General features: G+C 68.6%; 54 protein-coding genes and 2 pseudogenes (2 of these 56 cut by a window edge). 42 read left to right on the top strand and 14 right to left on the bottom strand.

Features of this window, described 5'->3' with window-relative positions; all coding sequences use genetic code 11:
- The 3 genes in view from ACTJKJ_RS18555 to ACTJKJ_RS18545 are tightly spaced (at most 20 nt apart) and all read right to left on the bottom strand, a layout consistent with a single transcriptional unit that may run on beyond the window.
- Nucleotides 1-90: the 5' end (the start) of an AbiV family abortive infection protein gene (locus tag ACTJKJ_RS18555; RefSeq protein WP_440821322.1), read on the bottom strand. It extends 600 nt beyond the left edge of the window; the window shows 90 of its 690 coding nt (coding positions 1-90); its start codon is at nt 88-90; its stop codon lies off the left edge, out of view.
- 15 nt (nt 91-105) lie between these two features.
- Entirely contained in the window at nt 106-714 is a 609-nt protein-coding gene (locus ACTJKJ_RS18550) for a hypothetical protein (RefSeq protein ID WP_440821321.1), read from the bottom strand.
- A 20-nt stretch (nt 715-734) separates the two neighbouring features.
- On the bottom strand, nt 735-1,214 hold the full coding sequence (locus ACTJKJ_RS18545) for a hypothetical protein (protein ID WP_440821320.1): 480 nt from the start codon (nt 1,212-1,214) through the stop codon (nt 735-737).
- 86 nt (nt 1,215-1,300) lie between these two features.
- Here ACTJKJ_RS18545 and ACTJKJ_RS18540 point away from each other — a divergent pair, with 86 nt between their 5' ends.
- From ACTJKJ_RS18540 to ACTJKJ_RS18530, 3 genes are all read left to right on the top strand, one after another.
- Nucleotides 1,301-1,498 (top strand): hypothetical protein, encoded by a 198-nt coding sequence (locus tag ACTJKJ_RS18540; RefSeq protein ID WP_440821319.1) that lies wholly within the window; start codon nt 1,301-1,303, stop codon nt 1,496-1,498.
- 405 nt (nt 1,499-1,903) lie between these two features.
- Nucleotides 1,904-2,281 (top strand): hypothetical protein, encoded by a 378-nt coding sequence (locus ACTJKJ_RS18535; RefSeq protein ID WP_440821318.1) that lies wholly within the window; start codon nt 1,904-1,906, stop codon nt 2,279-2,281.
- Nucleotides 2,278-2,511, top strand: coding sequence for a hypothetical protein (locus tag ACTJKJ_RS18530; protein WP_440821317.1), 234 nt, complete (start codon nt 2,278-2,280; stop codon nt 2,509-2,511). Before ACTJKJ_RS18535 ends, ACTJKJ_RS18530 begins: the two co-directional genes overlap by 4 nt.
- Nucleotides 2,512-2,654: 143 nt before the next feature.
- Here the strand turns inward: ACTJKJ_RS18530 and ACTJKJ_RS18525 are convergent, their stop codons facing one another.
- The 4 genes and pseudogenes from ACTJKJ_RS18525 to ACTJKJ_RS18510 all read right to left on the bottom strand — a co-directional run bounded on the left by ACTJKJ_RS18525 (nt 2,655) and on the right by ACTJKJ_RS18510 (nt 6,117).
- Nucleotides 2,655-4,292, bottom strand: coding sequence for a recombinase family protein (locus ACTJKJ_RS18525; RefSeq protein ID WP_440821316.1), 1,638 nt, complete (start codon nt 4,290-4,292; stop codon nt 2,655-2,657).
- Between the two features lie 36 nt (nt 4,293-4,328).
- A pseudogene (locus ACTJKJ_RS18520) lies at nt 4,329-4,991 on the bottom strand (magnesium chelatase domain-containing protein); the annotation flags it as partial.
- 23 nt (nt 4,992-5,014) lie between these two features.
- Nucleotides 5,015-5,563, bottom strand: a complete 549-nt coding sequence (locus tag ACTJKJ_RS18515) for a hypothetical protein (RefSeq protein ID WP_297380212.1) — start codon at nt 5,561-5,563, stop codon at nt 5,015-5,017.
- 23 nt (nt 5,564-5,586) lie between these two features.
- On the bottom strand, nt 5,587-6,117 hold the full coding sequence (locus tag ACTJKJ_RS18510) for an ImmA/IrrE family metallo-endopeptidase (RefSeq protein ID WP_297380215.1): 531 nt from the start codon (nt 6,115-6,117) through the stop codon (nt 5,587-5,589).
- Between the two features lie 284 nt (nt 6,118-6,401).
- On the opposite strand from ACTJKJ_RS18510, the gene ACTJKJ_RS18505 reads away from it, so the two are divergent.
- The 8 genes from ACTJKJ_RS18505 (at nt 6,402) to gshA (ending at nt 17,654) form a co-directional block, all read left to right on the top strand.
- Nucleotides 6,402-7,133, top strand: a complete 732-nt coding sequence (locus ACTJKJ_RS18505; protein WP_440821315.1) for a TorF family putative porin — start codon at nt 6,402-6,404, stop codon at nt 7,131-7,133.
- Nucleotides 7,134-7,202: 69 nt separating this feature from the next.
- Entirely contained in the window at nt 7,203-7,541 is a 339-nt protein-coding gene (gene glnK / locus ACTJKJ_RS18500; RefSeq protein ID WP_067066343.1) for a P-II family nitrogen regulator, read from the top strand.
- Between the two features lie 134 nt (nt 7,542-7,675).
- Nucleotides 7,676-9,205 (top strand): ammonium transporter, encoded by a 1,530-nt coding sequence (locus ACTJKJ_RS18495; protein ID WP_091728551.1) that lies wholly within the window; start codon nt 7,676-7,678, stop codon nt 9,203-9,205.
- Nucleotides 9,206-9,288: 83 nt separating this feature from the next.
- Nucleotides 9,289-10,224 carry a LysR family transcriptional regulator gene (locus ACTJKJ_RS18490; RefSeq protein ID WP_297380227.1) on the top strand — a complete coding sequence of 312 codons (936 nt, stop codon included), beginning with the start codon at nt 9,289-9,291 and terminating at the stop codon, nt 10,222-10,224.
- A 123-nt stretch (nt 10,225-10,347) separates the two neighbouring features.
- Nucleotides 10,348-11,181 carry a putative hydro-lyase gene (locus ACTJKJ_RS18485; RefSeq protein WP_440821314.1) on the top strand — a complete coding sequence of 278 codons (834 nt, stop codon included), beginning with the start codon at nt 10,348-10,350 and terminating at the stop codon, nt 11,179-11,181.
- 124 nt (nt 11,182-11,305) lie between these two features.
- On the top strand, nt 11,306-12,544 hold the full coding sequence (locus ACTJKJ_RS18480; RefSeq protein WP_440821313.1) for an MFS transporter: 1,239 nt from the start codon (nt 11,306-11,308) through the stop codon (nt 12,542-12,544).
- Nucleotides 12,545-12,619: 75 nt separating this feature from the next.
- The gene (locus ACTJKJ_RS18475) at nt 12,620-16,267 is read left to right on the top strand and encodes a hydantoinase B/oxoprolinase family protein (RefSeq protein WP_440821312.1); all 3,648 of its coding nucleotides are present in this window, start codon (nt 12,620-12,622) and stop codon (nt 16,265-16,267) included.
- A 91-nt stretch (nt 16,268-16,358) separates the two neighbouring features.
- The gene (gene gshA / locus ACTJKJ_RS18470) at nt 16,359-17,654 is read left to right on the top strand and encodes a glutamate--cysteine ligase (protein ID WP_091728528.1); all 1,296 of its coding nucleotides are present in this window, start codon (nt 16,359-16,361) and stop codon (nt 17,652-17,654) included.
- Here the strand turns inward: gshA and ACTJKJ_RS18465 are convergent.
- Nucleotides 17,645-18,619, bottom strand: a complete 975-nt coding sequence (locus ACTJKJ_RS18465) for a LysR family transcriptional regulator (protein WP_440821311.1) — start codon at nt 18,617-18,619, stop codon at nt 17,645-17,647. The two genes, gshA and ACTJKJ_RS18465, sit on opposite strands and share 10 nt — an antisense overlap.
- A 105-nt stretch (nt 18,620-18,724) precedes the next feature.
- On the opposite strand from ACTJKJ_RS18465, the gene ACTJKJ_RS18460 reads away from it, so the two are divergent.
- The 6 genes from ACTJKJ_RS18460 (at nt 18,725) to ACTJKJ_RS18435 (ending at nt 27,998) form a co-directional block, all read left to right on the top strand.
- Complete coding sequence (locus ACTJKJ_RS18460) at nt 18,725-21,733, top strand: TonB-dependent receptor plug domain-containing protein (protein ID WP_440821310.1); 3,009 nt, start codon at nt 18,725-18,727, stop codon at nt 21,731-21,733.
- Between the two features lie 202 nt (nt 21,734-21,935).
- Nucleotides 21,936-23,819, top strand: coding sequence for a potassium transporter Kup (locus tag ACTJKJ_RS18455; protein WP_091728516.1), 1,884 nt, complete (start codon nt 21,936-21,938; stop codon nt 23,817-23,819).
- 41 nt (nt 23,820-23,860) lie between these two features.
- Nucleotides 23,861-25,033 (top strand): benzoate/H(+) symporter BenE family transporter, encoded by a 1,173-nt coding sequence (locus tag ACTJKJ_RS18450; protein ID WP_297380250.1) that lies wholly within the window; start codon nt 23,861-23,863, stop codon nt 25,031-25,033.
- Between the two features lie 182 nt (nt 25,034-25,215).
- Nucleotides 25,216-26,199 carry a glutathione synthase gene (gshB, locus tag ACTJKJ_RS18445; protein WP_297380253.1) on the top strand — a complete coding sequence of 328 codons (984 nt, stop codon included), beginning with the start codon at nt 25,216-25,218 and terminating at the stop codon, nt 26,197-26,199.
- Between the two features lie 26 nt (nt 26,200-26,225).
- On the top strand, nt 26,226-27,086 hold the full coding sequence (fghA, locus tag ACTJKJ_RS18440) for an S-formylglutathione hydrolase (RefSeq protein ID WP_297380256.1): 861 nt from the start codon (nt 26,226-26,228) through the stop codon (nt 27,084-27,086).
- 168 nt (nt 27,087-27,254) lie between these two features.
- Entirely contained in the window at nt 27,255-27,998 is a 744-nt protein-coding gene (locus ACTJKJ_RS18435; RefSeq protein WP_297380260.1) for a metallophosphoesterase family protein, read from the top strand.
- Here the strand turns inward: ACTJKJ_RS18435 and ACTJKJ_RS18430 are convergent.
- Together ACTJKJ_RS18430 and ACTJKJ_RS18425 are read right to left on the bottom strand one after the other, a co-directional pair.
- Nucleotides 27,983-29,080 carry a Uma2 family endonuclease gene (locus ACTJKJ_RS18430; RefSeq protein ID WP_297380264.1) on the bottom strand — a complete coding sequence of 366 codons (1,098 nt, stop codon included), beginning with the start codon at nt 29,078-29,080 and terminating at the stop codon, nt 27,983-27,985. The genes ACTJKJ_RS18435 and ACTJKJ_RS18430 overlap by 16 nt on opposite strands.
- Before the next feature lie 166 nt (nt 29,081-29,246).
- Nucleotides 29,247-30,207: pseudogene (locus ACTJKJ_RS18425) on the bottom strand (FAD-dependent monooxygenase); the annotation flags it as partial.
- Nucleotides 30,208-30,290: 83 nt separating this feature from the next.
- Here ACTJKJ_RS18425 and ACTJKJ_RS18420 point away from each other — a divergent pair.
- Together ACTJKJ_RS18420 and ACTJKJ_RS18415 are read left to right on the top strand one after the other, a co-directional pair.
- The gene (locus tag ACTJKJ_RS18420) at nt 30,291-30,815 is read left to right on the top strand and encodes a MarR family winged helix-turn-helix transcriptional regulator (protein ID WP_297380266.1); all 525 of its coding nucleotides are present in this window, start codon (nt 30,291-30,293) and stop codon (nt 30,813-30,815) included.
- Entirely contained in the window at nt 30,812-31,807 is a 996-nt protein-coding gene (locus ACTJKJ_RS18415) for a Bug family tripartite tricarboxylate transporter substrate binding protein (protein WP_297380269.1), read from the top strand. Before ACTJKJ_RS18420 ends, ACTJKJ_RS18415 begins: the two co-directional genes overlap by 4 nt.
- On the opposite strand, the gene ACTJKJ_RS18410 is transcribed toward ACTJKJ_RS18415, so the two are convergent.
- Both ACTJKJ_RS18410 and ACTJKJ_RS18405 read right to left on the bottom strand, forming a co-directional pair.
- The gene (locus tag ACTJKJ_RS18410) at nt 31,729-31,956 is read right to left on the bottom strand and encodes a hypothetical protein (RefSeq protein WP_297380272.1); all 228 of its coding nucleotides are present in this window, start codon (nt 31,954-31,956) and stop codon (nt 31,729-31,731) included. The two genes, ACTJKJ_RS18415 and ACTJKJ_RS18410, sit on opposite strands and share 79 nt — an antisense overlap.
- A gap of 39 nt (nt 31,957-31,995) precedes the next feature.
- Nucleotides 31,996-33,429: a cytochrome P450 gene (locus ACTJKJ_RS18405; protein WP_297380275.1), complete on the bottom strand. Its 1,434-nt coding sequence runs from the start codon at nt 33,427-33,429 to the stop codon at nt 31,996-31,998.
- Nucleotides 33,430-33,540: 111 nt separating this feature from the next.
- Between ACTJKJ_RS18405 and ACTJKJ_RS18400 the strand changes: the two genes are divergently transcribed.
- Entirely contained in the window at nt 33,541-34,431 is an 891-nt protein-coding gene (locus ACTJKJ_RS18400; RefSeq protein WP_297380278.1) for a helix-turn-helix domain-containing protein, read from the top strand.
- Nucleotides 34,432-34,524: 93 nt separating this feature from the next.
- The gene (locus ACTJKJ_RS18395) at nt 34,525-36,396 is read left to right on the top strand and encodes an ATP-binding cassette domain-containing protein (RefSeq protein ID WP_297380280.1); all 1,872 of its coding nucleotides are present in this window, start codon (nt 34,525-34,527) and stop codon (nt 36,394-36,396) included.
- A gap of 156 nt (nt 36,397-36,552) precedes the next feature.
- On the opposite strand, the gene ACTJKJ_RS18390 is transcribed toward ACTJKJ_RS18395, so the two are convergent.
- Nucleotides 36,553-37,338 (bottom strand): fumarylacetoacetate hydrolase family protein, encoded by a 786-nt coding sequence (locus ACTJKJ_RS18390; protein WP_297380283.1) that lies wholly within the window; start codon nt 37,336-37,338, stop codon nt 36,553-36,555.
- Between the two features lie 101 nt (nt 37,339-37,439).
- Here ACTJKJ_RS18390 and ACTJKJ_RS18385 point away from each other — a divergent pair, with 101 nt between their 5' ends.
- Complete coding sequence (locus ACTJKJ_RS18385; protein ID WP_440821309.1) at nt 37,440-37,916, top strand: energy transducer TonB family protein; 477 nt, start codon at nt 37,440-37,442, stop codon at nt 37,914-37,916.
- 76 nt (nt 37,917-37,992) lie between these two features.
- Here the strand turns inward: ACTJKJ_RS18385 and ACTJKJ_RS18380 are convergent, their stop codons facing one another.
- Nucleotides 37,993-39,432, bottom strand: coding sequence for a PLP-dependent aminotransferase family protein (locus tag ACTJKJ_RS18380; RefSeq protein WP_440821329.1), 1,440 nt, complete (start codon nt 39,430-39,432; stop codon nt 37,993-37,995).
- Nucleotides 39,433-39,551: 119 nt separating this feature from the next.
- Between ACTJKJ_RS18380 and ACTJKJ_RS18375 the strand changes: the two genes are divergently transcribed.
- From ACTJKJ_RS18375 to ACTJKJ_RS18280, 20 genes are all read left to right on the top strand, one after another.
- Complete coding sequence (locus ACTJKJ_RS18375) at nt 39,552-40,766, top strand: aminotransferase-like domain-containing protein (RefSeq protein ID WP_297380288.1); 1,215 nt, start codon at nt 39,552-39,554, stop codon at nt 40,764-40,766.
- On the top strand, nt 40,763-41,218 hold the full coding sequence (locus ACTJKJ_RS18370; protein WP_440821308.1) for a GNAT family N-acetyltransferase: 456 nt from the start codon (nt 40,763-40,765) through the stop codon (nt 41,216-41,218). The genes ACTJKJ_RS18375 and ACTJKJ_RS18370 overlap by 4 nt, the downstream gene beginning before the upstream one ends.
- A gap of 105 nt (nt 41,219-41,323) precedes the next feature.
- Nucleotides 41,324-42,163, top strand: a complete 840-nt coding sequence (locus tag ACTJKJ_RS18365; protein ID WP_440821307.1) for a PhzF family phenazine biosynthesis protein — start codon at nt 41,324-41,326, stop codon at nt 42,161-42,163.
- Between the two features lie 10 nt (nt 42,164-42,173).
- Nucleotides 42,174-42,815, top strand: a complete 642-nt coding sequence (locus ACTJKJ_RS18360) for a VOC family protein (protein WP_440821306.1) — start codon at nt 42,174-42,176, stop codon at nt 42,813-42,815.
- Nucleotides 42,815-43,552 carry an alanyl-tRNA editing protein gene (locus ACTJKJ_RS18355; protein WP_440821305.1) on the top strand — a complete coding sequence of 246 codons (738 nt, stop codon included), beginning with the start codon at nt 42,815-42,817 and terminating at the stop codon, nt 43,550-43,552. Before ACTJKJ_RS18360 ends, ACTJKJ_RS18355 begins: the two co-directional genes overlap by 1 nt.
- Nucleotides 43,549-44,196 carry a glutathione S-transferase C-terminal domain-containing protein gene (locus tag ACTJKJ_RS18350; protein WP_440821304.1) on the top strand — a complete coding sequence of 216 codons (648 nt, stop codon included), beginning with the start codon at nt 43,549-43,551 and terminating at the stop codon, nt 44,194-44,196. Before ACTJKJ_RS18355 ends, ACTJKJ_RS18350 begins: the two co-directional genes overlap by 4 nt.
- Before the next feature lie 74 nt (nt 44,197-44,270).
- The gene (locus ACTJKJ_RS18345; RefSeq protein WP_091728426.1) at nt 44,271-44,762 is read left to right on the top strand and encodes a GNAT family N-acetyltransferase; all 492 of its coding nucleotides are present in this window, start codon (nt 44,271-44,273) and stop codon (nt 44,760-44,762) included.
- A 67-nt stretch (nt 44,763-44,829) separates the two neighbouring features.
- Entirely contained in the window at nt 44,830-45,774 is a 945-nt protein-coding gene (locus ACTJKJ_RS18340; protein WP_297380300.1) for an SMP-30/gluconolactonase/LRE family protein, read from the top strand.
- A gap of 289 nt (nt 45,775-46,063) precedes the next feature.
- Nucleotides 46,064-46,627, top strand: a complete 564-nt coding sequence (locus tag ACTJKJ_RS18335) for an ATP synthase subunit I (protein ID WP_297380302.1) — start codon at nt 46,064-46,066, stop codon at nt 46,625-46,627.
- A 15-nt stretch (nt 46,628-46,642) separates the two neighbouring features.
- Entirely contained in the window at nt 46,643-47,512 is an 870-nt protein-coding gene (gene atpB / locus ACTJKJ_RS18330) for a F0F1 ATP synthase subunit A (protein ID WP_297380304.1), read from the top strand.
- A 77-nt stretch (nt 47,513-47,589) separates the two neighbouring features.
- Nucleotides 47,590-47,859, top strand: coding sequence for a F0F1 ATP synthase subunit C (atpE, locus tag ACTJKJ_RS18325; RefSeq protein ID WP_091728411.1), 270 nt, complete (start codon nt 47,590-47,592; stop codon nt 47,857-47,859).
- Nucleotides 47,860-47,895: 36 nt separating this feature from the next.
- Complete coding sequence (locus ACTJKJ_RS18320) at nt 47,896-48,366, top strand: F0F1 ATP synthase subunit B (protein WP_147239847.1); 471 nt, start codon at nt 47,896-47,898, stop codon at nt 48,364-48,366.
- Between the two features lie 2 nt (nt 48,367-48,368).
- Nucleotides 48,369-48,902, top strand: coding sequence for a F0F1 ATP synthase subunit delta (locus ACTJKJ_RS18315; RefSeq protein ID WP_091728405.1), 534 nt, complete (start codon nt 48,369-48,371; stop codon nt 48,900-48,902).
- Between the two features lie 91 nt (nt 48,903-48,993).
- A complete protein-coding gene (gene atpA, locus ACTJKJ_RS18310; protein ID WP_091728401.1) occupies nt 48,994-50,547 on the top strand; it encodes a F0F1 ATP synthase subunit alpha in 1,554 nt (517 codons plus the stop codon).
- 59 nt (nt 50,548-50,606) lie between these two features.
- Nucleotides 50,607-51,482 (top strand): F0F1 ATP synthase subunit gamma, encoded by an 876-nt coding sequence (atpG, locus tag ACTJKJ_RS18305; protein ID WP_091728397.1) that lies wholly within the window; start codon nt 50,607-50,609, stop codon nt 51,480-51,482.
- A 50-nt stretch (nt 51,483-51,532) separates the two neighbouring features.
- Nucleotides 51,533-52,945, top strand: coding sequence for a F0F1 ATP synthase subunit beta (gene atpD / locus ACTJKJ_RS18300; RefSeq protein ID WP_091728394.1), 1,413 nt, complete (start codon nt 51,533-51,535; stop codon nt 52,943-52,945).
- A 152-nt stretch (nt 52,946-53,097) separates the two neighbouring features.
- Nucleotides 53,098-53,514 (top strand): F0F1 ATP synthase subunit epsilon, encoded by a 417-nt coding sequence (locus ACTJKJ_RS18295; protein ID WP_440821303.1) that lies wholly within the window; start codon nt 53,098-53,100, stop codon nt 53,512-53,514.
- Nucleotides 53,515-53,718: 204 nt separating this feature from the next.
- Nucleotides 53,719-54,402 carry a CsgG/HfaB family protein gene (locus ACTJKJ_RS18290; RefSeq protein ID WP_091728385.1) on the top strand — a complete coding sequence of 228 codons (684 nt, stop codon included), beginning with the start codon at nt 53,719-53,721 and terminating at the stop codon, nt 54,400-54,402.
- A gap of 14 nt (nt 54,403-54,416) precedes the next feature.
- The gene (locus ACTJKJ_RS18285; RefSeq protein ID WP_091728381.1) at nt 54,417-54,830 is read left to right on the top strand and encodes a DUF4810 domain-containing protein; all 414 of its coding nucleotides are present in this window, start codon (nt 54,417-54,419) and stop codon (nt 54,828-54,830) included.
- Nucleotides 54,831-54,850: 20 nt separating this feature from the next.
- A protein-coding gene (locus ACTJKJ_RS18280) for a DUF799 domain-containing protein (RefSeq protein ID WP_297380317.1) crosses the window boundary here: on the top strand, nt 54,851-55,294 show its 5' portion. It continues 219 nt past the right edge of the window; 444 of the gene's 663 nt are visible here — the first part of the coding sequence; its start codon is at nt 54,851-54,853; the stop codon falls past the right edge of the window.

Here is a 55,294-nt window from a genome sequence, read left to right as displayed (position 1 = left end):
GTCGTCGTGCAAGCGGGAGGCGTTCTTCTTCGCGAGGTTCATTCCTTCGGCTAGTTGCTCAATGTTGAGCGGGCCGTTGAACTGATTCAATCTTTTCGCCATGGCTCAGTGGCTTAAGGAAAGGTAGGGGTTGAAGAGCTCACGTAATTCGTTGTACGCCGCGTTAAATCGATCAATGCTGCCCTTGCTGCCGACCAGGTGAAGTTGGTTGTCCGGAAGCCGACTGCTCTTGTCGTGTGCCGTGGTGAGCACGATTCTCTCGAGGGCTCGGGTCGTTATGTCATCTAACCTAGACGCGACCTCGCGGCTGAACAGCCATTCCGCTTGCCGCATCTTTGTGGTCAGCTCGGAGAAGTCATCCAGGTCCATCGGTGCCTCCAGATTGGCTCTTCGAACCAGATGCACCGCTGCGTCGAAGACCACCATGCGCTTATCGAAGAGGTCGAGTTTCAACTTGTTCTTCGCGGTCTCGGCTGCCGCTGTGGCGGTCTTCCACTGTCGCCATTGGATCGTTGCTGCGATCACCGCTGCAATCACTGCGACGACGGGTGTCGCCGTTGCTTGGAGGTAGGTCGTCCAGTGAGGATCGAAGGGTCTGCCGTCAGGAACCTTCGCAATCTCGATGGTCAGGGCCTTGGTCGTCGTGATGGCTGCCGGGATGGGTTGGGAAGATGTCTGTGGTCCGCTTGGTGTGGATGCTTCCGGTGCTGGCATGCAGGACCTTTCTAAAAGTTTCAGTGTTTGATAGTCAGGTACGGCACCATGAGCGCGTTCAAACGATTGAATCGCTGAGTTGTTTCGCCTTCAAGACGTGCGAAATAGTCGAGGCCTTCCTGCACCCGCTGGCTTCGAGACATTGGCCCCTCGAAGTCATACTCGGTACCCAGTGCTCGTTGTGCGTCTCGCTGAAGCTCGATGAGCAGCGTGGTAACTTCTGGACCATAGAGCCATCGGGCGGTGGCGATCCCTAGCAAGTAGGTTTTGAAGTGCTCGATCGTGACTGTCTTGGGGTCGTTGAGCGTGGCGATCATCTGCCATGCGGCGTCATAGACCTTCAGTCGCTTCTCGAAAAGATCGAGCTTGAGCTTGCTTCTGGCAGTGCTCCATTGCCGATAAGCGATGGAGCCCGCGAGCAACGCTGCGATCAGCGCGACTACTGGAGCGCCCAAAGCTTTGACGTACTCGACCCATAAGGGCAGCACAACGGTTTGCATGTTCTGGTTTCCTCCCAGGCCAGATGCTACTCGGCCCGTACCAGTGGGATTCCGGAACTAAACTCCCCGCGATCAGGGGCAGCGTCGTGGACGACGAAAAGTTCCGGGCCAACGTGGAAGTACAGCAGACCGAGGACGGGTTGTGGCAACCCGTTCTGGTTGTGGGGAAGGGCGAAGGTGAGGAAGCTGAAGAGGTACGCGTTGCCATGACTGGCGCATATCCTCGTTCAGAGCAGGCCAAGGAAGCTGCCAAGAACGCAATCGCGGCGATGGCGCCGGATTAGACTCCGCCGCGCTGTCCTAGACATCCGCTTGATGACGTTGATCACACCTCGCGACGCGTCTTGTTTGCGGCCTCCGTCTGGTATCTACGCTGGCGGGCGGCTTCAACGCTTCGCTAGACACGCTTGTTGCCATGGCCCGCGTCCAGACTAGCTCTTGCTTTATGACCATTTGCTTGCGTGTACGCAAGTTTCGGCGTGCTAGATGGTCACCGCTTCATCGGCGAAGCGAATGAGTGGTTGGTCTTCCACCAAGATAGAGGCACATTAGGCCTAGGCTGCGCGGGACGCTCTGCGTCGCGAGTTCGCGGCACGACCTGGGCATCGCGACTGTCATGAACTTACGTCACTAGCTGAGGATCGGAGTGCGATGTCCACTCGCTGCGTCAACTCTCAGCAGGTAGCTCGATGTTTCCAAAAGAGTTCTTCATTGTCCCCGAGGAGGTCTTCCGTCTCGGCAATTCAACAAGTCCTAAGCTGGCGCACGTTCGACCGCACGATGTTAGGCAAACGGTGATCAATGGGATCATCGTCGTTGTAGCTAACAATAAGGGGATTAGCGTCTTCGACAAGGACGGCATTGCACGGACTGACATGAGTGGATGGGTCTGGAAATTTGCACCAAGTACCCCATTCCCGGTCGGGCTAAAGTTGGTCAACGACAAGCCTGGACACTTTTGTATAGCGCCTACTTCCGATATGCCGCTAGACAAATACAAGGGCCTACTGGAAGAGTTGGCGCTGAAAGCGATGAGAGTTTTTTACAAGCAAGGGGCGCAAGTATGAACAAGGTAACGGTGGAGCTTCTGGAGTGGGAAGCCCGGCTAGTTCTTCTAGCCATGGCGGAGCTGAAAGATAAATGGCGAACCATCTGCAACACGACCACCGATGAGGACGTTCAAGCCGATTACGGAAATGATCTTGTTGAACTCGGTATGGCGATGGACTCAATTAAGGAGAAGTCAGTTGCCGAATTCGGAGAGCAAATCCTCATTTTTGACCGAACTCCGCTCTGAATAGAGCCCCGGCAGGCCGGGGGGTCCGTTGCGTACAGGCGTCGTGTGCGTAAAGGCCGTGCACTACGATAAGACATCCACGTGCGACAGGGTTAAATGCGCATGAGGGTCTTCGGCAAATTGCCGACGGGCATGGAGACCCATCACCGGTTAGAAGTGAAACGACCGGCCTTCCCTCTATTCTGCACATTGGTGCGAGTAGCCCGCGAGAGCGTTGGTAGTTGAATGCTCACAGAGCCCCCATGGCGCCAAGTGAGTCGGATCAAGCGCTCAAGCGGGTCATAGGCTCCCTCCGTGAAGATGGAGCGACAAATGGCGTTGGTTTCTTCCGCTGAAGCTGCGCCCGCATCCAATGCGTCCGCAAGCGACAACGACCTCCGTTGAGAAATCCCTGGGGCAATCTGTTGAAGCTCTCGTTCAAGCGAATTTGCCTCGGCTCGATGTCGTGCGCGATCCGCTTCCAACGAGTCGATCCGACTCCGGACAGTGGGCGAGAGATAGGAGGACTCGGCTTCAGTCACGAGGGCGCTGAGCGCTTGCTCCACACGCCCAAGCGCGGCCATGACCGCTCCAAGGTTCCAGTTCAATTCCTTAGCTCGCTCACCCTCCCCCGGACAAGAACGGAGCGCTGCGGGCAGTTGATCCCAAATGGCAGACTCAACCTGCTCCGCACGCATCGGCTTGAAAAATCCGCACCGCAGCGACCCCTTCTCCTTGCTGCCAACGCACATGTAGTACGACCATACGGTGCCGTCTGCGCCTTTGCCTTTATTCGCTCGAACAATCGAACGGCCACAGTGACAGCGCAGGAGTCCACCAAGCGGATTCTTAACCGGACTTTTGCTCGCAGCACCCCGGGGTTTGCGGACTGAGCGCAGTGCTTGGACAGCTGCCCAAACCTCCTCCTCAACGATGTTTGGGTAGTAGCCGGGGATGGCATCCAACGCTACCCGGGTGGACTTGCCAGCGATGTGCTGATACGTGTGCGGTGTCATAGTCCCGATCACCGCGCTGTTTGAGAGAATGCGCCCCACGTAGCTAGCGTGCCACCCAGACGATCCTGCCCGCCGCCGTCGCCCTTGCTCCCAGGCGAAGGGGGCCGTGCCTCGGACATTCAAAGTTGCAGCGATCGTTTGTCTTCCCTGGCCCGACAGGGCCATCGCGAAGATGTCTCTAACAACCTCTGCATACTCCTCGATCACGACAAAGCCGTTGTCAGTTGCTCGCAGCCAAGCAGGAGCCAGAGAGGTGAGTCGCCCGCCTGGTGAGGCTGACGCCTGTTCGCGCTTTTGTTCCCACGCGTGGCGGAGTCTTCTGGCCTTCGTCGCACTCTCTTCATTTGCACGAATCATGAACAAGAGTGCGATGAGAAGGTCGGTACCTTCCAGGCTCTTCAGATCGTAGATCCGCTCATCGAAGAGCGTCACTACATTGACCCCCGCCTCGATGATGTCCTCTAGGGTACGCAATGCCTTACGTGCTGTCTGCCGGGACAGGCGGTCGAGCGACTCGACAAGGAGGTAGCTGCCCTTTGGGATGTGCCCATCGCGTAACAGCTCAAGGAAATCCGCAAGCCTTCCGCTTTCGGCATTTGCGCCACGGAACGCGCTCAGTCCGAGGTCGTGAAGATCGAGAGACTCATCCAAGTCCAGACCGTGCTGGTCGGCATATCGACGTGCGATGGTCACCTGCCGACGGTAGGAGTCGCCCTTCTGCTGGTCGGGAGTAGAGAAGCGCACGTAGCTGAAAGCTTTTGGGCGAGCGGTAGCCGGGGTGGTCATTTCAACAAGGTGGCGAGAGTTTGGGTTTCACGACCTTATTATGAACACGCTCAGGCCGCCCGCCGCGGCGATCTCGAGGGCGCGTTTCGGCCCGGCCTGTCCCTTGATGTCGCGGAGGTCGAGCGGCGTGTCGACCGCCGGCGGCGGATCGCGCTGCACGCGCGGCAAGGGCGCATCGCTGCGTGGCTGCAGCGCGTTGACGAGGTCCAGCAGATGGGCGGCCTCGCGCACCACCAGGCCCTGCACCAATGCCGCCTCGTCGGCGCAGCCCCGCGGCAGGATCAATTCGCGCTCGAGCTTGGCGGCGCGCAGCGCGAGCGCCATCGCCAGCGCGCCCTTCACCGGCCGCAGCTCACCGGACAGGCCGAGCTCGCCGGCGCATTCGAGGTGGGACAGCAGCTCCGCGTCGATCTGGCCGCTGGCAGCGAGCAACCCCAGCGCGATCGGCAGATCGAAGCGCGCGCCTTCCTTGGGCAGGTCGGCCGGCGACAGGTTCACGGTGATGCGCTTGTTCGCTGGGAACTCGAGCCCGCTGCTCTGCAGCGCGGCGCGCACGCGCTCGCGGGACTCCTTGACCTCCAGGTCCGCGAGGCCGACCAGCGTGAAGCTCGGCAACCCATTGGCCAGATGGACTTCCACCTCGACCGCCGCTGCCGACAGGCCGTCCAGCGCGCGGCTGTGGATGATCGCGAGGGACATCGCCATGGCGTCGCAAAGGCCGATCAGCGCTTGGGCAGGCCCTTAAGCACGGTGCCGAATGCTTCGGTGACCGCCTTCAGCAGTTCGACGCCCGGCAGGGCATGCCCGCCCGTTGGCGCCTCGCGTTCCGGCGACACGTGCGCATCGGCGTTGATGCGCATCGAGAAGGTCGCGCGGACCAGGCCGAGGGTCAGGACGACCTCGCCGATCAGCAGGATCGAGATCACTGCGACGACCGTGCGGTGGAAGTCCTGCGCGGCGGCTCCGTGGCTGACCGTGGCGCCGGCCTCCACCATCATTCCAGCGTCTGGCGTCTGAGGTGAATCGAAGGGCGTGCCTTGCGCATGACCGAGGAACGCGCCGACGACCGCCTGCAGGCTGACCGCATTCAGGATCAGGACCATCGCGGTGAGGCAGAGCGCCAGCCCGCGGAAGCAGAGGCGGGCGCGCGCATCGATGGTGTCGTTCGAGAGGTCCGCCGCGCCGTTGACCGTGGCGCCTTGCACCTCATCGATGGGCTCGCGCGTCGGAAGCTCGGAGGGGGTGGGGAGTGTCGTCATGTCCTTCTCCATGGACGCCGGACATCCGCCTTGGGTCACCGCCCAGCGCGCATCTGCCGGTATCGAAGCAAGAGCAGGTCCTCGGGGACCCACAGCGTCTTCAGGATCTGATCGACATTTCTCATCCAGCCGCTGGTGACGCACCACCGCAGCTGGGCCGTCGGGACCAACAGGCTGGCGGCGAACTGGTTGGCGGCGCGATCCCGGTGATCCGGTGCGTCGGCCCCGAAGGAGGCCGGTGTCTCCAGATGCGGACGGTCATGCCGCAGGAGGATGTGGCCCAGCCCGTGCGCGATGGCGAAACGCTGGTGGTCGTCGCGCGCAGTCACGTCGACGACGATCCACGGCCGGCCATTGGGCCCGAGGAACACCGCACTGCGGTCCTCGGCGGTCATCGCGTAGACCTCGACGCCCATTCGCCTGGCAATCCGCTCCGGCCGGATCGGCATGGTGCCGTTCCCATACCGCGCCGCGACCCACTCGGCCGCCGTCTCCGGCCGCATGCGCGACAGGTCCACCGGCCAGACCGCCGTCGTCGATGCCGCGCCTGCCTCCGCCTCCTTCATCCATATCCCTCCGCACCCACTCGGGTCATGAAGCCGGCAGTGTCCTCACCGATGGATTTCACGCCTAGCACCCTGTTGGGGCGTTTCGAGGGTTAACCACTCCCCCTGTCGCGCCTGTTTTTGGTGCGCATTGACGCTTGACGGGGCGGTATCGGCAACCGTTCGTCGCGGCATGAGCCGGATTGGGGCTCTTTCGGGGGAGGAGCGCCGCTTGGCACAAAAGCTGCAAAGCCTCGTCCGGAAGCAGTCGCCCCGAGTCGCCCAACAATCAGGAGCCCCCGCGCATGAAGTCCTTCGCCGCCGCCGCCGTCCGCGCCGCCGCCCTTGCGGTCACCGTCGTCGCCACCGCCCTCCCGGCGCTGGCGCAGGAGGCCAACCCGCTGTCCTTCAACGTCAGCGTCACCTCCGACTACCGCTATCGCGGCATCTCGCAGACCCGCCTGAAGCCGGCGCTGCAAGGCGGCGTCGACTACGCCCATTCGAGCGGCTTCTATGTCGGCGCCTGGGGCTCGACGATCAAGTGGATCTCCGACGCCGGTGGCGACGCCGACGTCGAGATCGACACCTACGCCGGCTACAAGACCGAAGTCGGCGGCGGCGTCACCGTCGACGTGGGTTTCCTCCGCTACAACTACCCGGGCAACGACCTGCCGGTCAGCGCCAACACGAATGAGCTGTACGGCGCCGTCAGCTACGGCCCGGCCACGCTGAAGTACTCGCACAGCATCAGCAACCTGTTCGGCAACGCCGATTCGAAGAACAGCGGCTACCTCGAACTGGCCGCCACCTTCGACGTGGGCGGCGGCTTCACGCTGACGCCGCACATCGGCCATCAGAAGGTCAAGAACAACAGCGCCTTCAGCTACACCGACTACTCGCTCACCGTGAACAAGGACTGGTCCGGCTTCACCTTCGGCGCCGGTTTCGTCGCCACCAACACCGACAACTACATCGGCGGCAAGGGCAAGGACCTGGGCAAGAACGGTGTGGTCGTGTCCGTCAAGAAGGTCTTCTGAATCTGAACCAGGAGGGCGCGGGCGGATGGCCGCGCCGCCCTCCGCGCCGCGCATCGAGGAGAAAACGTCATGAAACTGATCACCGCCGTCATCAAGCCCTTCAAGCTGGATGAAGTGCGCGAAGCCCTGAGCGCCATCGGCGTGCAGGGGCTGACCGTCACCGAGGTCAAGGGCTTCGGCCGCCAGAAGGGCCACACCGAGCTGTATCGCGGCGCGGAATACGTCGTCGACTTCCTGCCCAAGGTCAAGATCGAGGCGGCCGTCGCCGACGGCGTCGTCGAGCAGGTCATCGAGGCCATCGAGAACGCCGCCCGCACCGGCAAGATCGGTGACGGCAAGATCTTCGTCTCCCCGCTGGATCAGGTGATCCGCATCCGCACGGGCGAGACCGGCCAGGACGCGCTGTAAGCGCCCCGGCCGAGCGCTGAAACGTCGCGGCCGCCGCGGGTGGCCGCTCCGCAGTCCGTTGCAGTCCCGCGCCGCGCGCCGCACGGCCCGTCGCGTCCGCCGATCCCCAAGATCCAACGAAGAGAGTCCCGATCATGAAGAAACTACTCGCCTGCCTGGCCTTGGCCGCGGCAGCCTTCACCGGCCTGGCCCCCGCGGCCATGGCGCAGGACGCGGCCTCCGCGCCCGCCGTCACCGCCAGCGACACGGCGGCGCCGGTCGCCCCCGCGGCAGCGCCCGCCGCCTCCGCCCCCGCGGAAGCCGCCTCGGCCGCCGCCGCTCCGGCACCGGTCCCCAACAAGGGCGACACCACCTGGATGATGGTCTCCACCCTGCTGGTGATCCTGATGACCGTCCCCGGCCTGGCGCTGTTCTACGGCGGCCTGGTCCGAAGCAAGAACATGCTGTCCGTGCTGATGCAGGTGATGGTGACCTTCTCGCTGATCCTGGTGCTGTGGGCCCTGTACGGCTACAGCCTGGCGTTCACCGAGGGCAACAAGTTCGTCGGCGGCTTCGACCGGCTCTTCATGAAGGGCATCTGGGACAACGCTGCAGGCACCTTCGCCAATGCCGCGACCTTCAGCAAGGGCGTCGTGATCCCCGAGATCGTCTTCGCCGCCTTCCAGGCCACCTTCGCCGGCATCACCTGCTGCCTGATCGTCGGCGCCTTCGCCGAGCGCATCAAGTTCAGCGCCGTGCTGCTGTTCATGGTCCTGTGGTTCACCTTCAGCTATGCGCCGATCGCGCACATGGTCTGGTTCTGGATGGGCCCGGACGCCTACACCGCCGCCGGCGTCGTCGATGAGATGAATGGCAAGGCCGGCCTGATCTGGCAGTGGGGCGCGCTGGACTTCGCCGGCGGCACCGTGGTGCACATCAACGCCGCCGTGGCTGGCATCGTCGGCGCCTTCATGGTCGGCAAGCGCATCGGCTACGGCAAGGAAGCCTTCACGCCGCACAGCCTGACGCTGACGATGGTCGGTGCCTCGCTGCTGTGGGTGGGCTGGTTCGGCTTCAACGCCGGCTCCGCCCTGGAAGCCAACGGCTTCGCCGCGCTGGCCTTCATCAACACCCTGTTCGCCACCGCCGCCGCGGTGCTGGCCTGGTGCGTCGGTGAAGCGCTGCTCAAGGGCAAGGCCTCGATGCTGGGCGCCGCCTCGGGCGCCGTGGCCGGCCTGGTCGCGATCACCCCGGCCGCCGGCAACGTCGGCATCGGCGGCGCGCTGGTCATCGGCCTGATCGCCGGCTTCGCCTGCCTGTGGGGCGTGTCCGGCCTGAAGAAGCTGCTGGGCGCGGACGACTCGCTGGACGTGTTCGGCGTGCACGGCGTGGGCGGCATCGTCGGCGCGTTGCTGACCGGCGTCTTCAACTCGCCCAGCCTGGGCGGCCCGTCGCTGGTCGGCGACTGGGTGACCGCGAGCATGGTCACCGCGGACGCCTACTCGATCGGCTCGCAGGTGCTGACGCAGCTCAAGGCGGTCGTGCTGACCATCGTGTGGTCGGGCGTGGTGTCGGTGATCGCGTTCAAGATCGTCGACCTGGTGATCGGCCTGCGTGTCTCCGAAGAGGAAGAGCGCGAGGGCCTGGACATCAGCTCCCACGGCGAGACCGCGTACCACAAGTGATCTCCTGATCCGCTGATCCTGCAATGGCTGAGGCCGCCCTTCGGGGCGGCCTTCTTCATTGCGGCTGCCCATAATCCGCCGCCATGAACCTCCGCTTTGTCGAAGCCTTCCACTGGGCCGCCTCGCTGCGCAGCGTCACCCGCGCGGCGGAGAAGCTGCACATCACGCAGTCCGCGCTGTCCAGCCGCATCGCCTCGCTGGAAGAAGAGCTCGGCGTGGTGCTGCTGGACCGCCGCGACAAGCAGTTCCGGCTCACCGTCGCGGGCCAGCGCTTCCAGACGCTGGCGCAGCGCCTGCTGGAGGTGCAGCGCCAGGTGAAGGAGGAGATGGGCGGCACCGGCGGCGGCGCTGGCCGGCCGGTGGTGCTGCGCATCGGCGCGATCGAATCGGTGGTGCACAGCTGGCTGACCGGCTGGCTGCAGGAGATGCGGGCGGCGAATCCGGACTTCGAGCTGGAGCTGACGGTGGAGACCTCGCCGGTGCTGGTGGACCAGGTGCGGCGCGGCGCGCAGGACCTGGTGTTCGCGGCGATCCCGGCCGCCGATGCCGGCGGCGTGCGGACGCGCGCGATGGCGCCGATGCCGATGGGCTTCGTCGGCCGCGCCGACCTGCACACGAAGCGGCGTTATGGGCTCTCCGACCTCGCTGGCCACGACCTGCTGACCTTCCAGCGCGGTTCCCAGCCGCACCAGGCGCTGCTGCAGATGTTCCAGGAGTCGGGCCTGCCGCTGCCCCGCGTGCATGCGATCTCGTCGATCTCGGCGATGGTCCAGCTGGTGGAGGGCGGCTTCGGCATCGCGACGCTGCCGGTGGCCGTCGCGGAGCAACTGGCGAAGCGGCTCTCGCTGCGCGTGCTGCGCAGCGATGCCGAGCTCGTGCCGCTGCCCCTGCACGCGAGCTACCGCGAGGATCCCAGCTCGCAGCTCACCGAGTCGGTGCTCGACTCCGCGCTCGACTACGTCGCGCGCCAGCGTCCGTCCGGGAAACCCCGCATGGCATCGGCCCCCGCGCGGCGATAAGCGGAATCGCTACTTGCCTCATCGAAAAAATCGATGAGGCGACGCGCAAAATTTCCATTGGATCGAGCAGGTGGGCGACTCCCACAATGCGTCGCATCGCCCGACAGCCTTCGCGATCCCGCCATGAACCTGCCGACCGCCCGCTTCGATCCCGTCGCCGATCTTCCCGTCCTGGACGCCGCGTCCAGCGCGCTCGAGGTGCGCCTCGCCGCGCGCCATGGCGGCTTCAGCGGCCACACCAGCGGCCTGGCCAGCGACCACGTGCAGGCCAACCTGGCGATCCTGCCGGCGGACCTGGCCGAGGACTTCCGCCGCTATTGCGCGCTGAACCCGAAAGCCTGCCCGCTGCTCGGCGTGAGCGAGCCCGGAAGCCCGTTCCTGGCGGCGCTGGGCGCCGACCTCGACCTGCGCACCGACCTGCCGCGCTACCGCGTCTGGCGGGACGGCGAGCTGATCGACGAACCGGTCGATGTCGCGCGCTGGTGGCGCGAGGACCTGGTCGCCTTCGCCATCGGCTGCTCGTTCTCCTTCGAGCATGCGCTGCTGGCCGAGGGCATTCCGCTGCGGCACGTCGAGCAGGGCCGCAATGTCGCGATGTACCGCACCAGCATCGAGACGGCGCCCGCTGGCGTCTTCCGCGGGCCGACGGTGGTCTCGATGCGGCCGTTGACGGCCGCCGACGCGATCCGCGCGGTGCAGATCACCTCGCGCCTGCCGCAGGTGCACGGCGCGCCGCTGCACCTGGGCGATCCCGCGCGCATCGGCATCCGCGACCTCGCGACGCCGGACTACGGCGACGCCGTCGATGTGCGCGACGGCGAGCTGCCGGTGTTCTGGGCCTGCGGCGTCACGCCGCAGTCGGCGATCGCCACGGCGCGTCCGCCGTTCTGCATCACCCATGCGCCGGGGCACATGCTGGTCACCGATCTCCTGAATCGTGCGTTGCTCGCGGCCTGAGTCCCCGCCGCGATCCGCCCGTCTCCGCAGTACCGTCCCGGCCGCCGCCCGCCCCGCGCGCGAGGCGACGGCCGTCTCCGTCCCCCGCCGGCGCGTGTCGCCGGCATCGAAGAAAGACGACACCATGTGGCTCCGAGACACCACGCCCCCTGAGCGGCGCACGCTGACCGCGACCTTCGCCGGCTATGCCGTCGACGGCTTCGACTACATGATCTACACCTTCCTCATCCCGACGCTGATCGCGGCCTGGGGCATGAGCAAGGGCCAGGCCGGCGCGATCGCCACCGGTGCGCTGCTGACCTCGGCCGTCGGCGGCTGGGCGGCGGGCGTCCTGGCCGACCGCTTCGGCAGGGTGCGCGTGCTGCAGTGGACGGTGCTGTGGTTCGCGCTGTTCACCTTCCTCAGCGGCTTCACCACCTCCTTCGAGCAGCTGTTCTTCACCCGCGCGATGCAGGGCTTCGGCATGGGCGGCGAGTGGGCGGTGGGCTCGGTGCTGATCGCCGAGACGATCAACGCCAGGCACCGCGGCAAGGCCGCCGGCCTGGTGCAGAGCAGCTGGGCGATCGGCTGGGCGGCCTCGGCGCTGGCGTTCTGGGGGCTGTACTCGGTGCTGCCGCCGGAGACCGCCTGGAAGGTGCTGTTCTGGATCGGCATCCTGCCGGCGCTGCTGATCCTCTACATCCGCCGCAACCTCGACGAACCGCCGGTCTACCTGGCCGAGCAGGCGCGTGCCAAGGCCCGCGGACAGCGCGCCAACTTCCTGCGCATCTTCTCGCCCGAGCTGCTGCGCAACACGGCGCTGGCGAGCCTGCTGGCCACCGGCATGCAGGGCGCGTACTACTCGGTGACCACCTGGCTGCCGACCTTCCTCAAGACCGAGCGGCAGCTCTCGGTGCTGGGCACCAGCGGCTACCTGCTGGTGCTGATCGCCGGCTCCTTCGCCGGCTACCTGACCAGCGCCTGGCTCTGCGATGCCATCGGAAGACGCCGCTGCTTCATGCTGTTCGCGCTGATGGGCGGCGTGCTAGTGCTGGCCTACACCCAGATGCCGATCACCGACGCGGCGATGCTGGTGCTCGGTTTCCCGCTGGGCTTCTTCCTGTCCGGGATCTTCTCCGGCATGGGCGCCTTCCTGGCCGAGCTCTTCCCCAGCGACGTGCGCGGCTCCGGCCAGGGCTTTTGCTACAACATCGGGCGGGCGCTCGGCGCCGCGTGCCCGGCGCTGATCGGCCACTTCAGCACCCAGTACCCGCTGGGGCAGACGCTGGGCTGGATGGCGGCGCTGTGCTACGGGCTGGTGATCCTGGCGGCGCTGGCGCTGCCGGAAACCCGTGGCCGCGAGCTGGCGCCGGCCGCCGCCTGACCGGCCCGCACCCTTCGAATCACGGGCGCCCGGCGCTGGATGCCGGGTGCTGGAACGGACCTCCTGGACCTCACGATGCAAGCCACTCCCACCCCCGATCGCTGGCAGTTCTGGATCGACCGCGGCGGCACCTTCACCGACCTGGTCGGCCGCGCGCCCGACGGCACGCTGCACACGCTCAAGCTGCTGTCCGAGAACCCCGAGCACTACCGCGATGCCGCGGTCGAAGGCATCCGTCGCCTGCTTGGCCTGAAGCCGGGCGAAGCGATCACCGCCGCGCTCGTCGACTGCGTGAAGATGGGCACGACCGTCGCGACCAACGCGCTGCTGGAGCGCCGCGGCGACCGCACGCTGCTGGTGACGACGCGTGGCTTCCGCGACGCGCTGCGCATCGCGACGCAGGCGCGGCCCAAGCTCTTCGAGCGCCACATCCAGCTGCCCGAGCTGCTCTACGAGCGGGTGATCGAAGCCGATGAGCGCGTCGACGCTCAGGGCGCGGAAATCAGACCGCTGGACGAGGCCGCGCTGCGCGTCGACCTGCAATCGGCCTTCGACGCCGGCCTGCGCGCCTGCGCCATCGTGTTCCTGCACGGCTGGCGCGCCCCCGAGCATGAGCTGGCCGCCAAGCGGCTGGCGCAGGCGGTCGGGTTCACGCAGATCTCGGTCTCGCACGAGGTCAGCCCGCTGATGAAGCTGATCCCCCGCGGCGACACCACCGTGGTCGACGCCTACCTGAGCCCGATCCTGCGCCGCTACGTCGACCAGGTCGCCGCCGAGATGCCGGGCGTGCGGCTGTTCTTCATGCAGAGCTCCGGCGGCCTGACCGAGGCACGCCGCTTCCAGGGCAAGGACGCCATCCTGAGCGGCCCGGCCGGCGGCATCGTCGGCATGGTGCGCACCGCGCAGGCGGCCGGCCACGACAAGGTCATCGGTTTCGACATGGGCGGCACCTCGACCGACGTCAGCCACTTCGCCGGCGAATTCGAACGCGCCTTCGACACCGAGGTCGCCGGCGTGCGCATGCGCGCGCCGATGATGAGCATCCACACGGTGGCGGCGGGCGGCGGCTCGGTGATCGCCTTCGACGGTGCGCGGCTGCGGGTGGGGCCGGCGTCGGCCGGCGCCAATCCCGGTCCGGCCAGCTACCGGCGCGGCGGTCCGCTGGCCACCACCGATGCGAACGTGATGCTGGGCCGCATCCAGCCGGCGCATTTCCCCAAGGTCTTCGGCCCGGCCGCGGACCAGGCGCTCGACGGCGAGGTCGTCCGCGCCCGCTTCGCCGACCTGGCCGGGCAGATGTCCGCGGCCGGCAAGCCGATGACGGCCGAGGACGCGGCCGCCGGCGCGCTGCAGATCGCCGTCGGCGCGATGGCCAACGCGATCAAGCGGATCTCGGTGGCGCGCGGCTACGACGTCACCGGCTACACGCTGCAGTGCTTCGGCGGTGCCGGCGGCCAGGCGGCCTGCCTGGTTGCCGACGCGCTGGGCATGACGCGCATCCTGGCCCATCCGTTCGCGGGCGTGCTCAGCGCCTACGGCATGGGGCTGGCCGACCAGACCGCGATGCGCGAGGCCTCGATCGAGCGCCCGCTGGACGAGGACGGCCTGGCCGCGGCGCGCGAGACCGCACGGTCGCTGGCGACGCAGGCGGGCGGCGAGCTGGCGTCGCAGGGCGTGTCCGACGACGCGCTGCGCACGATCGCACGGGCGCAGGTCCGCTATCAGGGCACCGACACCGCGCTGAGCTGCCCGCTGCCGCTGGACGGCCCGGCCCCCGCTGCGATCGGCGCGATCCGCGAGGCCTTCGAGCAGGCGTATCGCCGGCGCTTCGCCTTCCTGATGCCGGACCGCACGCTGGTGATCGAGGCGGTGTCGGTGGAGGCGCTCGCCGCCGGTGCGACGCTGGAGGCGCCGGCCGAGGCCGGCATCGCCAGCACGCATCATCCAAGACCGCTGGAGCGCGTGCGCATGTACTGCCTGGCCGACGACCAGCCGGCCGGCTGGCGCGACGCCGAGCTGCATCATCGCGATGCGCTGAGACCGGGCGCCCGCATCGATGGCCCGGCGATCGTCGCCGAACGCAATGCGACGACCGTCGTGGACGCCGGCTGGCGCGCCGAGCTGCAGCCCTCGGGCGACCTGCTGCTGACGCGCATCCGCGAGCGCGCCCGCACCCGCGCGCTCGGCACCGAGGCCGACCCGGTCGTGCTGGAGGTCTTCAACAACCTCTTCATGAACATCGCCGAGCAGATGGGGCTGCGGCTCCAGAACACGGCGCACTCGGTCAACATCAAGGAGCGGCTGGACTTCAGCTGCGCGCTCTTCGACGGCCAGGGCCAGTTGATCGCCAACGCGCCGCACATGCCGGTGCACCTGGGCTCGATGAGCGAGTCCATCCGCTCGGTGATCGAGCGCAACCCGGACATGGCGCGCGGCGACGTCTACGTGCTCAACGATCCGTACCACGGCGGCACGCACCTGCCGGACATCACCGTCGTCACGCCGGTCTTCCTGGACGAGGACGATGTCCGCCCCGGCTTCTTCGTCGCCAGCCGCGGCCACCATGCCGACATCGGCGGCATCACGCCGGGCTCGATGCCGCCGTTCTCCCGCGACATCACCGAGGAGGGCGTGCTGATCGACAACTTCCAGCTGGTCGCGCAGGGCCGCCTGCGCGAGGCCGAACTGCAGGCGCTGCTGCGCTCGGGGCCGCATCCGAGCCGCAACCCGGCGCAGAACCTGGCCGACCTGCGCGCGCAGGTGGCGGCGAACGAGAAGGGCGTGCAGGAACTGCAGGCGATGGTCACGCAGTTCGGCCGCGCCACCGTCGAGGCCTACATGCAGCATGTGCAGGACAACGCCGAGGCGTCGGTGCGGCGGGTCATCTCGGTGCTGAAGGACGGCGCGTTCACGCTGCCGCTGGACAACGGCGCCCGCATCCAGGTGAAGGTGACGGTGGACGCGGCAGCGCGACGCGCGACGGTGGACTTCACCGGCACCAGCGCCCAGCAGCCCAACAACTTCAATGCGCCCAAGTCGATCACGATGGCGGCGGTGCTCTACGTGTTCCGCACGCTGGTGGACGACGCGATCCCGCTCAACGCCGGCTGCCTCAAGCCGATCGACGTGATCGTGCCGGAGGGCTGCATGCTCAACCCGCGCCATCCGGCGGCGGTGGTGGCGGGCAACGTGGAGACCTCCCAGTGCGTCACCAACGCGCTGTATGGCGCGCTGGGCGTGATGGCCGCAGGCCAGTGCACGATGAACAACTTCACCTTCGGCGACGCGACCCACCAGTACTACGAGACGATCTCCGGCGGCTCCGGCGCCGGGCCCGGCTTCGACGGCACCTCGGTCGTGCAGACGCACATGACCAACTCCCGGCTGACCGATCCCGAGGTGCTGGAGTTCCGCTTCCCGGTGCGGCTGGACAGTTACGCGATCCGCCAGGATTCGGCGGGCGCCGGCCGCTGGCAAGGCGGGCAGGGCGGCGAGCGCCGCATCCGCTTCCTGACGCCGATGACGGCGTCGATCCTGAGTAACGGCCGCGGCGCCGGCGCCTTCGGCATGGCGGGTGGGTCGCCGGGCGCGGTGGGCGAGAACCGGGTGGAACGCGCCGACGGACGGGTCGAGGCGCTCGGCCACATCGGCCAGGTGGAGATGGCGCCGGGGGATGTCTTCGTCATCCGCACCCCGGGCGGGGGCGGGTACGGCACCCCCTGAGGCCTCCCCTTGAGATGGGGCGGACAGCCCCCATGTGGGCGTGCCTAGAATCCGAAGACCCGCCCCACAGGCTGTCCAGGCGCCGCCCATCATGGTCCCTCACCTCATCACCGCCCTGACCGGGCCCATCAATGAACTGGAGCAGCGCGTGCTCGAGTCGATGCCGGCGATCGAACGCTGGTTCCGGCTCGAATGGATGGAGCACACGCCGCCCTTCTACAGCTCGGTGGACCTGCGCAATGCCGGCTTCAAGCTGGCGCCGGTGGACACCAACCTGTTCCCGGGCGGCTTCAACAACCTGACGCCCGAGATGCTGCCGCTGGCCGTCCAGGCGGCGATGGCGGCGATCGAGAAGATCTGCCCCGAGGCCAAGAACCTGCTGCTGGTGCCCGAGGCGAAGAACCGCGGCAGCTTCTATCTGTCCAACCTGGCGACGCTGGTGCGCATCTTCTCGATGGCCGGCCTGAACGTGCGGCTGGGCTCGCTGGACGAGTCGATCAAGGAGCCGACCACCGTCGCGCTGCCCGACGGCAGCGCGCTGACGCTGGAGCCGCTGGTGCGCCAGCGCTCGCGGCTGATGCTCAAGGACTTCGATCCCTGCACCATCCTGCTGAACGACGACCTGTCTGCCGGCATCCCCGACCCGCTCACCCACCTGCACGAGCAGTACCTGCTGCCGCCGCTGCATGCCGGCTGGGCGCAGCGCCGCAAGAGCCAGCACTTCCGCGCCTACGAGGAGGTGTCCAAGAAGTTCGCCAAGCTGCTGGGCATGGACCCGTGGCTGATCTATCCGCATTCGGTCGCGGTCGACGGCCTGGACTTCAACACCGGCGCCGGGCTGGACGCGCTGCAGGCGCAGGTGGACGCGACGCTGACCCGCACCCGCCGCAAGTACAAGGAATACGGCATCAACGAGAAGCCCTTCGTCGTGGTCAAGCCCGATGCCGGCACCCACGGCCTGGGCGTGATGACCATCCGCGACGCCAAGGACCTCGAGGCGCTGGCGATCAAGGCGCGCGAGAAGCTGGCGAAGCTGCAGGGCGTGCCGGCGCTGTCCCAGGTGCTGGTGCAGGAAGGCGTGGCCACGCACGAGCGCATCCACGAGGCGGTGGCCGAGCCGGTGGTCTACATGATGGACCGCTACGTCGTCGGCGGCTTCTACCGCGTGCATGCGGACCGGGCCGAGGACGAGAACCTGAACGCGCCGGGCTCGAGCTTCGTGCCGCTGGCCTTCGCCCATTCGTCGCACCTGCCCGCGCCCGGCGAGAAGCCCGGCGCCAGCGCGCCCAACCGCTTCTACATGTATGGCGTGATCGGCCGCCTGGCGATGCTGGCGGCGAGCTACGAGCTCGAGACCACCGATCCGGACGCCGAAGACTACGCCTGAACGCCGGCCGCGCCGCCCTCCGGGCGCGCGGCCTCCACCAGCAGCTGCTTGAAGCGGTCGACCGCCTCGCCCTGCGTGTCCGGCAGATGCCAGACGCTCATCGGCCCGAGTCCCAGGTCCACCGCGTGCGGCAGCAGGACCACCACGCCGCGCTTGGCCGCCGCCACCGCCATGTCCTGGGTCATCACCGCGACCAGCGGCATCTCGCGCATCAGGCTCAGCGCCAGCATCGCGTCGCCGCTCTCGATCAGGTCGGTCGGCGGCGCCAGGCCCATCTCCTGCCAGAGCCGGTCCATCAGCAGACGGGTGCGCGTGCCCGGCAGCTGCCAGATCCAGCGCTGACGGCTCAGCACCTCCCAGCTCAGCCGCGGCGTGCGCGCCAGCGGATGCTGCGCGCTCATCGTCAGCACCTCCGGCTGCGGCGCCAGGGCCACCCGCGCCAGGCCCAGCGGCTCGTCCTGCGGCATCGCCCGGGCGACGACCAGGTCCAGCGTGCCCGCCAGCAGGTCGGTGAAGAGCGAGCGCAGCGCGTGGGTGCGCACGCTCACCGTGACGCCGGGGTTCTCGCCCTTCATCGCGGTGATCGCGATGGGCAACAAGCGTGCGAGCGCTGCGTTGGTCGCACCGATGCGCACCTCGCCGGACGCGCCGCGCACCATCGTGGCGACATCGCCGGCGGCCCGCTGCAGATCGGCGTCGAGCTTGACGGCCAGCACCAGCAGCCGCCGGCCCAGCGGCGTCGGCTGCATGTTGCGTCCGCGCCGCACGAACAGGGTTTGTCCCAGCCCCTGCTCCAGCTCCGCCAGCGTCTTGCTCACCGCGGGCTGGGTGACATGCAGCAGATCGGCGGCGGCGCTGATGTTGCCGGTGTCGCGCAGCGCCAGCAGCACCCGCGCATGCCGCAGCGACATGCGCCGCATGACGAAGTGTTCGGCGGCTTCCGGGGAGGTGGATGACGCGTTCATAACCTGAGGTTCACAAATCCATCACAAAGCTTCATGGGCCATCGGGAACCGCTCCTTACCGTGACGCACGCCTCCCCCGAGTCTTGTCACAGGAGTGATTGCCACATGGTCCGTCGTTTTTCCCGTCCGCAACGCCTGCACGTCCTGCAGTGGGCCGCCGCCGCAGCGGCCCTGGCGTTGGCCAGCCCATCCCAGGCCCAGTCCCCGGCCCCCCAGGCCTCGCAGGCCGCGACCCCCACCCCGTCCTCGCCCTCGGACGATGCGAAGAAGCTGGAGCGGGTGGAGATCACCGGCACGCTGATCAAGCGCACCGACAAGGAGACGCCGTCGGTGGTCCAAAGTATCACCCGCGAGCAGATCCGCAACTCCGGCTATGCCAACGTCGAGGAGCTGCTGCGTGCGAATTCCGCGGTGGACATCGGCTCGATCGGCGACGGCGCGGCCTCGGGCTTCGTCGGCGGCGTGTCGACGATCTCGCTGCGCGGCTTCGGCTCCCAGGGCACGCTGATCCTGATCAACGGCCGCCGCACCGCGCCGGTGGCGGCGGTGGACGTGAACTTCGGCCGCGGCTCGATGATCAACGTCAACACCATCCCCAAGGAGGCGATCGAGCGCATCGACATCCTGAAGGACGGCGCCTCGGCGATGTACGGCTCGGACGCGATGGCCGGCGTCGTCAACTACATCCTGCGCAAGGACTACCAGGGCATCGAGGGCAGCGCCTCCTACGGCGCCAACGACCGCGGCGTGGGCGCGACGAAGAACGGGTCCCTGACCTTCGGCTTCGGCAACCTGGACACGCAGCGCTTCAACGTCTTCGGCGGCCTGGAAGTCTCCAAGCGCGACAGCGTGATGGCCAACGAGCTCAAGGACCGCGGCAACCTGGCGCTGCAGAACCAGTACCTGACCAGCAACGGCTCCCTGGCGCGCTTCACGCCGGACTCCTCGGCCTCGTTCTACGGCAACTACTACCGCGTGCCGACCAGCCTCACCGGCACCACCCCGATCAACGGCATCAACGTCGCCAACAACAACCTGTCGGGGGTGAACTACCTGGGCACGCTGTCGGGCTGCCCGCCCGAGCGCACCGTCGGCCAGGGCGTGCCGAACCGGCCGGCGGGTTTCCTGCCCACCACCGCCACGCTGCCCACCGGCATGTGCCGCTTCAGCCTGGACGATGCGGACGAGGTCGTCGCCAAGCAGGACCGCACCAGCGGCATGGTGCGCGGCACCTTCGCGATCAACGATGCGCTGACCGCCTATGCGGACCTGATGGTCTCCAAGACCAAGACGGTGGAGCAGCGCGCGCCCTATGCGATGACCACCTCGCTGGTCACTTCGGGCAACCCGGTCGCGACGACCTGGCCCAAGCTCGACGGCAGCTTCCTGCGCCAGAACGCGATCATCCTGCCCGTCGGCCACCCGGACAACCCGACCAACGGCACCGCCAGTGCGCAGCCGGTGCAGCTGATCTACCGCTTCGAGGACCTGCCCACCGGCGACATCAACGTGCTGCGCTCCACGCGCCTGACCGCGGGCCTGGAGGGCACCGCCTTCGGCTGGGACTTCGACACCGCGATCCTGTTCAGCCAGAACGACAACGAGCGCTTCCAGGAAGGCCGCGTGCGCAGCTCGCTGCTCAACGCCGCGATCGCCAACGGCAGCTACCGCTTCGGCAAGCCCAACTCGCGCGAGGCGATCAACAGCGTGTCGTCGACGGCCTACAACGAGGGCAAGTCGCGCCTGGTCTCCTGGGACGTGCGCGGCAGCCGCGAGCTGTTCGACCTGCCCGGCGGCCGGGCGGCCATCGCCATCGGCACCGAGCTGCGCAAGGAAAAGCTGGAGGCGATTCCCGATGATGTCTACTCGACCGGCGACTACATCGGCCTGGTGGCCAATGGCGCCTCGGGCAGCCGCAAGTCCTACGCCGCGTTCACCGAGCTGAGCCTGCCGGTGGTCAAGCAGCTGGAGCTGCAGGCCGCGGCGCGCTACGAGCACTACGACGACTTCGGCAACAGCACCACCGGCAAGGCCGGCTTCAAGTGGACGGCGCTGCCCTCGCTGATGGTCTTCCGCGGCACGGCGGCCACCGGCTTCCGCGCGCCGGCGATCTCGCAGATCGGCAACTCCTTCGCGCTGTCCTTCCACAGCTTCCAGGAGCGCCGCGTCTTCGACAGCCTGCGCTGCGACACCAGCAACCCGAACGCGCCGGTGAGCAAGGCGCCGGTGTCCAACAACCGCGACTGCAACGTGCTGGGCTTCACCGCGGTGCCGTCGGGCACCACCAGCCCGGGCAGTCTGCCGACGGTGATCAGCGCCAATCCGGACCTGCAGCCGGAGAAGTCCAACTCCTTCACCTTCGGCATGATCTTCACGCCGAGCCAGTACGCGGACCTGGCGATCGACGGCTGGTACTTCCACCGCAAGAACGAGATCCGCTCCCAGCGCGGCGTGGACATCATGGACGACTACAACGCCAACCCGGCGGGCAACACGCAGGTCGTGCGCGATCCCAATCCGCAGACCTGGCTGCCGGGCGTGGACAACAGCGGGCCGATCATCATGCTGGTGCGCCAGTACGGCAACAACGAGTGGACCAAGACCTCGGGCATCGACTACGACCTGAACCTGCGGCTGCCGCCGACGGCCTGGGGCAAGTTCAGCCTGAACGTCAACGGCACCTACACGGCGCGCTACGACCAGGTGGTGGTGAAGGGCCAGGCGGTGCAGCACCAGGTGGGCACGACGGTGTCGGACATCTCCAAGACCCGGGCCAGCGCCACCTTCAAGTGGGACACCGACCAGGCGGGCGCCTGGCTGCGCTTCAACCACGCGGATCCGCTGTCGAGCACCGTCTGCTCGTCGCTGACCGCGGCGCAGCGGGCCTTCCTGAGCAACCTGAACCGCTGCCGGGTCGGCCGGGACCGCACCATCGACCTGGGCGGCTCCTACCGCGGCATCAAGGGCCTGACGCTGTCGGCCAGCGTGGTGAACCTCACCAACGACTACGACCGCGCCAACGGCATCCCGACGGTGCTGAGCTACTACGACACCGGCGCGACCAACCTGCTGGGCCGCCGCTTCACCGTCGGCGCCAGCTACGTGTTCCAGTGAACGCCGTGCCGCCGGCGCCGTCGGGAGACGGTGGCCGGCGGGCGGTCGCGCCGGGGCCGGATTTCCCGGTCCAAGCGCAACCGCCGCCGTCCGTCAAGCCCGCCCCCGCAACGGCGGGAGTGGCGATTGACGCACTGCACAACGGAAGGCAGACAATACGCGCTTTCGACTTCCGGCGGCCCGGGCGGCCGCCGCGCCTTTCGTGAGTTCACACAACGCGCCCCGCTCGCCGGCCGTCCTGGCCGGGCTGACCATCGGCGCCCTCGGTGTCGTCTACGGCGACATCGGCACCAGCCCCCTGTACGCGCTCAAGGAAGTCTTCCACGGCGCGCACGTCCCCATGACGCACGACAACATCCTCGGGGTGCTGTCGCTGCTGTTCTGGACCATGACCATCGTGGTCTCCTTCAAGTACGTGCTGCTGATCCTGCGCGCGGACAACAACGGCGAAGGCGGCCTGATCGCGATGCTGGCGCTGGCCACCACCGCCGTGCGCGAGAAACCCACGCTGCGACGCGGGCTGATGCTGGTGGGGCTCTTCGGCACGGCGATCTTCTTCGGCGACGCGGTCATCACGCCGGCGATGACGGTGCTCTCGGCGGTCGAGGGCATCGAGGTCTACGCGCCGCAGTACCACGACGCGGTGGTGCCGATCTCCCTGGTGGTGCTGGCGGGGCTGTTCGCGGTCCAGCGCTTCGGCACCGGCGGCGTGGGCAAGGCCTTCGGGCCGGTGATGCTGGTGTGGTTCACCTCGCTGGCGCTGCTGGGCATCCCCAAGATCGTCGGCAATCCGCATGTGCTGCAGGCCATCAACCCGATGTGGGCGATCGAGTTCTGCGCGCACTACGGCTGGATCGCCTTCGTCGCGCTGGGCGCGGTGGTGCTGGTGGTGACCGGCGGCGAGGCGCTGTACGCGGACCTGGGCCACTTCGGCAAGCAGCCGATCCGCATCGCCTGGTACAGCTTCGTGATGCCGGCGCTGACGCTGAACTATTTCGGCCAGGGCGCGCTGCTGCTGGACCGGCCGGAAGCGATCAAGAACCCCTTCTTCCTGCTGGCGCCGGGCTGGGCGGAGATCCCGCTGTTCGTGCTGGCGACGCTGGCGGCGATCGTGGCCTCGCAGGCGCTGATCACGGCGGCCTTCTCGGTGACCAAGCAGGCGGTGCAGCTCGGGCTGCTGCCGCGCATGCGCATCGTGCACACCTCGGTGCGGGACATCGGCCAGATCTACGTGCCCTTCGTCAACTGGGGCCTGTTCGCCTTCGTCGTCGTGGCGGTGGCCTTCTTCGGCTCGTCGAGCAAGCTGGCCGGCGCCTACGGCGTGGCGGTGACCATCGACATGACCATCACCACGGTCATGACCTTCTTCGTGATCCGCTTCGGCTGGCGCTATCCGCTGTGGCTGTGCGTGCTGGCGACCGGCGCGTTCTTCGTCATCGACGCGACCTTCCTGGCCTCCAACCTGCTGAAGATCGCCCACGGCGGCTGGTTCCCGCTGCTGATCGGCTTCGGCATGTTCACGCTGATGCTGACCTGGAAGCAGGGCCGCCGGCTGCTGTCGGACAAGCTGCGCGAGGACGCGATCGACCTGAAGAGCTTCCTCGAGGCGGTGTTCATCAACCCGCCGACGCGGGTGCAGGGCAGCGCGGTGTTCCTGTCGGCGGAGCAGGGCGTCACGCCCAACGCGCTGCTGCACAACCTCAAGCACAACAAGGTGTTGCACGAGCAAAACCTGTTCGTCAGCGTCAAGCATCACGAGGTGCCGTGGATCGGGTTCGAGAGACGTGTCGAGGTCGAGAGCCTGGACAACGACTGCTGGCAGGTGACGCTGCACTTCGGATTCAAGAACGAACCGGACGTGCCGGACGCGCTCAAGCTGCTGGAGCAGCGCGGCGTCCACCTGGACGAGATGGAAACCAGCTACTTCCTGTCGCGCGACATCGTCATCCCGACCATCGGCTCGGGCATGGCGCTGTGGCGGGAGAAGCTCTTCGCGAGCATGCACCGCAACGCGGCTGCCGCGGCGGACTTCCTGCACCTGCCGACCAACCGGATCGTGGAACTGGGGTCGAAGGTCGAGATCTGACGGTCGCAGGGACGCGGAGCGCGGTCGTTATGCTTCGCGTCATGAAACGCTGGCTGCAAGACCTGTCCCTCTCCGCCGCGGTCGCGGGCTTCGTGGCCGTGCTCGTGGGCTTCACCAGCTCGGTGGCCATCGTGTTCCAGGCCGCGCAGGCGCTGGGCGCGACGCCGGCCCAGACCAGCTCCTGGATCTGGGCGCTCGGGCTGGGCATGGGACTGACCAGCCTGGGCCTGTCGCTGTGGACGCGCCAGCCCGTCCTCACCGCCTGGTCGACGCCCGGCGCCGCGCTGCTGGCCGGCGTGTCCGGCATCTCCATGCCCGAGGCCGTCGGCGCGTTCATCGTCTGCGGCGCGCTGATCCTCATCGCCGGTGCGACCCGCTGGTTCGAACGGATCATGGACCGCATCCCCATCGCCATCGCCTCCGCGCTGCTGGCCGGCGTGCTGGCGCGATTCGGGCTGGACGCCGTGCTCGCGACGAAGACCGCCCCCGCGATGGCCCTCACGATGGCGCTCGTCTACGTCGCGGCGCGTCGCTTCCTGCCGCGCTACGCGACGCCGCTGGTGCTGCTCGCCGGCGTCGCCGTCGCGGCCTCGCAGGGCCGGCTGCATCTCGAGGCCGTCGAGTGGGGCTGGGCGATGCCGGTCTGGGTCACGCCGGCGTTCTCGCTGCCCGCGCTGGTCGGCGTGGCGCTGCCGCTGTTCCTCGTCACGATGGCTTCGCAGAACCTGCCCGGCGTCGCGGCGCAGCGGGCGTCGGGGTATCAGACGCCGGTGTCGGCGAGCATCGCCGCCACCGGCCTGGCCTCGGTGGTCTTCGCGCCGTTCGGCGGCTATGCGTTCAACCTGGCGGCGATCACCGCGGCCATTTGCATGGGCCGCGAGGCGCACGAGGATCCGGCCCGGAGATACACGGCGTCGGCGATGGCGGGACTGTTCTATATCGCCATCGGCTTGGCCGGCGGCGCGGTGGTGGGGCTGCTGACCGCCTTCCCCCGCGAGTTGATCGCGGCGGTGGCGGGACTGGCCCTGCTGGGCACGATCGCCGGCGGGCTGTCCGCCGCGCTGAAGGATGAGCGTCATCGCGACGCCGCCATCCTGACCTTCCTGGTCACGCTCTCGGGGCTGAGCCTGCTGGGCATCGGCTCGGCGTTCTGGGGCGTGGTCGCCGGTGCGGTTTCTCTTTTGGTGCAACACTTCCGGGCCGCTCCCAGATAGTGATCCTGCCTCGGGGGCTGGCCCTCACCCCCGCCCTCTCCCGCAAGCGGGAGAGGGAGTTCATGCCCGAGGTCCGAAGGTCGCTGCCAAAACCCGGGCCTCGCCGCCGAATTGCCGCCTAATTGCCCGAACTGCCGCCGAATTGCCGGCGTTTGCCGAATCCCTTGTCGAAAGCCCTGTCCATGAAACTGCTGTTCGTCGCCGACCCGCTGTCCACGTTCAACACCTACAAGGACTCCACCTTCGCGATGATGCGGGAGGCCGCCCGGCGCGGACACGAGCTGTGGGTGTGCGAGGTGCCCGACCTGCTGTGGGTCAGCGGCGGCCGGGTGACGGCGCATGCGGCCCGGCAACTGACGCTGACGCTGGAAGCCGTCGCCAGCCAGGCCGGCACGAAGCTCGCCGTGTGGCACGAGGTCACCGCGACGCGGGACCTGGCGCTGGCCGATGTCGACGCGGTGCTGATGCGCAAGGACCCGCCCTTCGATTCGGAGTTCTTCTACGCGACCCACCTGCTGGAGCAGGCCGAGCGCGAAGGCGCGCGCGTGTTCAACAAGGCCGCGTCGCTGCGCGACCATCCGGAGAAGCTGGCGATCCTGGAGTTCCCGCAGTTCATCGCGCCGACGCTGGTGACGCGCTCCGCCGCCGCGATCCGGGCCTTCCATGCGGAGCACCAGGACATCATCCTCAAGCCGCTGGACGGCATGGGCGGCATGGGCATCTTCCGCGTCAAGGCCGACGCGCTGAACCTGGGCAGCATCATCGAGACGCTGAACAAGAACGGCGCGCAGTCGGTGATGGTGCAGCGCTTCGTGCCAGAGATCGTCCAGGGCGACAAGCGCATCCTGCTGATCGGCGGCAAGCCGGTGCCGTACTCGCTGGCGCGCATCCCGCAGGGCACCGAGGTGCGCGGCAACCTGGCCGCCGGCGGCAAGGGCGTGGCCCAGCCGCTGACCGACGACGACCGCCGCATCGCCGAAGCGCTGGCGCCGGTGCTCGCCGCGCGCGGGCTGCTGCTGGTGGGGCTGGACGTGATCGGCGACAAGATGACCGAGCTCAACGTGACCAGCCCGACCTGCTTCCAGGAAATCATGGAACAGACCGGTTTCGACGTCGGCGCGGTGTTCATCGACGCGCTGGAAGCGGCGGTGAAGGCCGCGCCTTGATCGCCGGACCGGACCAGGATCCCGCCATGACTTTTGAATTGCTCAGCGAGCACGCCAGCTTCGGCGGCGTGCAGCGTTTCCACCGCCACGATTCGGTCGAGATCGGCCTGCCGATGCGCTTCGCGCTGTACCTGCCGCCGGGCGGGGCGCGGGCGGCGAAGGGGCTGCTGGTGTTCCTCGCGGGGCTGACCTGCACCGAGGAGACCTTCACCATGAAGGCCGGCGCCCAGCGCCAGGCTGCTGCGCTGGGCCTGGCGCTGCTGATGCCGGACACCAGCCCGCGCGGCGAGACCGTCAGCGCGCTGCCGGGGGCGAGCGCGTCCTGGGACTTCGGCATCGCCGCGGGCTTTTACCTCGATGCGACACAGGCGCCGTGGGCGACGCACTGGCGCATGGAAAGCTACCTGATGAAGGAGCTCATCCCGCAGGTGCAGGCCGAGTTGGGCGTGGACGCGGCGCGGACCGGGATCGCCGGCCATTCGATGGGCGGGCATGGGGCGCTGACGCTGGCGCTGCGGCATCCGGGCGCGTTCGCGTCGGTGTCGGCGATCGCGCCGATCGCGGCGCCGAGCCGTTGCCCGTGGGGCGAGAAGGCCTTCACCGGTTACCTTGGCGATGACCGCGACGCGTGGCCCGCGCACGATGCGAGCGCGCTGATGCAAGCGCAGGCGCGCGTGCCGTACCCGGGCGGCCTGCTGGTCGACCAGGGGCTGGCGGACCGATTCCTGGTCGAGCAGTTGTTCCCGGAGGCGCTCGAATCCGCGTGTGCGGCGATTGGGCAGCCGCTGACGCTGCGCCGGCACGACGGGTATGACCACGGGTACTACTTCATCGCGTCGGTGATCGACGATCATCTGGCGCATCACGCCCTGCAGTTCAGAGGCTGATCGCCGTCACCGATGACGCGTCCTTGCGGGCCCGGCGCCGATCGGGTGCTCGGATGTCCGGGCGCCCTGGTGTCTGGAGTGCGCGTTTGCGTTTGCCGCCGCGTGTGGCGCCCGGCGCCCGGTTGCTCGCCGGTCGCTGGCGGATGAACGAGAGCACCGGAGAGTCCAATGCGTATCGCCCTGCTGTCCGACATCCACGGCAACCTGCCCGCGCTGGAGGCCGTCGTGGCCGACCTGCGCCCGCGCGGCGTGGACACGATCGTCAATCTCGGGGACATCCTGTCCGGTCCGCTGCTGCCGCTGGAGACGGCGCGCTACCTGATGGCCCAGGACTGGCCGACGATCGCCGGGAACCATGAGCGGCAGCTGCTGGCGATCACGGCGGCGAAGCCGGGCGGTGCCTCGGACCGTTTCGCTCGGGAGTGCCTGGGCGAGGCGGAACTCGACTGGCTGCGCGCGCTGCCGGCGACGCTGCGGCTCAACGACGAGGTGTTCCTGTGCCACGGCACGCCGCGCCGGGACATCGAGTACTTCCTCGACTCGCAGGTCGGCGAGCGCCTGGTGCTCGCGTCGGCGGAAGAGGTCACCGAGCGCCTCGCCGAGGAGCGATCCGAGCTGGTCTGTTGCGGCCATACGCACATTCCCCGGGTGCTGCGCAGTGCGCGCGGGCAATGGCTGGTGAATCCGGGGAGCGTGGGCTTGCAGGCCTGGGATGACGATCACCCCGAGCCGCACGTCGCGGAGATGGGATCGCCGGATGCGCGCTATGCCATCGTGGAGAAGACGGTGCAGGGATGGCGGGTGACGTCGATCAGCGTGCCGTATGACCACGAAGCCGCTGCGCGGATCGCGGTCCGCAATGGGCGTGAAGATTGGGCGAGGTGGTTGAGGACGGGCTACGCGGCGGCTTGATTGCTCGCCGCGATACGTTCGTAGATGACCTCGGCGGGAATGGTGAGGTCCAGGGATTCCAAGTGAAGCGGCGCATCGCCGATGGACGGATGGCGCGACCACCGGCCATCGGATTCCCGGCGGTGAAGATCGATGCGGCGGCGGACATGGTCGACCAGCACGTACTCCCGCAAGGAAGGAATCCGGAAGTAGGCCTGCGCCTTCTCGGTCCGATCGAAGCGCTGCGTCGAGACCGACAGCACCTCGATGACAAGGATGGGCGCCAGCATCCACCGCTGATGCCCGCTGATCCGCTCGCAGGTGACGACGACGTCAGGATAGAAATAGGTGCCGATGGGATTCAGCACCGCCGCGTTCTCCGAGAAGACGCGGCAAGGGCTGCCTCGCAGATGCTGATGCAGGCTCGCGGCGAGATTCATGCACGCCGTGCCGTGGTCGAGGCGAGCGCCGGTCATCGCCAGGATCTGACCGTGGAAGAACTCGTGCCTGCGTCGCTGAAGGTCTTCCCATGCGCAGAACTCCTCGAGGGTGAGCCTGACATCTGGCTGGTCAAGGCCGGCGAACACGGCGGCCACGGGGAAGGCGATCCCTTGGAAATCGAGGCGCACCTCGCCGCCCGCCTCGTGGTGGGTCGCGGTCCATCCGCCTGACGCGTTTCGCCGCTCCACGCTGACCCTTCGGGTGCCACGGTCGACGATCAACAGCTCCTGCATGGTGTTGATGCGCCGTAAGGCGCCCAGACGCATGGCGTCGGCGATGCCGGGCGTCGCGGAGGGAAAGGTACAGGCGAACGCCGGAGAGAGGCACTCGTCGGATCGAGCGAAGAACACGTCCGGCCGGACCACATCGAGACGGGTGGCGATCACGGGTTCAGCGCCCAGGCAGGCGGCCCAAGGTGACTCCTCGCCCGACGCCGCCTGGATCACCGAAGTCAGATTGACCAGCAGGCGGAAGAAGGCGGAATCGCGCGGCGGCAGCGGACGAGGGTGGCCATCGATGAGTTCATGGGCCTCTTCCTGCAGCGCTTGCCATTGAAGGAACTCGTCCGAGGTCATCGGCTGCTCGACATGGAGGTAGGACATTCGCCACTCCTGCAACTGCGTGAGGAAAGCTGGCGATTCTTCGGAAGCCGCTGTTCGGCGTCTGCCACCTCGATCAGCATGAAATCCGGCCCTCGTCCCCGATGGAGGGCGCTTGGGTGACTGGAACGAAGGGGCTGGTTCCGCGCGCTAGCGGGGCGAGGGGCAGCGCGGTATCCCCCATCGCCGCCTGCCGATGCCCCGCCACCGCCTTGTAGCGCTTGACGAAGGCGTCGACTTCCGCGCGATCGATCACGTCCTCGAGCCGCGCGAAGCCGTCCGGCGCCCGTTCCTCGACCATGTCGAGGATGTAGTCCAGCCCCTCCTGCCGATTGAGTTCGACGATGCGCGCGCACATCGGCCGGCGCTCGGCCTCGTAGTTCGCGAGCGCCGTCTCCACGCGCCGCTCCTCGCGCAGCGCCCTGGCGATCGCCGCGGCATCGAGGATCGCCTGCGTCGCGCCATTCGAGCCGATCGGGTACATCGGATGCGCCGCGTCGCCCAGCAGCGTGATGCGCCCATGCCGCCAGCGCGGCAGCGGATCGCGGTCGACCATCGGCCACTCCAGCAGCTGCGTCGCGCCCCGGATCACGCCGGGCACGTCCAGCCACGGGAAGCGCCAGCCGCCGAAGGTCGGCATGAGGTCGTCGATCGAGCCCGGCTTGTTCCAGTCCTCGCGCCCCGGCGCCGTCAGGCCGCCGCCCAGGCCGTCCTCGCGCAGCCGGCGGTCGCAGATCCAGTTGATCAGCTGCAGCCCGTCCGGCCGCGGCGGCGCGATCGGATAAACGACGAACTTCGCGCGCCGATGCCCCGCCTGCACCATCGTCCGGCCGTCCAGGAACGGGCGTGCCAGCGAGGTGCCGCGCCACATCAGCTGCTGCAACTCGCCGCGGTGCACGCTGAACTGCGGATGGCTGTAGCCGCCGGCCGGGCCGCGCACATCCTCGTAGATCGTCTGCCCGTGACGGTTGGCGAAGACCAGCGCCGAAGTCGGCACCGCCATCGACGCCCAGCGGCTTGAGTTCGGCAGCGGCTTCGCAGACCGTCACGCGGTGGCCGTCGCGTTGCAGCGCCAGAGCGGCGGCCAGTCCGCCGATGCCGCCGCCGGCGATCAGGATGTCGAAGGCCATGGGCTCTCCGGGCTCCAGGGGAATCGATCGGGTCAGGGTAAGCGAGATAGTTGCGCTATGCAACAGTATCTAAGCTCATTGCCATGAGTCGTACCCGCTCGCCCAAGACCGTCGCCGAGCCGCCTGGCGGCCCGCTGCTGCCCGTTCCCGGGCTGGACTACGGGGTGCTCGACGAGCTGCTCGGCTATGCGCTGCGCCGGGCGCAGATCGCTTTGTACGTGGACTTCTACCGCGCCACCGCCGGCCTGGACGTGAGTCCGCCGCGCTTCGCGGCGCTGGTGCTCGTGGGCCGGAACCCGGGCATGCGGCAGGGACTGCTGGCGCAGGCGATGGGCCTGCACCGCAGCGGCGCGCTGCGCCTGACCGACTGGCTGACCGCCCGCGGCTGGGTGGAACGCCAGGACGATGCCGAGGACGCCCGCAGTTGGGGGCTGTTCCTGACGGCGGCCGGCAAGCGCAAGCTGGCGGAGATCGAGCGCCGCGTGCGCGCGCACGACGAGCGCCTGATGCGCGGCCTGGGCGACCGCGCCGCGCCGCTGAAGGTGGACCTCGAGCGGCTGGCCGCGATGGCGGCGGCCAACAACAACGACGACGGAGACAAGCGATGAACGACCCTGAACGACTGCTCACCCGCCGCGATGCCGGCCTGCTGCTCGGCGCCGCGTTGGCCGGGCTGGCCGGACCGCTGCGCGCGCAGACCGCGGCGATGCCGCGCATCCTAGTCGGCTTCCCCGCCGGCGGCTCCACCGACGTGATCGCGCGCCGGCTCTCCGAGGCCTGGCGCGGCCGGCTGGCCGAGGCGGTGCTGGTCGAACAGCGCGTCGGCGCGGGCGGACGCCTGGCGGTGGCTGCGCTCAAGGACGCGCCGGCGGACGGCGGCACGATGCTGCTGAGCCCGTCCTCGATGTTCACCATCTATCCGCATGTCTATCGCAAGCTGGCCTACAAGGCGGAGAGCGACGCGATCGCGGTCTCGCCGATCTGCAACGCGACCTGCGGCTTCGGCGTCGGACCGATGGTGCCGTCGTCGGTAAAGACGCTCGGCGACTTCGTCGCCTGGGCCAAGGCGCATCCGGAGCAGTCGTCCTACGCCTCGCCCGCCGCCGGCGCGATGCCGCACTTCCTCGGCGACCAGTTCAAACGCGCCGCCGGCATCACGCTCGCCCACGTGCCGTACCGGGGCGCGGCGCCCGGGCTGCAGGACCTGATGGGCGGCCAGATCGCCTCGGGCTGCTTCATCCTCGGCGACTTCCTGCCCCACCTGGCCAGCGGCCGGCTGCGCATCCTGGGCGTGACCGACCATGAGCGCTCGCGCTTCACCCCCGAGGTGCCGACCTTCGCCGAACAGGGCTTCAAGGGCATCGTCGGCTTGGAAAGCTACGGGATCTTCCTGCCGTCGAAGACGCCGGCCGCCGTCGTCGACAAGGTCTTCGACCTGATCCGGGTCGCGCTGCGCGAGAAGCAGGTCGTGGACGGCCTGGCCAAGCTGGGGTTCGAGCCGCTGGCGATGGCGCCGGCGGACTACGCGCGGCGGCTGGCGGCCGAGCGCGCGCAGTGGGGGCCGATCGTGCAGGCGTCCGGCTTCTCTTCCGACGACTGAGCGAGCCGCCGCCAGGCGAAGAGCGCCAGCGGGATCGCCAGCGCCGACAGCGCCGACAGCGCCAGCGCGAGCAGGCCGACCTCGGCGACCGCGTAGGCGCCGAAGGCCGCTACCAGGGCCCACAGCAAAGCCCCGGTCGAGGCCGCCACGCTACGGGCCCGACCGGCGGTCGTCCACGAATAAAAGATTCAGCGCGGCAGCAGCCGCAGGCGAAGGGGCGTGGCCGGGCGCAGCGTGATGTTGAGCACCGGCTCGGGCGCGGGCGCTCCGGGCTCGGGCGCGAGGCGATACCGTTGCAGCACCATCGCGGCGATCAGCGTGATCTCCATCAGCGCGAAGTGGCTGCCCAGGCACACCCGGGGCCCGGCGCCGAAGGGCATCCAGGCGCCGCGCGGGATCTCGCGATGGCCGGCCGCCGGATCGAAGCGCTCCGGGCGGAAGGATTCCGGCTCGTCGAACCAGCGCGGGTCGCGCTGGATCAGGCCGGGTGTCAGGCGCAGCATCGCCCCGCGCGGCAGCCGCAGGCCGGCGATGTCCAGCGGCTGCGTGGTCCGGCGCGAGAACAGCGCCGGCGCCGGCGGGAACAGCCGCAGCGTCTCCTTGATGCACAGGCTCAGCCAGGGCAGCCGCGTCAGGTCCGCCGCCCCGGGCTCACGACCGCCGAGCACCGCGTCCACCTCGTCGGCCGCGCGCCGCTGGGCGTCGGGGTGGGCGGCCATGCACCAGCCCCACCAGGTCAGCGCGGCGGCGCTGGTCTCGTGGCCGGCCAGGAAGGTCGTCATGCATTCGTCGCGCAGGGCGGTGTCGTCGAGTGGCGCGCCGTGCTCGTCGCGCAGCGCCATCAGCATGGCCAGCAGGTCGTCCGGCGCCGGCGCGCCCTGGCGGGCATGCTCGCGCCGCATCGCGAGGTGACCGCGGATCAGCCCGTCCAGCGATCGCAGCGCGCGGCGCTTGCCCCGCTTCCAGGGCGCCCACAGCGGCGCGCTGACCGGCACGTACATCTCGCCCATCGCGACCTTGCCGAGCTCGTGCACGGCCCAGGCCGCCTCGGCCACCGTCGCGTCGCCCTCGCCGGCGGAGAACAGCGTCCGCAGGATCACGTCCATCGTGAGCAGCGTCATGAGCGACTCGAAGTCGAGCGTCACGGCCCGGGCCTCGCCCGAGCCGCCGGCCGAGCTGCCGTTCGAGCCGCCGTTCGAGCCGATGGCCGCGTCGGGCAGGCGTTCCAGCGCGCGCAGCGCGGCCTCGACCATCAGCGGCACGAAGCCGGTCACCCGCTGCGGCGAGAAGCCCGGCTGCAGCAGCTTGCGCTGGCGCTGCCACGCGGGCCCCTCGGCCACCAGCACGCTATGGCCGTGCGCATCCGCGAAGACCGCGGTCGCGCGCTCCCAGCGGATCAGCCCGTCGTGGCCGGTGATCAGCAGCTCGCGCACGTGGTCGGGATGGAAGAAGCAGAAGTCGTCCAGGCCGAGCAGCCGCTGGTGGACCACGTCGCCATAACGTCGCTGCAGGTGGCGGAGATGGCCCAGGTAGTCACGGCGCAGCGCGAGGACCTCGGGCAACCCGCCCCAGCGGGTGGGAGGACCAGGAATGGGAACGGGGATCGGCAGGACATGGCTCATGGGAGGGCATCGTGGCGGCGACCCGGCGCCTCGTCTTGAATCGAAGCGACATGACAGGGGCTTCGAGTGAGCACCATCGCCGGGGACGCGACGCGCCTAGACTGCGGCGCCATGGACGCCTCCCTCCACCCCGGCACCATCGCCCGCCTGCGCATCCCTTCGCGCGCGCTGGAAGGCTGCGTGTATGCCTACCTGTGGCGCGACCTCGCCGGAGAGGTGACGGACCCATCGGCGCCCGCGCTCACCGAGGCGCAGTGCCAGAGCTGGTTCCCCGCCACGCCGCTGTGCGGTCTGAGCTGGACGCTCAGCGGCCGCGTGCGTGAGCTGGGCCTTGGCGGCGAGCCTGGCGACTGGCTGCCGGCCGGCGTGCTTGGCGGACCGCGCAGCGGGCCGCGGCGCTTCCAGTCGACACCGGACGGCCGGGCCTTCATGGTCGCGATCCGGCCGGAGGCTCTGCAGGCGATGACCGGCCTGGACATCGGCGCGCTGAAGGACCGCATGGTGCCGCTGTCGGTCATCGACGATCCGGCCTGGCGCGCGCTCGACGCGGCGATGCGCGACGCCGGCGACGAAGCGACGGCGCGTCGCACGCTCGAGGCCTTCCTGCTGCCGCGCTGGCGGACGGTACGCGCGGCGGTGCTAGCCGACGATCCGACGCCGCGCGGTTACGCCGGCTGGATGCAGCGCCTGGCCCTGCGCGCGATCGCGGCGGGGCACGGGCGCAGCGTCCGCCAGGCCGAGCGTCGCATCAAGCAGTGGAGCGGCCAGAGCCTGCGCGCGCTGCGGCTGGTCAGCCGCGCCGAGGCGGCCTTCCACGAGGTGCGCCGGCTCGACCAGGACGACGACGCCGTGATCTGGAGCGCCCTGGCCCAGGACCACGGCTACGCCGACCAGGCGCACCTGTGCCGCGAGACCCGGCGCCTGAGCGGCTTCAGCCCCGAGGAACTGCGCCGCCGCGTCGCCGAGGAGGAGGCCTTCTGGGCCTACCGCGTCTGGGTCTGACCGCCGCAGCGCCCGGGTGTGACTCCCTCGCCCCCGGGAGGGGGAGAGGGCCGGGGTGAGGGGGCGTCCCCGCCCATCGAGGACAATCCCCCGATGGCTGTCCTTTCCCTCTCCAACGCCCACCTCGCCTTCGGCCATGTGCCGCTGCTCGACGGCGCGAATTTCTCCCTCGAAACCGGCGACCGCGTCGGCCTGATCGGCCGCAACGGCACCGGAAAATCCTCGATGCTGAAGGTCCTTGCCGGCCTCGAGAAGCTCGACGACGGTCTGCTGCAGCTCGAGAAGGGCCTGACCAGCGTCTACGTGCCGCAGGAACCCGAGCTGCGCCCCGAAGCCACCATCTTCGACGTCGTCAGCGAAGGCGTGGCCGAGGCCAAGGCGCTGCGCGCCCGCTACGAGGCGCATGACGAGAACGACGACCTCGGCTGGGTCCAGGAGCGCATCGAGCAGATCGGCGCCTGGAACTGGGAACAGCGCGTCGACGAGACGCTGCACCGCCTGGACCTGGACGGCGAACGCCGGGTCGGCGAGCTGTCGGGCGGCCTGAAGAAGCGGGTCGCGCTGGCCCGCGCGCTGGTCGCGCAGCCCGACGTGCTGCTGCTGGACGAGCCCACCAACCACCTGGACCTGGACGCGATCCGCTGGCTGGAGGAGCTGCTCAATGGCTTCAAGGGCTCGCTGCTGCTGATCACCCACGATCGCGCCTTCCTGGACAACGTGGCCAACCGCATCGTCGAGCTCGACCGCGGTCAGCTGCGCGGCTACCCCGGCAACTTCGCCGCCTTCCAGGCCGCCAAGGCCTATGAGCTGGAGAACGAGGCGCTGGCCAACGCGCGCTTCGACAAGCTGCTGGCGCAGGAGGAGGTCTGGATCCGCAAGGGCGTCGAGGCCCGCCGCACCCGCAGCGTCGCGCGCGTGCAGCGCCTGCATGAAATGCGCGCCGAGCGCCACGCGCGCCGCGACGTGCAGGGCAAGGTGCGGCTGGACGTGGCCACCGGCGAGTCCAGCGGCAAGATCGTCGCGGAGCTGGAAAACGTCTCCAAGCGCTTCGGCGACCGCCTGATCGTCGACGGCTTCACCGGCACCATCCTGCGCGGCGACAAGGTCGGCCTGATCGGCCCCAACGGCGCGGGCAAGACCACGCTGCTGAAGATGATCCTGGGCGAGCTGCCGCCCGACAGCGGCACCGTGCGCCTGGGCACCAAGATGACGGTCGCCTACTTCGACCAGATGCGCGACGCGCTCAACCTCAACGCCACGCTGGCCGACACCATCAGCCCGGGCAGCGAGTGGATCGAGATCGGCAACCAGCGCAAGCACGTCAAGAGCTACCTGGGCGACTTCCTGTTCTCGCCGGCGCGCGCGGACTCGCCGGTCTCCAGCCTGTCCGGCGGGGAGCGCAACCGGCTGCTGCTGGCGCGGCTGTTCGCGCGGCCGGCCAACGTGCTGGTGCTGGACGAACCGACCAACGACCTGGACATCGAGACCCTGGAGCTGCTCGAGGAACTGCTCGCCGAGTACGACGGCACCGTGTTCCTGGTCAGCCACGATCGGCGCTTCCTGGACAACGTCGTGACCTCGACCATCGTCAGCGAGGGCGCCGGCAAGTGGCGCGAGTACGAAGGCGACGTCGAGGACTGGCTGCAGCAGTCGCAGCGCGCGGCGGAGATCAAGGCGCGCCAGGCGCCGGCCGCGGCGCCGGCTCCGGCGCCCGCCCCCGCACCGGCGCCCGTCGTCGCGACCAAGCGCAAGCTCAGCTACAAGGAGCAGCGCGAGCTCGACGAGATCCCCGCCCGGATCGGCGCGCTGGAGACCGAGCAGAAGCACCTGCAGGCGCTGCTCAACAGCACCGAGCTCTACCAGCAAGGGGCCGCCAAGATCACCGAAGTCACCAACCGGGCGGCGGAGATCGACGATGAACTGCTCGCGTTGATGGAGCGGTGGGAAGCGCTCGAGGCGAAGTGAGGGAGGCGGCCGGACTGGTGGCAACGAACTCGGCGCCCGGACTGCCAGCACCGAGCGCGGCACTGCCAGGGCATGGGGGCTCCCTCCTGGACCCCCAAGCCCTGTCCGCGCCCCGAGACGTCACCGCGTGCGGCGGATTTGCGACCGAGGGGTGCGTCAGGACTTGACGGTGAGGTCGCCGAGACCGGCGTAGCGCGCCGTCACCGTCACCCCCTTCGACAACTTCGTGGCGACGCGCCAGGAACCCGTCGTGACGACACTGCCCGCCGGCACGGTCTGGCCAGTGCGCGTCGCCGCTTGAAGCCATCCGGCCACGACCCAGGCGGGATCGTTCAGGCCATGACCGCCGGTACCCGCCATCGGCGCCTGGTCGCCGACGATCAGCTCGCAGGGCTGGTTCGCCCAGTCGTGGCCCGGCTTCCACGCTTGCCAGGGGCCCAGCGCCAGTGCGCCATGCGTCTGCGCATCGGCCAGGCGCAGCAGGTTGTCGGCGCCCAGGCCACGCTGCCAGCGCGAACCCAGCCACTCGACGGCGACGCACATCGCATCGATCAGGTGCTCGGCTAGGCCGGGCACCAGCGCCGCGGCCATCTCGGGCGTCACGTCGCGCCCGAGGCGCAGCGCGATCTCGGCCTCCGCGCCGATCAAGGACAGGTCACCGAAGTCGCCGCCGTTGCGCAGGCCGCGCACCTCGCGGGCGCGAAGGGGCGGCAGCGGCGAACTGCCCAGCGCGCCATCGCGTGACGAGCCGCCGCACTTCCAGAACTGCACGCGTCCCGGCGCCAGCCAGTCGAGCCGCTGCGCGAGCTCGGCCTGCGCCGCGTAGGCGGCGGCCTCGTCGGGGAGCGACCAGGCGGTGTCGTCCAGCAGCGTGTCGTCGGACCAGGCCTGGGCGAGCGCGGCGCCCAGGTCGGCGGGGGAGGAGGGGCTAGGGATGGTCATGAGCGCGGATCTTAGGCGCCGCCGCTAGCATCCGGCCCGACAAGGACACACCACGTCGGGCGAGCCTCGCGCGACAGGGAACACGGCCAGGGAGGCCCCAGATGATCGATCGCTCCGGATCCGCGGCGCGCGCCGCCGCGTTGCTGCTGTCCGCGCTGCTCGCGGCCTGCGCCACGCAGCCGCTCAATCCGTTCGGCCGCGCGTACGACGAGGAGAACGTGCTGAAGCCCGGCCCGCTCGCCGGCTGCAAGGGCAACTACGACGTCCCGCCCTACCTCGAGTTCGGCAGCAAGACCATGTATCCGGCCACGCAGCATATGAACGCGTACAGCGGCGACGTGGTCGTCGAGTTCCGCGTCGACGCGCAGGGACGGGTCACGCCGCTGACGGCCGCCGAGGGCCCAGCCCGCGCGTTCATCAACCACAACAACCTGGCGATGAAGGACTGGCGCGTGCGGCCGGCCACCTGGTGGGGCACGCCGGTCGAGGTGGTCTGCCGGCTGCAGCAGAGCTACCGGATCATCGGCCCATACGCGCCGGTCCGCGAGGACAACGCGCCGCCGCCCGAGCGCCGCTGACGGTGCTCGTCGCGTCGCCGCGGGGGCGCGTCATCGCGGGTCATCCGTCGTGGCGTCATCGGCGGCCGATCGCGGCTCAGCGCCGGAGCGCCTCGCGGGCGCGCTCCAAGGCGTGCCAGAACTTCGGGTCCTGCGAGGTCGCGAAGTTGATGCGCATCAGCGTGCCCGGCGTGCGGGTCGGGCTGAAGAGGATGCCGGGCGCGATCAGCCAGCCCTGGTCCATCATCGCGGGCGCGAGCCGCTCGGTGTCCACGCCCACGTCGACCCAGCCGAACAGGCCGGCCGGCGTCGCGGCGAAGCGGCAGCCCGCGTCCTCGGCCAGCCGCACGCAGCGCTGGCGGGCCGTGGCCAGGCGCGAAGCGATCCGTTCCGCGTGCTTGCGCAGCAGGCCCTGCTCCAGGCACAGCGCCACCGCGCGGTCCATCAGCGGGCTGGTGGTGAGCGAGGCCAGCAGCTTGAGCTCGGTCAGCCGCGCCATGCGGTCCGCGCTGACCGCGACGAAGCCGACCCGCCACGCCGGCGACAGCATCTTCGAGAAACCCGAGACGTAGATCGTGCGGCGCAGCTGGTCCAGCGCCGCCAGGCGCGGCGCGTGATTGGGCGCGAACAGCGCGTAGGTGTCGTCCTCGACGATCAGCAGGTCATGCTCGTGCGCCAGCTGCAGCACCTGATGCGCGTGCGCGAGGTCCAGCGTCGCGCCGGTCGGGTTGTGCAGCACCGACACCGTGACGTACATCCGCGGCCGGTGTTCCTCGATCAGCCGGCGCATCACGCCGATGTCGGGCCCCTGCGCGCCGCGCGGCACCGGCAGCAGCCGCATGCCGGCCTGCGACAGCCGCGCGTACTCGATCGCCCAGCCCGGGTCGTCGACCAGCACCGCGTCGCCAGGCTTGAGGAAGGCGCGGGTGATCAGGTCCAGCCCGTGGGTCGCGCCGACGGTGCTCATGATCTGGTCCGGCGCCGCCTGGATCGCGATGTCCAGCAGCCGCCGCGACAGCGCGCGGCGCAGGCGCTCGTCCCCGAGGGGCTCGCCGTAGCCCGACAGCAGCGCGTCGTCCGCATTGGCCGCGAGCCGGCGCAGCGTCGACTGCAGCAGGCCCAGGTCCAGCCACTCCGCCGGCAAGGTGCCCAGGCCCGGCGAGCGCCGCGCGTCGGCCTGGAACATGCCGCGGATCAGCGCGCTGGCGTCGACCGGCGGCGGCAGCGGCGCCGGCGCGGGCTCGATCGCCAGCGGCGCGCGCGGCGGGGTGCGGGTTTCGCGAACGAAAAACCCTCGCTTCTTGCGCGCCTCGAGCAGGCCCTGGGCCAGCAGCTGGTCGTAGGCCGCGACCACGGTGTACGGGCTGACGCCGTGGTGCCGCGCGCAGTCCCGCACCGACGGCAGCCGCGCGCCCGGCAGCAGCAGCCGCTGCTGGATGCGCGCCGCGAAGCGCTGCGCCAGCTGCTGCGCGAGCGGCTGGCTGGCGTTGCGGGAGAGGGTGACCGGCGCGACATTCACGCTGGAGCTGGCGCTCATGCCGGCGTTGGCTGTGCTGGTGTCCATGCCAATACAGATGATGCGGTGGTATGGCTCAGTGTATTGGTTCTGTGCTGGTCGACCCCTTAGACTGGCCCGCTCAACCGGAGACAACCCCCATGAACCGCAGTCCCTGGACGCAAGCCCGCCGCGCCGCGCGCATGAACCCGTCCATCATCCGAGAGATCCTGAAGGTCACCGAGAAGCCTGGCGTGCTGTCGATGGCGGGCGGCCTGCCCAGCGCGGACACCTTCCCGGTCGAGGCCATCAAGACCGCCTGCGACCGGGTGCTGACCCACAACGCCAAGGAGGCGCTGCAGTACGCCGCCAGCGAAGGCTTCGCGCCGCTGCGCGAGTGGGTCGCGGCCAAGGTCGCGACGCTGGGGATCCAGGCCTCGCCGGACCAGGTGCTGATCACCAGCGGCTCGCAGCAGGGACTGGATCTGGTGGGCAAGCTGCTGTGCGACGCCGGCGCGCCGGTGGCCGTCGAGACCCCGACCTACCTCGGCGCACTGCAGGCCTTCACGCCCTACGAGCCGATCTTCGCCAGCCTGGCCAGCGACGACGAAGGCCCGCTGCCTTCGGCCATCGAGGCGCTGCCGCACGACGCGCCGGGCACGCGCTTCGCCTACCTGCTGCCGAACTACCAGAACCCGACCGGCCGCGTGATGAGCGCCCAGCGCCGCGAGGCCGTCGTCGCGGCCGCGCGCAAGGCCGGCGTGCCCATCGTCGAGGACAACCCCTACGGCGACCTCTGGTTCGACCAGCCGCCGCCGGCTTCGCTGAGCTCGCTGTGGCCCGAGGGCAGCATCTACCTGGGCTCGTTCTCCAAGGTGCTGACGCCGGGCTTCCGGCTGGGCTACATCGTCGCGCCCAGCGAGATCTATCCCAAGCTGCTGCAGGCCAAGCAGGCGGCCGACCTGCACACGCCGGGCTTCAACCAGCGCGTGGTGCACGAGGTGATCAAGGGCGGCTTCCTGGACGAGCACGTGCCCAAGATCCGCGCCCGCTACAAGGCCAATCGCGACGCGATGGCCAAGGCGCTGGCCGAGTGCCTGCCGCCCGGCTGCGAGTGGCAGGTGCCCGAGGGCGGCATGTTCTTCTGGATCCGCCTGCCCGAGGGCCTGGACGCGATGACGCTGCTGCCGCGCGCCGTCGACGCCGGCATCGCCTACGTGCCGGGCGCCGCGTTCTATGCGCACCAGCCCGATCCGCGCACGCTGCGCCTGTCCTTCGTGACGCTGACGCCGGACCTGATCGCCGAGGGCGTCGACAAGCTCGGACGCGTGCTGCACGAGGCGCTCGCGCTGACGACCGCCGAAACCACGCCATGAGCGACGCGCGCCCGCCGCTGCCCTTCGAGCCGGTGCTCGACGAGCACTGGACCGAGGCCGACCTGGACGTGATCCACGGCTTCATCGGCCGCACCTACTGGGCGGCCGGCATCCCGCGCGACACGATGCGCCGCGCGATGGCGGGCTCGCTGAACCTGCTGCTGCGCGGACCGTGCGGCGCGGTGGTGGGTTACGCCCGCGTGGTCACCGACCGCGCCACCTTCGCCTACCTGTGCGACGTCTTCGTGCTCGAGGACTGGCAGGGGCGGGGGCTGGGCGACTGGCTGATCGCGCGGGTCGTCGCGCATCCGGCGCTGCAGGGGCTGCGACGCTTCTCGCTGTTCACCAAGGACGCGCATGCGCTGTATGCGCGCCACGGTTTCCAGCCGCTGGCGGCGCCGGACCGCGGCATGGAGCGGCTCCGTCCCGACGTCTACCGCGCCGCCCCCTGAGGCCGGCGTAGGGGCGATGTCCCCTGTTTCTGGCACCCGATGCCGCCTGTCACTCGCACGTCAGGCGGGGCGGGCCGACTTCACCGTTCTCGATCGAGGGTCTTCATGTCCGAACTCCGCCGTTTTGTCCAGGTCGACGTCTTCACCGCCGAGGCGCTGAAGGGCAACCCGCTGGCCGTCGTCGTCGACGGCGCGGGCCTGGACGAGGCCACCATGGCCGCCTTCGCCCGCTGGACCAACCTGTCCGAGACCACCTTCCTGCTGCCGCCGACGGATCCCGGCGCGGACTACCGCGTCCGCATCTTCACGCCGGGCGGCGAGCTGCCGTTCGCCGGCCATCCGACGCTGGGCGCGGCCCATGCCTGGCTGGCCAGCGGCGGCGATCCGAAGCAGCCCGGCGAGGTCGTCCAGCAGTGCGAGATCGGGCTGGTGCGCATCCGGCGCGACGGCGGCCGGCTCGCCTTCGCGGCGCCGCCGCTCAAGCGCGAGGGGCCGGTCGAGCCGACCCTGCGCGCGCAGGCGCTGAAGGCGCTGCGCCTGGACGAAGCGGCGCTGCTGGACCTGGTGTGGGTCGACAACGGCCCGCAGTGGATGGCGGCGCGGCTGCGCTCGGCCGAGGCGGTGCTGGCGCTGCAGCCGGACTTCGTCGCGATGGACGGCCTGAAGCTGGGCGTCGTGGGCGCTTATCCTGCGGGTTCGCCACAGCAATTTGAGGTCCGGGCCTTCGTGCCCGGACTCGGCGTTCCGGAAGACCCGGTCACGGGCAGCCTGAACGCGGGTCTGGCACTATGGCTGCAGGGCGCCGGTCTGGCGCCTGATCGCTATGTGGCCGCCCAGGGCGCCGCCCTCGGGCGCGCCGGCCGGATCCATGTGGCACGCGAAGGCGGACATTGCTGGATTGGCGGCGATGTCACGCCGTTGATCCACGGTCAGGTGAGGTTGTGAAGCCATGAGCATGGAAGTCGATCATCTCGTTGTCGCCGCGAACACCCTGGAGGAGGGGCGCGCCTGGTGTGAACGTGTCCTCGGGGTCACGCCGCAACCCGGCGGGCGCCATGCGCTGATGGGCACGCACAACCTGCTGCTCAACATCAGCGCGCCGCCAGCGTATCCCCGCTGCTATCTGGAAATCATCGCCATCGATCCCGAGGCGCCGGATCCCGGCCGGCCCCGCTGGTTCGACCTGGACCAGCCCGCCGTGCGCGAGCGCCTGGCGCAGGAGGGCACGGCGCTGCTGCACTGGGTGGCGCGCGTGTCCAGCCTGGATGCGACGCTGGCCACCTGGTCCGGCGAGGGCATCGATGCGGGCGAGGCCGTCGAGGCCGGGCGCGGCGACCTGCGCTGGCGCATCGCGCTGCGCGAGGACGGCCGCCGGCTGCGCAAGGAAGGCCTGCCGGTGCCGATCGAGTGGCAGGGCGACGCCCATCCCACCGACAAGCTGCCCGAAAGCGGCGTCCAGTTGCTGAGCTTCGAAGCGCGCGACGGCCTGCGCGCCGAGCTCTCGACGCCCAAAGGCACGGTCGAGCTGGAGGCGATCGAAGGCACCTTGTCCGATGCGCCGACGCAGTCGGGTGATCTCGACGACGTGCTGGCCTGATGGGCACCCAGGACCTGTTCCGTGAGGACGCGCAGTTGCGCGAGTGCGAGGCGACGCTGCTGCGCGCCGACGAGCGCGGCCTGCTGCTCGACCGCACGGTGTTCTATCCGCAGGGTGGCGGCCAGGCCGGCGACGCCGGCACGCTGACGCTGCCCGGCGGACGCGAGCTGGTGATCGCCGACACCCGCAAGGGCGAGGGCGGCGAGATCCTGCACCTGCCCGCGCCGGATCAGGACCTCGCCGGCCTGGAGGTCGGCACGCCGGTGACGGCCCGCATCGACTGGCAGCGCCGCCACGCCCACATGCGCTTCCACACCGCGACCCACCTGCTGTGCGCGCTGGTGCCGCATCCGGTCGACGGCTGCTCGATCACGGCGGGCTACGCGCGCTTGGACTTCCACATGACCGACGCGCTCGACAAGGACGCGCTGACAGCGGGCATCGCCCGGCTGGTGGCCGAGGCGCGCCCGGTCAGCCACAGCTGGATCAGCGATGAGGAACTCGACGCGAATCCCGGACTGGTCCGCAGCATGAGCGTCCAGCCGCCGCGCGGCTCGGGCCGGGTGCGCGTGCTCAAGATCGACGGCGTCGACCTGCAGCCCTGCGGCGGCACGCATGTGGCCAACACGGCCGAAATCGGCGCGGTCGTCGTCACCAAGATCGAGAAGAAGTCGGCGAAGACGCGTCGCGTGGTGCTCGGCTTCGCCAGCGACGCCGCCGCGGCGCCTTCGGCATGAGCGCGCTGCGCGTGCTCGGACGCGCGGCGTCCATCAACGTGCGCAAGGTGCTGTGGACCGGCGTCGAACTGGGCCTGGACCTGGTGCGCGAGGACGTCGACGTCAAGGCTGATGCCTTCCGCGTGCTCAATCCCAACGCGATGATGCCGGTGCTCATCGATGCGCAGGCGGGTCCGGGCGCTGACGCCGGCACGCCGTTCTCGATGTGGGAAAGCAACAGCATCTGCCGCTACCTCGCCCGCCGCGAGGGCCGCGAGGACCTGCTGCCCGACGAGCCGCGGCGTCGCGCGCTGGTCGAGATGTGGATGGACTGGCAGGGCGGCGAGCTGAACAACAGCTGGCGTTACGCCTTCATGGCCCTGGTGCGCAAGAGCCCGCTGCATCAGGACCCGGCGCAGATCGAGGCCGGCATCGCCCATTGGAACCGGCACATGACGATGCTCGACGGGCAGCTCGAGCGCTCGGGCGGGCCCTACGTGCTGGGCGCGACCTTCACCCTGGCGGACGTGGTGCTCGGCTTGTCCGCGCACCGCTGGCACGCCGCGCCCATCGCGCATGCCAGCTTGCCGGCGGTCGACGCCTGGTACGAGCGCCTGCTGGCGCGCCCGGGATTCGCCCTGCACGGTCCGGCCGCGGGCCCCTGAGCGCCGTCGTCCTCGACGCCGCTCTCCAATCCGAGCGCTTGAACGCGGGAGCGGCCTCGCTACACTCGCCCGCTGTGGACACCCCTGATATACGACTGATCTGCCCCGATTCGCCTGCGTTGTGGGAAGAAGCGCGCGCGATCCTGCGCGAATACGCGCAGAGCCTGGACGTGGACCTCTGCTTCCAGGGCTTCGAGGAAGAACTGGCCTCGCTCCCCGGCGAATACGATGCGCCCCAGGGCACGCTGCTGCTCGCGCTGGTGGACGGACAGGTCGCCGGCTGTGGCGGGTTCCGGCCGCTCATGGACTCGGACTACGCCAACGCCTGCGAAATGAAGCGGCTCTTCATCCGCCCCGCGTTCCGTCGTTTCGGGCTGGGGCGCACGATGGCGCAGGCGCTGATCGATCGCGCCACGAGCGCCGGCTACTCCAACATGCTGCTGGACACGCTCGACGACATGGAGGCCGCGCGCGACCTGTACGAGAGCCTCGGCTTCGAAGAGATTCCGCCGTACTACTTCAATCCGATCGCCGGCGCCCATTACCTGAAGGTCGACCTGGCCTGATCGAGGCGCCCACCCCGTCGGCCGCGCGGTTTCCGGTTTCGCCGGGTTACCGGCATAGCATCGCGCCATGACCTCGCAGCCTCATGCCGACCCCACGACGTCCACGGACGAGTTCTTCCGCCTCGAGCCCGCGTCGCTGACGCCGGCGCTGCTCGGCGAGTCGCCGTTCTGGCATCCGCTAGAGCAATGTCTCTATTACGTCGACATCCCGGGCAAGGCGTTGTTCCGGCTCGACAGCGGCGCGGCGACGCCGACCCGCTGGGCGCTCAACGACGAGCCGGGCTGTGTCGTGCCGCTGGTGGGCGGCGGCCTGTTGATCCCGCAGCGCAACGGGCTGTGGCGCTTCGATCCCGCCACCGGCGAGTACCTGAAGCTGCTCGACCCGCCGTATGACGCCTCGAAGCGGCGCTTCAACGACGGCAAGGCCGACGCGCAAGGACGCCTGTGGGTCGGCACGATCGATGACGCGCGCCAACCCGAGTCGACGCTCTATTGCCTGCGCGAGGGTGTCTTCGTCCCGATGAAGGACGGCATCACCACTTCCAATGGCCTGGGCTGGAGCCCGGACGGCCGCTCGATGTACTGGGCCGACACCAAGGCGCACGAGATCTACCGCCTGGCCTTCGATGCCGCCAGCGGCGAGCTTGGCGAGCGCGAGGTGTTCGCGCGATTCGCGCCGCGCGGCGCCGACCAGCCGCTCGAGACCTATGGCGGCCGGCCCGATGGCGCGGCGGTCGACGTCGAGGGCGGTTATTGGGTCGCGATGATGGAAGGCCAGCAGCTGCTGCGCCTGTCGCCGTCGGGCGAGGTGCTGACTCGCGTCGAGCTGCCGGTGCGCTGCGCCACGATGCCGACCTTCGGTGGTGCGGACCTGCGCACCATCTTCGTCACCACTGCACGGGAAAAGCGCAGCGAGGCGGAACTCGCCGCCCAGCCCTGGGCAGGGTGCGTGCTCAAGATGCGGGTGCCGGTGGCCGGCCTGCCGGTGCAGTTCGCGCGCTGGCCGGGCTGAGGTCGACCGAGAGTGCTGTGGCGCCGTGGCGCCATGACGGGGCGGCCTGCGCCGATCGGGTCGAGGGCAATCCCGAGTGGCGGCAAAGGGGCAGGTGTTGCGTGCGCACCTCGCGCCCCGTCGTGGCGGACACCCCCGCCGGCCTCGATGAACACGGCGCGCGCCCGGCTATGCGGGCTTCGCACGGCCTGTCAAGTCGGCGCCGATGGGCCGCCGCCGCAGCCTGTTAAGGGTCTGTAAGGTCAGACCCCCTATAATCCCGTGGTTTTGCCGCTCGCCCCTTGAAGCCGTGAATCCCGATCCAGCGCGCGCATCCAATGCGCCGCCCGCCGAGCCGCTCCGGACCACTCCGCCCCATCAGGCGAAGGACCGAGGCGCCGCCAGCCAGGATCCCTGGGACGATGGAATCGAAGGAGATGCGGACGGCGAACCGGCTTTCAAGCCCCTGACGCGAGAACAAGCGCAGGACTTGCGGGCCCGGCTCCCGGCGATGTCGGTCTGGTCCTTGTTGATCTGGCAGGCGGCGGCGGGAGCGGTCATGGTCGCGCTGTGGGGTCTGCTGTCCCTGCAAGCCGACAAAACCTGGTCGGCGCTGTTCGGTGCCGCCTCGGTCGTCCTGCCGAACGCCCTGATGGCGTGGGGCATGACGCGGCGATCGGCGAGGGACGCGGGCACTCCGATGCTCACGTTCGCGGTCTGGGAGCTGGTGAAGATCATTCTGGCGGTCGCCATCCTGGTGGCGGTCGCCGCGGGTTTCCCGTCGTTGAGTTGGGCAGCGTTGCTCTCGACCCTCGTCGTGACCCTGAAGGCAAATTGGCTGGCCCTGCTTCGGCAGGGTCGAATCAGAAAATAGAGACGGAAAGCAACCATGGCAGCAGAAGGGCACGCGCCGACCTCGGGTGAATACATCACCCACCATTTGCAGCATTGGCAGAAGAACTTCCAGTTCGAGGACGTCAAGCAGGTCGACATCGTCGACTTCAGCGTCTTCAACTTCGATTCGCTCATTTATTCGACCGTGCTGGGCCTGCTCGCCGTGTTCCTGCTGTGGCGTGCCGCACGCAAGGCGCATGCCGGCGTACCGGGCCGCTTCCAGGCCGCCGTCGAGATCCTGGTCGAGATGGTGGACAACCAGGCCAAGGCCGTCATCCACAACGAGAAGAGCCGCAAGGTCATCGGCCCGGTCGCCCTGACCGTGTTCGTGTGGATCTTCTTCATGAACTTCATGGACATGCTGCCGGTGGACTGGCTGCCCACGCTGTTCACCAACTACGTCGCCCACGACGCGCACCACGCCTATCAGCGCGTCGTGCCGACCGCCGACCTGTCGACCACGCTGAGCATGTCCACGTTCGTGCTGCTGCTGGTGTTCTTCTACAGCTTGAAGATCAAGGGTCTGGGCGGCTGGGGCCATGAGCTGATCTCCGCGCCCTTCGGCGCGCACCCGGTGCTGTGGCCCTTCAACTTCGCCATGCAGGTCATCGAGTTCATCGCCAAGACGGTGTCTCATGGCATGCGGCTGTTCGGCAACATGTTCGCCGGCGAGCTCGTGTTCATGCTGATCGCCCTGATGGGCGGCGGCTGGGCCCTGACCGGCACCGGCATCGGCCTGGCCATCGGCCATGTGCTCGCCGGCACGGTCTGGACGCTGTTCCACATCCTTGTGATCACGCTGCAGGCCTTCATCTTCATGATGCTGACGCTGATCTACCTGGGCCAGGCGCACGACGCGCACTGATCCGGCTGGACACGGCTACTTCGATTTCCCGATTCCCTTTCCCTTTCCTTTTTATCTAACTCTCTCAGGAGCAAAACATGGAAAACATCCTCGGTCTGGTCGCTCTGGCTTGCGGCATCATCGTTGGTCTGGGCGCGATCGGCGCTTCCATCGGCATCGCGCTGATGGGCGGCAAGTTCCTGGAGTCCTCGGCTCGTCAACCCGAGCTGATGAACGAACTGCAAACCAAGATGTTCATTCTGGCCGGCCTGATCGACGCGGCCTTCCTGATCGGTGTCGCCATCGCGCTGCTGTTCGCGTTCGCCAACCCGTTCGCCGCCACCTTCCTGTCCACCATCGCTCGCTGATAGGCCCGTCCCTTTCACGACTGAAAGGATCGTGCCGTGAATATCAACGCTAGCCTTTTCATTCAGTGGATTCCGTTCGCCATCCTGGTGTTCGTCACGATGCGGTTCATCTGGCCGCCGATCGTGAAGGCGCTGGACGAGCGCGCGGAGCGAATCCGCACTGGCCTGGCGGCTGCTGACCAGGCGAAGGCCGAGCTGGCCAACGCCAACAAGAAGGTCGACGAGCAACTGGCGCAGACCCGCAACGAAACCACGAAGCTGCTGTCCGACGCCGAGAAGCGCGGCGCCGCCATCGTGGACGAAGCGAAGAAGCGCGCGGAGGACGAAGGCGCCAAGATCATCGCCGCTGCGAAGGCCGAGGCCGAGCAGCAGTCGGTGCGTGCCCGTGAGGCCCTGCGCGAGCAGGTCGCCGCACTGGCCGTCAAGGGCGCCGAGCAGATCCTGCAGCGCGAGGTCAATGCCAGCGTGCATGCCGAATTGCTGAACCGTCTCAAGACGGAGCTGTAATCATGGCTGAACTCGCAACCATTGCCCGTCCCTACGCCGAAGCGCTGTTCCAGGTCGCGTCCTCGCAGGACCTGAAGGCCTGGAACGAGCAGTTGGCCGCGCTGGCGCTCGTCGCCGGCGACAGCCAGCTGCGCCAGTTCGCCGAAGACCCGAAGGTGGGCACCGACCAGGTGTTCCAGGTCATGTCGGCGGCCAGCAAGCAGACGCTGCTGCCCGGCGTGCAGAACTTCCTGCGCGAGGTGATCGCCAACGGCCGCCTGTCGGCGCTGCCGGCGATGGTCCAGCAGTTCCACGAACTGGCCAACGCCGCTTCCGGCGTGTCCGATGCGCAGATCTTCAGCGCCTACCCGATCGAGCCGGCCCAGCTGGCCGACGTGGTCGCGTCGCTGGAGAAGCGCTTCGGTCGCAAGCTGCAAGCCCGCGTCGAGCTGGAGCCTGGCCTGATCGGCGGTATCCGTGTGGTGGTCGGCGACGAGGTGCTGGACACCTCGGTCAAGGCCCGCCTGGAACGCATGAAAGTGGCGCTGACGGCCTGAGGCGCAAGCCTCCGGTCCCAGCCCGACTGCCAAAGATCCCCCCGATTCACCCTGGTGTCCCGCTTCGGCGGGATGCCGTTGGGAGCAAGCAATGCAACTGAATCCCGCTGAAATTTCCGAACTGATCAAGAGCCGCATCGAAGGCCTTGGCGCGTCCACCGACGTGCGCAACCAGGGCACCGTGGTGTCCGTGTCCGACGGCATCGTGCGCGTGCACGGCCTGTCCGACGTGATGCAAGGCGAAATGCTGGAATTCCCGGCCGCCGCCGATGGCTCGCAGACCTTCGGTCTGGCGCTGAACCTGGAGCGCGACTCCGTCGGCGCCGTGATCCTGGGCGCCTACGAGCACATCGTCGAAGGCGACACCGTCAAGTGCACCGGCCGCATCCTGGAAGTGCCGGTCGGCCCCGAGCTGATCGGCCGCGTCGTGAACGCGCTGGGTCAGCCGATCGACGGCAAGGGCCCGATCAACGCCAAGATGACCGACGTCATCGAGAAGGTCGCCCCGGGCGTGATCGCCCGCAAGTCCGTCGACCAGCCGGTGCAGACCGGCCTGAAGTCGATCGACTCGATGGTGCCCGTCGGCCGTGGCCAGCGCGAGCTGATCATCGGCGACCGCCAGACCGGCAAGACCGCCGTGGCGATCGACGCGATCATCAACCAGAAGGGTCAGAACATGACCTGCGTGTACGTCGCGATCGGCCAGAAGGCTTCGTCGATCAAGAACGTCGTGCGCGCACTGGAAGCCGCCGGCGCGATGGAATACACCATCGTCGTCGCCGCCTCCGCGTCTGAATCCGCCGCGATGCAGTACGTGTCGGCCTACTCGGGCTGCACGATGGGCGAGTACTTCCGCGACCGCGGCCAGGACGCGCTGATCGTGTACGACGACCTGTCCAAGCAGGCCGTCGCCTACCGCCAGGTCTCGCTGCTGCTGCGCCGCCCGCCGGGCCGCGAAGCCTTCCCCGGCGACGTGTTCTATCTCCACAGCCGCCTGCTGGAGCGCGCCGCCCGCGTCAACGCCGAGTATGTCGAAGCCTTCACCAAGGGTGAAGTCAAGGGCAAGACCGGCTCGCTGACCGCGCTGCCGATCATCGAGACGCAAGCCGGCGACGTGTCCGCCTTCGTTCCGACCAACGTGATCTCGATCACCGACGGCCAGATCTTCCTGGAAACCAACCTGTTCAACGCCGGCATCCGTCCCGCGATCAACGCCGGTATCTCGGTGTCGCGCGTCGGTGGCGCTGCCCAGACCAAGCTGATCAAGTCGCTGTCCGGCGGTATCCGTACCGACCTGGCCCAGTACCGTGAGCTGGCCGCGTTCGCGCAGTTCGCCTCGGACCTGGACGCCGCGACCCGCAAGCAGCTGGACCGCGGTGCCCGCGTGACGGAACTGTTGAAGCAGGCGCAGTACAGCCCGCTGTCGATCAGCCTGATGGGCGCGTCGCTGTACGCGGCCAACAAGGGCTTCATGGACGACATCGAGGTCAAGAAGGTCCTGGCCTTCGAGCACGGCCTGCACCAGTTCCTGAAGACCTCGCACGCCGCCCTGCTGACCAAGCTGGAAAGCGACAAGGCCATGGACAAGGACGCCGAAGCCGAACTGAACGCCGCGATCACGTCGTTCAAGAAGTCCTTCGCCTAAAGCAACCATGACCGGGTCTCGCTGAAGTCAGGCAAGACCCGGCCCTCACAGGAGAAATCATGGCAGCAGGCAAGGAAATTCGCGGCAAGATCAAGTCGGTCGAGAACACCAAGAAGATCACCAAGGCCATGGAAATGGTCGCCGCTTCGAAGATGCGCAAGGCGCAGGATCGGATGCGCGCGGCCCGTCCGTACGCGGAGAAGGTCGGCAACATCGCCGCCAACCTGTCCAAGGCCAACCCCGAGTACCGTCATCCGTTCATGGTGTCGCATGCCGACGCCAAGACGGCCGGTTTCGTGGTGGTCACGACCGACAAGGGCCTGTGCGGTGGTCTGAACACCAACCTGCTTCGCGCGACGACCAGCAAGCTCAAGGAAATCGAGCAGGCGGGTCAGAAGGCGGAAGTGGTCGCGATCGGCAACAAGGGTCTGGGTTTCATGAACCGGATCGGCGCCAAGGTCGTCGCGCATGCGACGCAGCTCGGCGACAGCCCCCAGCTCGAGAAGCTGGTCGGCCCGGTCAAGACGCTGCTGGACGCTTACGCGGAAGGCAGGCTGTCGGCGGTCTATCTCTGCTACACGCGCTTCGTCAACACGATGAAGCAGGAGCCGGTGGTGCAGCAACTGCTGCCGCTGACGGCCGAGTCGCTGGAGACGGATGCCGCGGGTCACGCATGGGACTACCTGTACGAGCCCGATGCCCCGACGGTGATCAACGAACTGCTGGTGCGCTACACCGAAGCCCTGGTCTATCAGGCCGTGGCGGAGAACATGGCGTCCGAGCAATCGGCGCGCATGGTGGCCATGAAGGCCGCGACCGACAACGCCGGCACGCTGATCGGTGAGCTGAAGCTGGTCTACAACAAGACCCGCCAGGCCGCGATCACCAAGGAACTGTCGGAAATCGTCAGCGGCGCGGCCGCCATCAGCGGTTGATCCCGGCGATCGATCGCAGGCAACAGATTTGGAATTGAAGGAACGAAAAAATGGCTAACACTCAATCGGTGGGCAAGATCGTTCAGTGCATCGGCGCCGTGGTCGACGTGGAGTTCCCGCGCGACCAGATGCCGAAGGTGTTCGACGCCCTGAAGATGGAAGGCTCGGCCCTGACGCTGGAAGTGCAGCAGCAGCTGGGCGACGGCGTGGTCCGCACCATCGCGCTGGGCTCCTCCGACGGCCTGCGCCGCGGCACCGAGGTCTACAACACCGGCGACACCATCCAGGTGCCGGTGGGCCAGGCGACCCTGGGTCGCATCATGGACGTGCTGGGCAACCCGATCGACGAGCGCGGCGACGTGGCCCGCGACCAGGTCGCCTCGATCCACCGCAAGGCCCCGGCCTATGACGAGCTGAGCCCGTCGCAGGAACTGCTGGAAACCGGCATCAAGGTGATCGACCTGATCTGCCCGTTCGCCAAGGGCGGCAAGGTGGGTCTGTTCGGTGGCGCCGGCGTCGGCAAGACCGTGAACATGATGGAGCTGATCAACAACATCGCCAAGGCTCACTCGGGTCTGTCGGTGTTCGCGGGTGTCGGCGAGCGTACCCGTGAGGGCAACGACTTCTATCACGAGATGTCCGACGCGGGCGTCGTGAACCAGGACGACCTGAGCGCGTCCAAGGTCGCGATGGTCTACGGCCAGATGAACGAGCCCCCGGGCAACCGTCTGCGCGTGGCGCTGACCGGCCTGACGATGGCCGAGTCCTTCCGCGACGAAGGCCGTGACGTGCTGTTCTTCGTGGACAACATCTACCGCTACACGCTGGCCGGTACCGAAGTGTCCGCGCTGCTGGGCCGCATGCCGTCCGCGGTGGGCTACCAGCCGACGCTGGCCGAGGAAATGGGCCGCCTGCAGGAGCGGATCACGTCGACCAAGGTCGGCTCGATCACCTCGATCCAGGCCGTGTACGTCCCTGCGGACGACCTGACCGACCCGTCGCCGGCGACGACCTTCGCCCACTTGGACGCCACCGTGGTGCTGTCGCGCGACATCGCCTCGCTGGGCATCTACCCGGCCGTGGACCCGCTGGACTCGACCTCGCGTCAGATCGACCCGAACGTCATCGGCGAAGAGCACTACAACACGACGCGCTCGGTGCAGTCGGTGCTGCAGCGCTACAAGGAACTGCGCGACATCATCGCGATCCTGGGCATGGACGAGCTGTCGCCGGAAGACAAGCTGGCCGTGGCCCGCGCCCGCAAGATCCAGCGTTTCCTGTCGCAGCCGTTCCACGTCGCGGAAGTGTTCACCGGCTCGCCCGGCAAGTACGTCCCGCTGAAGGAAACCATCCGCGGCTTCAAGATGATCGTCAACGGCGAGTGCGACCACCTGCCGGAACAAGCGTTCTACATGGTCGGCACGATTGACGAGGCCTTCGAGAAGGCCAAGAAGATCCAGTAAGACGTCGCAGACGGCGCGCTGGCGTCGTTGCCGTGCTCGCCGGACTCCCAGTCCGGCTCCGCGCGGCGCCTAGCCAGCCCACCGTCTGCTCGCTTACTGGACCTTCTTCCCGCGGTGGCGAAGGCCTGCCGCGGCAAACCTAAGGAAACGCAATGGCAACCCTCCACGTGAACGTGGTCTCGGCGGAAGAGCAGATCTTCTCGGGCGAGGCGAAATTCGTGGCGCTGCCGGGCGAAGGCGGCGAGCTGGGCATCCTGCCCAAGCACACCCCGCTGATCACCCGCATCAAGCCGGGCGCGGTGCGTATCCAGCGTCCCAATGGCGATGAAGAGTTCGTCTTCGTCGCCGGCGGCCTGCTGGAAGTGCAGCCGGACGTCGTGACCGTGCTGGCCGACACCGCCATCCGCGGCAAGGACCTCGACGAGGCCCGTGCCGAGGCCGCGAAGAAGGCCGCCGAGGAAGCGATGAAGAACGCCAAGAGCGACATCGACTTCGCCAAGGCGCAAAGCGAATTCGCGGCCGTGGCCGCGCAGATCGCCGCGCTGCGCAAGTTCCGCGCCAAGCGCTGAGCCCCCCATCTCCTCGCGCGCCGGGACGCCGGTGCGGCGAGGACACCACACTGCATCGGCAGGACTGCGAAAAACTCGCACTCCTGCCGATGTTCTTTTCGGCGTCCCCCGGACCACTCGGTTCGGTATCGCACACTTCGAACATCCGGCTTTGACCGGAGCAAACACCGGCGTCCCGCCGGTGTCGTTTTTGAGGGAGTTCCCATGTCATTCAACGTCCTGGCGCGCCGCGCCACCCTGGCGCTCGCCCTGACGGCCCTGTTCGGCTGCGCGACCGAGCAATCCCGCACCATTGAAGTCCCGCGCGCGGCGCCCGCCCCGGTCCAGTACCAGGGCCAGCGTGCCCCGATCGCGGTGGGCAAGTTCGAGAACCGCTCGAGCTTCATGCGCGGCATGTTCGCCGACGCCATCGACCGCCTGGGCAACCAGTCCAAGTCGATCCTGATCGCCCACCTGCAGCAGACCAACCGCTTCAGCGTGCTGGACCGCGACAACCTCGAAGAGGCGCAGCAGGAAGCCAAGTTCAAGAACAGCGCGCTGACGATCAAGGGTGCGGACTACCTGGTGACGGGCTCGGTGACCGAATTCGGCCGCAAGGAAGTCGGCGACCAGCAGTTGTTCGGCGTGCTGGGCCGCGGCAAGAAGCAGATCGCCTACGCCAAGGTCACGCTGAACGTGGTGAACAGCCAGACCTCGGAAGTCGTGTACTCGGCGCAGGGCGCCGGCGAATACGAGCTGTCGACGCGCGAGGTCGTCGGCTTCGGCGGCACCGCCAGCTACGACGCGACGCTGAACGGCAAGGTCCTGGACCTGGCCATCAAGGAGGCCGTCAACACGATGGTCGCCGGCATCGACAGCGGCGCCTGGAAGCCGCAAGCCGCCCGCTGACCAGGAGCCCGACCATGACCCTCCGCATCAAGCACGCGCTGCGCGTGAGCGCAGCCGTGGCCGTCGCCGCGCTGCTGACCGCCTGCGGCACGCCGCAGAAGCCGCTCTATCAATGGGCCGGTTACCAGAACAGCGTCTACCAGTACTTCAAGACCAACGGCACCGCGCCTGGCGACCAGATCACGCAGCTCGAAGCGCAGCTGATCAAGAACAAGGCGGCCAACGAAGCGACGCCGCCCGGCCTGCACGGCCACCTGGCGCTGCTCTACGCGAAGGTCGGCAACGACGACGCCGCGCGAGCCCACCTGGAAGCCGAGCGCGCGCTGTTCCCGGAATCCGCCGCCTACGTGGACTTCCTGCTGAAGAAGCCGTCCGAGAAGACCGCGGCCGCTGCCGCCGTGCCCGCCAAGGCGGCCAGCGGCGTCTGAGCGCCGAGGAGAACGACACCATGACGAACCTGATGTCCCTGATCCGCCGCCTCGGCGCCGTGGCCGTGCTGGCCGCGCTGACCGCCTGCGCCTCGCCGTCCAAGCCCTACGACTACACCGCGTTCAAGGAAGCCAAGCCGGCCTCGCTGCTGGTGCTGCCGCCGGTCAACGACACGCCGGACGTGAACGCCACCTATGGCGTGCTCTCCAACCTGTCGATGCCGCTGGGCGAAGCCGGCTACTACGTGCTGCCGGTGTCGCTGGTCGATGAGACGCTGCGCACCAACGGCATCACCACGCCGGCGGACGCGCACCAGATCGACGCCGCCAAGCTGCGTCAGATCTTTGGCGCCGATGCGGCGTTGTATGTCGACGTGAAGCAGTACGGCTCGGTCTACAAGGTGCTGTCGAGCGAGACCATCGTCGAGATGCATGCCAAGCTGGTGGACCTGCGCACCGGCGCG

Source organism: Roseateles sp. 22389, assembly GCF_052044995.1.
Lineage (GTDB): Bacteria > Pseudomonadota > Gammaproteobacteria > Burkholderiales > Burkholderiaceae_C > Roseateles.
The sequence above is the reverse complement of the archived record's forward strand: the minus strand, read 5'-3'. Positions and strand labels throughout refer to the sequence as shown.

Coding starts and splice junctions, on each gene's coding strand:
- gshA (WP_091728528.1), top strand. CDS start 16,359: ATGGTCCCTCACCTCATCACCGCCCTGACCGGGCCCATCAATGAACTG.
- ACTJKJ_RS18495 (WP_091728551.1), top strand. CDS start 7,676: ATGAAGAAACTACTCGCCTGCCTGGCCTTGGCCGCGGCAGCCTTCACC.
- ACTJKJ_RS18385 (WP_440821309.1), top strand. CDS start 37,440: ATGATCGATCGCTCCGGATCCGCGGCGCGCGCCGCCGCGTTGCTGCTG.
- ACTJKJ_RS18285 (WP_091728381.1), top strand. CDS start 54,417: ATGACCCTCCGCATCAAGCACGCGCTGCGCGTGAGCGCAGCCGTGGCC.
- ACTJKJ_RS18505 (WP_440821315.1), top strand. CDS start 6,402: ATGAAGTCCTTCGCCGCCGCCGCCGTCCGCGCCGCCGCCCTTGCGGTC.
- atpD (WP_091728394.1), top strand. CDS start 51,533: ATGGCTAACACTCAATCGGTGGGCAAGATCGTTCAGTGCATCGGCGCC.
- ACTJKJ_RS18525 (WP_440821316.1), bottom strand. CDS start 4,292: ATGACCACCCCGGCTACCGCTCGCCCAAAAGCTTTCAGCTACGTGCGC.
- ACTJKJ_RS18340 (WP_297380300.1), top strand. CDS start 44,830: ATGACCTCGCAGCCTCATGCCGACCCCACGACGTCCACGGACGAGTTC.
- atpE (WP_091728411.1), top strand. CDS start 47,590: ATGGAAAACATCCTCGGTCTGGTCGCTCTGGCTTGCGGCATCATCGTT.
- ACTJKJ_RS18435 (WP_297380260.1), top strand. CDS start 27,255: ATGCGTATCGCCCTGCTGTCCGACATCCACGGCAACCTGCCCGCGCTG.
- ACTJKJ_RS18545 (WP_440821320.1), bottom strand. CDS start 1,214: ATGCAAACCGTTGTGCTGCCCTTATGGGTCGAGTACGTCAAAGCTTTG.
- ACTJKJ_RS18510 (WP_297380215.1), bottom strand. CDS start 6,117: ATGAAGGAGGCGGAGGCAGGCGCGGCATCGACGACGGCGGTCTGGCCG.
- ACTJKJ_RS18485 (WP_440821314.1), top strand. CDS start 10,348: ATGAACCTGCCGACCGCCCGCTTCGATCCCGTCGCCGATCTTCCCGTC.
- ACTJKJ_RS18390 (WP_297380283.1), bottom strand. CDS start 37,338: ATGACCATCCCTAGCCCCTCCTCCCCCGCCGACCTGGGCGCCGCGCTC.
- ACTJKJ_RS18375 (WP_297380288.1), top strand. CDS start 39,552: ATGAACCGCAGTCCCTGGACGCAAGCCCGCCGCGCCGCGCGCATGAAC.
- atpG (WP_091728397.1), top strand. CDS start 50,607: ATGGCAGCAGGCAAGGAAATTCGCGGCAAGATCAAGTCGGTCGAGAAC.
- ACTJKJ_RS18380 (WP_440821329.1), bottom strand. CDS start 39,432: ATGAGCGCCAGCTCCAGCGTGAATGTCGCGCCGGTCACCCTCTCCCGC.
- ACTJKJ_RS18415 (WP_297380269.1), top strand. CDS start 30,812: ATGAACGACCCTGAACGACTGCTCACCCGCCGCGATGCCGGCCTGCTG.
- ACTJKJ_RS18460 (WP_440821310.1), top strand. CDS start 18,725: ATGGTCCGTCGTTTTTCCCGTCCGCAACGCCTGCACGTCCTGCAGTGG.
- ACTJKJ_RS18360 (WP_440821306.1), top strand. CDS start 42,174: ATGGAAGTCGATCATCTCGTTGTCGCCGCGAACACCCTGGAGGAGGGG.
- glnK (WP_067066343.1), top strand. CDS start 7,203: ATGAAACTGATCACCGCCGTCATCAAGCCCTTCAAGCTGGATGAAGTG.
- ACTJKJ_RS18430 (WP_297380264.1), bottom strand. CDS start 29,080: ATGTCCTACCTCCATGTCGAGCAGCCGATGACCTCGGACGAGTTCCTT.
- ACTJKJ_RS18530 (WP_440821317.1), top strand. CDS start 2,278: ATGAACAAGGTAACGGTGGAGCTTCTGGAGTGGGAAGCCCGGCTAGTT.
- atpA (WP_091728401.1), top strand. CDS start 48,994: ATGCAACTGAATCCCGCTGAAATTTCCGAACTGATCAAGAGCCGCATC.
- ACTJKJ_RS18515 (WP_297380212.1), bottom strand. CDS start 5,563: ATGGAGAAGGACATGACGACACTCCCCACCCCCTCCGAGCTTCCGACG.
- fghA (WP_297380256.1), top strand. CDS start 26,226: ATGACTTTTGAATTGCTCAGCGAGCACGCCAGCTTCGGCGGCGTGCAG.
- ACTJKJ_RS18475 (WP_440821312.1), top strand. CDS start 12,620: ATGCAAGCCACTCCCACCCCCGATCGCTGGCAGTTCTGGATCGACCGC.
- ACTJKJ_RS18450 (WP_297380250.1), top strand. CDS start 23,861: ATGAAACGCTGGCTGCAAGACCTGTCCCTCTCCGCCGCGGTCGCGGGC.
- ACTJKJ_RS18355 (WP_440821305.1), top strand. CDS start 42,815: ATGGGCACCCAGGACCTGTTCCGTGAGGACGCGCAGTTGCGCGAGTGC.
- ACTJKJ_RS18480 (WP_440821313.1), top strand. CDS start 11,306: ATGTGGCTCCGAGACACCACGCCCCCTGAGCGGCGCACGCTGACCGCG.
- gshB (WP_297380253.1), top strand. CDS start 25,216: ATGAAACTGCTGTTCGTCGCCGACCCGCTGTCCACGTTCAACACCTAC.
- ACTJKJ_RS18350 (WP_440821304.1), top strand. CDS start 43,549: ATGAGCGCGCTGCGCGTGCTCGGACGCGCGGCGTCCATCAACGTGCGC.
- ACTJKJ_RS18295 (WP_440821303.1), top strand. CDS start 53,098: ATGGCAACCCTCCACGTGAACGTGGTCTCGGCGGAAGAGCAGATCTTC.
- ACTJKJ_RS18400 (WP_297380278.1), top strand. CDS start 33,541: ATGGACGCCTCCCTCCACCCCGGCACCATCGCCCGCCTGCGCATCCCT.
- ACTJKJ_RS18365 (WP_440821307.1), top strand. CDS start 41,324: ATGTCCGAACTCCGCCGTTTTGTCCAGGTCGACGTCTTCACCGCCGAG.
- atpB (WP_297380304.1), top strand. CDS start 46,643: ATGGCAGCAGAAGGGCACGCGCCGACCTCGGGTGAATACATCACCCAC.
- ACTJKJ_RS18370 (WP_440821308.1), top strand. CDS start 40,763: ATGAGCGACGCGCGCCCGCCGCTGCCCTTCGAGCCGGTGCTCGACGAG.
- ACTJKJ_RS18550 (WP_440821321.1), bottom strand. CDS start 714: ATGCCAGCACCGGAAGCATCCACACCAAGCGGACCACAGACATCTTCC.
- ACTJKJ_RS18535 (WP_440821318.1), top strand. CDS start 1,904: ATGTTTCCAAAAGAGTTCTTCATTGTCCCCGAGGAGGTCTTCCGTCTC.
- ACTJKJ_RS18395 (WP_297380280.1), top strand. CDS start 34,525: ATGGCTGTCCTTTCCCTCTCCAACGCCCACCTCGCCTTCGGCCATGTG.
- ACTJKJ_RS18465 (WP_440821311.1), bottom strand. CDS start 18,619: ATGAACGCGTCATCCACCTCCCCGGAAGCCGCCGAACACTTCGTCATG.
- ACTJKJ_RS18490 (WP_297380227.1), top strand. CDS start 9,289: ATGAACCTCCGCTTTGTCGAAGCCTTCCACTGGGCCGCCTCGCTGCGC.
- ACTJKJ_RS18420 (WP_297380266.1), top strand. CDS start 30,291: ATGAGTCGTACCCGCTCGCCCAAGACCGTCGCCGAGCCGCCTGGCGGC.
- ACTJKJ_RS18405 (WP_297380275.1), bottom strand. CDS start 33,429: ATGAGCCATGTCCTGCCGATCCCCGTTCCCATTCCTGGTCCTCCCACC.
- ACTJKJ_RS18290 (WP_091728385.1), top strand. CDS start 53,719: ATGTCATTCAACGTCCTGGCGCGCCGCGCCACCCTGGCGCTCGCCCTG.
- ACTJKJ_RS18315 (WP_091728405.1), top strand. CDS start 48,369: ATGGCTGAACTCGCAACCATTGCCCGTCCCTACGCCGAAGCGCTGTTC.